Genomic DNA, 56239 nt, shown 5'->3' with positions numbered 1-56239 from the left:
AGGTCTAGGCAGCGCGTTCGAGAAGAGATCTGGGCGGCCGGTCCTGTGGATTGGCCCCTAAGCCTGGCCGATCGTCGTTTTCCAGCGGGAAGGCCGTGATCGGCGCTTCCTTCCAGGATGGCGTTAGTGCGTCCGTCGCCACCCGGTAGAGGGAGGCGCCGTCGGTATGGTGGTGATGAGCGCCGGGCGGGGCAGGAGCCGCGGTTTGGGGCTCACTCGACGCCTGGACCCTGACGGTCGGAACGGGGGTTACCTCGAGGACCAATCCAGGCTGCTCCCGCGCGTCCGCGGCAGGATCCGCCAACTGATGTGTCTCGGCGCTGGCGGTTATGTGGAGCTCGGCTCCATGGCTCAGGATGTCCATCTGGGCCTGCAGCGCCACAAGCATCGTCAGCATGGTGGCAAAGGCCACCATTGCTTGCCGAACTGTTTTAGGGAGGCGGAAGGCCACAGCGACTCCGAAAGGAATCCAACGCCGCCATTGTCGCGATTTCGGCCGCCATCGACAACGCCGCAGACCCATAGTGAGGGGGTATAGTGCGATTGGTGGTTTGGCCTGTTGAGCGGATCACCCGATCGGGAGCTTAGACGGGCGTTTCTATGGCTTTGCGCGCTTCGTTGCGCGCATCCTGGAGGATTTCGATACCGCCCTTGACGGCGACGAGGGCAGTAGCCAGGCCCACAAGAAGATCCGGCCAGTTAACGCCCAACCAAAATACCATCGCGCCGGCGATCAGGATGCCGCCGTTGGAGATGAAGTCGTTGAAGCTGAAGGTCGTCGCGGCGCGAAGGTTGACGTCGGGGGCTTCCAGCCGCTGCAGTCGGCGCAGGCAGTAGAAGTTCACCGCAGCGGCGATCGCCGACATCACCATCATGGTCGGGCCGATCGGTTCGCTACCTTGGAAGAAGCGGCGCGCGACGTCGATGGCGATGCCGACAGCGAACACCAGAAGCATGAGGCCCGAGACCGTCGCGGCCCGGCGCTTCCACAGCTGTCCGCGCGTCAGGGCCAGCAAGCTCAGCGCATAGACTGCCGCATCGGACAAGTTGTCGACGCCATTGGCGATCAGGGCGCTGGAGTCGGCGATCACGCCCGTCATGAAGAAGCCGGCCGCGATGGCCCCATTTAGGAGCAGCACGACCCACAGGGTGCGCCTTTCGGCCTGATCTCTCGGCTTGCCCGACGCGGTCATGCTGGCTCCTTGAACGCCTGGGCGAACCGGAACTAAAGCGAGCGATCGTCACCGAGTGTTCCCGGGCGGATCGCCTCAATCTGCGCGGCCTTCTTAAGGGGCTGGGACCAGCGCAGTGTCAGGAACGTGGTCAGGGCCAGCACCACGGCGATGTCGTAGAGGCCATAGCCTACCGCCGCGCCCAAGGCGCCTGTCGCCCACAGGCTGGCGGCGGTCGCAGTGCCCGATGCTCGACCGCGCTGCTTGAGGATGGCGCCGCCGCCGATGAATCCGACACCCGTGATCAGACCTTCCATGATCCGGGCCTGGCCCATGGATTCTCGGCCCAGAACGGCGATGCCGACCAACACGAAGCCGCAGGCGGCGATCGCCACCAGGGGAAAGGTGCGAAGCCCCGCGCTCCGGTCGCCGCGCTCGCGATCCCAGCCCACCGGCAGGGCCAAGGCAAAGGCCAGGGCCAGATTGAAGATGTGATTGGCCGCTTCCCAAAAGCTGGCTGAATTGAAGGTCATCATGCCTGGGGTCTCCGGCGCGTCCAGCCCCTGTGGCCGAGGCCTTTGGGGGCATGTTGCGCTGATCTTTCGAAGCGACAAGGCCTGGCGCCGCGCATACGATCACCGTGTGTAGCGCGGCGGCCTATTCTTCGGAAAACACCAGGAGCGCCACTATGTCGCCGCCTGTGGGACGTACTGTCAGTCAAGCGCGTCGAGCTTCGAATTTCGCCGGCTTTGCGCCCGCCCGCGTCTGGTCTCCCCAAGGAGAATGCGAATGACCGACTCCACCTTTGCTCCGGCCGCCCACCACGAGGGAGGACTGCCTTGCCCGGTCTGCCGGGTTGATCTGGTGATGACCGATCGCCAGGGTATCGAGATCGACTATTGCCCGAAATGTCGAGGAGTTTGGCTGGATCGCGGTGAACTCGACAAGATTATCGAGCGAAGCCTCGCCTATGAGACCGCGCCTGCGCCGCAGGCCGCGCCGGCGCCGCGCCAGCCCGCGCCGGAGCACGGCGGACCATGGGAGAGCGATCACCAGGGCAGCCATGGCGGCAAGCACGGAGGCAAGCATGGCGGAGGGCATGGCGGGGGACGCCACGGCGGACGCCGGGGCTTTCTCGGGGGACTTTTCGACTAGGGTTGGTGTGGTCCGCGTTCTCTCTCGCTAAGCGCTTAAGAGCAGGGCGCCCCGCGTGCTCGTGGCGGTGATGACAACGGCGTGTCGTCCGTCATTGTGTAAGCGTTCGTCCAACGAGTTAGCCATGTGTGGCAAAGATGCGTGTGCGTCCGGCGCGATCGAGAACCAGCAAGGTGCTAAAGCGCTGGCGGGCGCCGTCTGGTTGTTCCATCCCGGGCGATCCCGCCGGCATGCCCGGTACGGCTAGACCCAACGCCTGCGGCTTATCCTTCAGCAGCCTCAAGATATCTGCGGGAGGAACGTGACCTTCGAGCACATACCTGCCGACAATGGCCGTGTGGCAAGAGGACAGCGTCTCGGGAACGCCGTGCTTGGCGCGGATAGGCGCGAGATCATCTCGCTCTATCACGGTGGGCTGAAAGCCGGCGCGCCGCATGTGGGTGATCCACCCAGAGCAACAACCGCAATAGCGCGTCTTGTAGACTAGCAAATTGCGGGTCTGAGCACCTACCGGTGTTGCAGTCAGAGCCGCGCCTGCACCGAGAACGAAGCGGCGAGTAACCATCGACGTCGTCCCTTGAGCGAATGTCATGGAAGGGTCCCAAGGAGCCGGCAAAGCGGCGCGGTGCAAAGAGCTGCCGGTGGCGATAGTTCAGGCCCTTAGCCTTACCCTAGACATAGATCGACGCGGTAGGTTTTGAGGAAAATCAAAGAGGAAAGGCACTGGGAAGCTGGTTGGGAAGCGCTCCGTCGTCGATGGAGCGGAAAATTCCTGGAAGTGCGCCTCTTGGTGAAATCACACCAAGTTTACCGCCAAAAAAGTCTGTAAAAACAGTCGGTTATTTGGCGGCATTTCTGACGGCGCTTTGGACGGCATCGCGCGAAATGTTCGTGGAAATGTCCTTTTCATTCAACAGCTTGTGCGATTGATTGATGATCGAATGGGAGTGAGTTTCTCACTGCTGAGCGTCGCTTCGCAGTCCCGTCCGTGAGACTGCGAAGCCGCTTCTAGCTAGGCCTTTGCCAGCGCGCTGGCCGTCTTGCCGTCATACTGGCCGCCGAAGCTGGTCTTCAGGTGGGCCATGATCTGCCCGACGTTGGCGCCGGGGTTCTTGGCGCGGAAGTCGTCGATGGCTTCGCGCAGTTCCGATTCCGTCATCTGCTTGGGGCCATACGACGACAGGATCGCCAGTTCGGTTTCGGCCGCCTTGGTGCGCTCGTCCACCTTCGACGCATCGCCGCCGGCTTCGATCAGGCGCGCGCGTTCGGCCGACAGGTTTTCCAGCGTCAGCTTGGTGTTCTTCAGGAACTTCGCGACGGTGGCGACGACCTTTTCGTCGGAGACTTCCGTCACACCGCGCTTGAATTCCTCGGTCGTGATCTGGGTGGCTTCGCCGATCAAGGTGGTGAGCAGGTCAGCCTTCAGACGGTCGCTCATCTTGCGCGCCGCGAGTTGGTCAGCTTTGAGCTCGTCGAGCAAAGCCATGTCGTCGTCCTTCAAGTTCACTATGCGATAGCGCTAGGTGGATGTTGAGCGCAGCGCTTCAAGAGCGCGGGCGACGTGTAAGTCACGCGGGGTTGTCCGAATTAAATCCCGTTCGCGCAACAATCTTACAAGCCTCGGACGAGGCGAAGGTGTTTCGCAAGGTCTGTGAACAAAGCATCCAGGTCGAGGTTGGCGTTCGTCAATCGTCCTGCGGTCCGTATATGATAACATAAAGGGTTGAGGCCGTCCGCCGCGCAGAGATCCGCGCCTGAAGGTCGCGTGACTATGTAACATATTTCCTTGCTGCGGCGCGAAAGCTATACGGCGTGTCGATGTTCAACCTAAGCACATGGCTGAGATCTTTCGCCGGCGCGCTGATCGCGTGCCTGCTGGTGATCGGCCTGGCTGCGCCCTCGGCCCGCGTCGGAGAGTGCATTGGCGACGCCTATGTCGCCACTCAACATCTGGAGGCCGGCGGAGCGTCGGTTAGCGCCAGGGCTGAGACCCACGGCAAGTCGGACGTCGGCGGCGGTGAGATCTGTCACAAGGGCCACTGCCATCACGCCCCGGCGCCGGCCCCGCCCATTGGCGCGGTCATCGCGGACATTCCGCAAGGCAGCGTTCGCCTCATGCCGCCGGCGCTGGCCATCCCGCCGTCGCGCATCCCCGACGGCGCCAAGGAGCCCCCTCGAGCCTGACCCTGGCCGCGCCTGAGCGCGCGTGATCGCCATCGTCAGTTCATAAGCAGGGACTTCCCATGCCTTCCCGATATGCCCGGCCCGCCGCCCTCGTTGGCGCGGTGCTGGCGCTCGCCGGTCTCAGCGCGCCTTTGCGCGCCGCCGCCGAGCCGCTCACCCTGAGCGCCGCCACCGCGCGCGCCCAGTCGCAATCGCCCCTTGTCACCGCCGCGGAGGCCTCGGTGCGGGCCGCCGAAGGCCGCGCCCGTCAGGCCGGCTTGGTCCCGAACCCCGAAGCGGGCCTGCAGACCGAAAACGTCGCCGGCTCGGGCCAGTACAGCGGCTTTGGCGTCGCTGAAACCACGGCCACGATCAGCCAGAGGCTAGAGTTGGGCGGCAAGCGCCGCACGCGCCTGGCTGCGGCCGAGGCCGAGGTCGACGCCGCCCGCATCGGCTTCGCGATCGCCAAGGCGGATCTCAGCCGCGAGGTTTCGGTGCGCTATGCTGAGGCGCTGGCGGCTGAGGATCGTCTGAGCCTGGCCCGCGAGACAGCCGCGCGCGCCGAGGGCCTGTCCAAGGTCTCGGCCACCCTGGTCGAGGCAGGTCGCGAGCCGCCGCTACGGGCGATGCGCGCTGAGGCTGACAGCGGCGAGGCCGCCGCCGCGGTCATCGCCGCCGAAGCGGACGCCGCCGCCGCCCGCCGGGCTCTGGTCACCTTGTGGGGCGACGCCGAGGGGACGGTGGAACTGGTCGCCAAACCGCTGGCGCCGCAATCGACGCCGGCGCTGATCGATCCGGCTCAAAGCCTGGACGTGCGTCTGGCGCGGGCTGAGCGGGAAGCGGCGCACGCCGTCATCGACCGGGAGCGCGCCATCGGCCGCCCGGACGTTACGGTCCAGGCCGGCGTACGCCGGTTCGAGCAGACGGGCGACTCGGCGCTGATCGTCGGCTTCACCGCCCCGATCCCGATCTCCAACCGCAACCAGGGCACGGTCGCGGCGGCGCGCGCCGACGCCACGGCGGCCGAGGCGCGCGAGCGTCTGGCACTGGCCAATTCGGTCCGCGCGGTCCGCGATGGCGAAGCCGCGTTGCGGGCGGCGAACGCCCGGCTCGAAGCGCTGGAATCCAAGATCGTGCCCCAGGCTCAGATGGCCGTGGACCTGGCGCGCGGCGGCTTTGAGGCCGGCAAGTTCTCCTTGCTCGACGTGCTGGACGCCCAAGGCGCGCTGACCACCGCCCGCACTGCTCTCATCACTGCGCGCCTGGGTCGCGCCAAGGCGCTGGCCGCGCTCGAACGCGCCGCCGCCCAGTAGGAAAACCCAGATGATGTCCAACGATAGAAAGACCCTGCTGACGGCCGTGGCGGTCAGCAGCCTGCTGGCCGCGGGTGTCGGCGCCTTCGCTGGTAAGGCCTTGCTGGCCCCCAAGGTCGCTCCGGCCGCTGAAGCGGGTGAGGATCACGCCGGCGAAAAGCCCCACGTCACCATCACGCCCGAACGGATCGCCGCCGACGGCATCACGCTGATGACCCTGTCCGGCGGCGGGCTGGACGCCGCCGTCTCGGCTCAGGCCACTGTGGTGGCCACGCCTCATGGCGCGGCGACCCTGGCCGCCCGCGCCGACGGGGCGATCGTGCGGATCAACAAGCGTCTGGGCGACCCCGTCTCTGCGGGCGAGGTGGTCGCCGTCATCGAGAGCCGCGACGCCGCGGCCATCAGCGCCGAGCGCAGCGCTGCGGCCGCCAAGGTCGTCGCCGCCCGCCAAGCCCTGGCCCGCGAGCGCAAGCTGTTCGACGCCAGGATCACGGCGCGCCAGGACCTTGAAGCGGCTCAGGCCGCGGCCGCCATCGCCGAGGCCGAACTGGGCCGCGCCACCAGCGCCAGCGCCGCCGCCGGCGTCAGCGGCAACGGCCGCACCCTGGCCGTGACCAGCCCGATCTCGGGCCATATCACCGCGTCCACCGCCACGCTTGGGGCCTATGTGACGGCGGGCTCGGAGCTGTTCCGCGTCGCCGATCCCGACAGCATCGAGATCCAGGCGGCCTTGCCGGTCTCCGACGCCCAGCGCGTCAAGCCGGGCAATCCGGCCGTGGTCGAAACGGCCAATGGTTCGGTCCCCGCCATCGTGCGCAGCGTCACGCCGGGGCTGGACGCTGAGAGCCGTTCGGCCACGGCCGTTCTGGCCGTGACGGGGCCCTCCCAGATGCTGACGCCGGGCCAGGCCCTGCGCGCGCGCATCACGCCGCGCAACGCCGCGACGGGCGCCAGCGATCGCTTCGCCGTGCCGGATGAAGCCGTTCAATCGGTCAACGGCGCCGACGTGGTCTTCGTGCGGACCAAGGCCGGCTTCGAGCCGCGTCCCGTGCGGGTGGGCCGTCGGGGCGGCGGCCAGGTCGAGATCATCTCGGGTGTGCGCGCCGGCGACCAGATCGCCAGCAAGGGCGCCTTCCTGCTGAAGGCCGAACTGGGCAAAGGGGAGGCGGGACATTGATCGGACGCGTCCTCGACCTTTCGGTCCGCTTCCGCTGGGCCGTCATCGCTCTGGTCACGCTGGTCGCGGCCCTGGGCGTTTACAACCTCGTGCGCCTGCCGATCGACGCGGTGCCCGACATCACCAACAAGCAGGTGCAGATCAATACCGTGGCCGGGACCCTGGCCCCGGCTGAGGTCGAAAAACTGGTCACCTATTCGGTCGAGACGGCCATGGCCGGCATTCCCGGCCTGGATTCGACCCGCTCAATCTCGCGCAACGGCTTCTCGCAGGTGACGATCGTCTTCCAGGAGAAGACCGACATCTACTTCGCCCGCCAGCAGGTGGCCGAACGCCTGACCCAGGTTCGCCAGAGCCTGCCGGCCGGGGCCGAGCCAGCCATGGGCCCGATCTCGTCGGGCCTGGGCGAGGTCCTGATGTGGACCGTGGCCTTCGAGAACCCGGGCGGGAAGGGCGCCAAGGTCACCGAGGGCGCGCCAGGCTGGCAGGATGATGGTTCGTACCTGACCCAGGCCGGCGAGCGTCTGGCCGACCCCACTGCTCAGGCGGCCTATCTGCGCGAAGTCCAGGACTGGATCGTCCGGCCGCAGATGCGCTCGGTGCTCGGCGTCGCCGGGGTCGACTCGATCGGCGGCTTCGAGAAGCAGTTCGCCGTTCAGCCCGATCCGACCCGCATGGCCGCGCTGGGCGTCTCGTTCAGCGAATTGGCCAAGGCCCTCGAGGCGGCCAACCTCGCGGTCGGCGCCAACTTCATCGAGAGGGGCGGGGAGGCCTTCCTGGTCCGCGCCGACGCCCGCGTACGTACGATTGACGAGATCGCCAACGCTACGGTGGTCGCGCGAGCAGGCGTGTCGGTCTTGGTGCGCGATGTCGCGACCGTCAAGCTGGGCGGCGCCCTGCGCACCGGTGCGGCGTCCGAGAACGGTGAGGAGGTCGTGGTCGGCACGGTCCTGATGCTGACCGGCGAAAACAGCCGCACCGTCGCCGGCGCGTCCGCCCAGAAGCTGGCCGAGGTCGCCAAGAGCCTGCCGCCGGGCGTGAAGATCCAGGTCGTCTACGACCGCTCAAAGCTGGTCGGCGCCACCATCAGGACGGTCGAGAAGAACCTGGCGGAGGGCGCGCTGCTGGTCATCGTGGTGCTGTTCCTGCTGCTAGGCAACTTCCGCGCCGCCCTGATCACCGCCCTGGTTATTCCGCTGTCGATGCTGATGACTGCCATCGGCATGAACAGGTTGGGCGTCTCGGGCAATCTGATGAGCCTGGGCGCCCTGGACTTTGGCCTGATCGTCGACGGCGCGGTGATCATCGTCGAGAACGCCCTGCGGCGTCTGGCCGAGCGCCAGCACCACGAGGGGCGTCTGCTGACCCTGTCCGCGCGCCTGACCGAAACCCGCGAAGCCGCCCGCGAGATGATCGCCCCGACCGTCTACGGTCAGGCCATTATCCTGCTGGTCTATGCGCCGCTGCTGACCTTCACCGGCGTCGAAGGCAAGACCTTCTCGCCGATGGCGATCACGGTGATGCTGGCCCTGGCCGGCGCCTTCGTCCTGTCCCTGACCTTCATCCCGGCCATGATCGCCCTGCTGATCAACGGCAAGGTGGCCGAGAAGGAGGTGGCGTCGGTCCGCTGGACCAAGTCGCGCTATGAGCCGCTGCTGCGCAAGGTGGTGGCCCGTCCCTGGCCCGTGATCGGCGCCGCCGTGGCGATGTTCGTCGTGGCCGCCGTCACCTTTGGCTTCCTAGGCCGCGAGTTCACCCCACAGCTGGACGAGAAGGACATGGCCGTCCAGGCCCTGCGCATCCCGTCGACCTCGCTGGAGCAGTCGCTGCGCATGCAGCGGCGGATCGAGCGGGTGGTGGCCACCTTCCCGGAAGTGTCGTTCGTCTATTCCAAGACCGGTACGGCCGAGGTCGCCAGCGACCCGATGCCGCCCAATGTCTCGGACGCATTCATCATCCTCAAACCGCAGAAGGAATGGCCCAATACGGGTGAGACCAAGGCCGAGCTGATCGGCCGCATCGAAGCCAAGCTGGACGGGCTGACGGGCAACGCCTTCGAGTTCAGCCAGCCGATCCAGATGCGCTTCAACGAGCTGATCGCCGGCGTGCGCGGAGACGTGGCGATCAAGGTCTATGGCGACGATCTGGACGCCATGAGCCGGACCGCCGAGGAGATCGCCACGGTTCTGCGCACCGTGCCGGGCGCCGCGGACGTCAGGGTCGAGCAGACCTCGGGCTTCCCGACCCTGGATGTCCAGCTCAACCGCGACGCCATCGGACGCCTTGGCCTTACCGTCGAGGATGTTGCCGACACCCTGGCCGTGGCCATGGGCGGCCGTGAGGCGGGCTTGGTCTTCCAGGGCGATCGCCGCTTCGACGTGGTGGTGCGTCTGCCGGACGCCAGCCGCAACGACCTGGACGCCGTTGGCGCCCTGCCGGTCATGCTGCCTGCCGAGAGCGGAGCACGCGCTTCGGTTCCGCTGCGAGACCTAGCCCAGTTCAACTTCTCCGAAGGCTTGAACCAGGTCAGCCGCGAGAACGGCAAGCGCCGCGTCGTGGTCCAGGCCAATGTCCGCGGGGCTGATCTGGGCTCGTTCGTGAGCACCGCTCGGGAGAAGATCGACGCGCAGGTCAAGCTGCCGTCGGGCTCCTGGCTGGTCTGGGGCGGTCAGTTCGAGAACCTCAAGGCCGCCCAAGCGCGCCTGGCGCTCGTCGTGCCGCTCTGCTTCCTGCTGATCTTCGGCCTGCTGTTCATGGCCCTGGGCGGGGTCGCGCCGGCCGCGGCGGTATTCTCGGCCATTCCGTTGGCCTTGGCCGGCGGGGTGTTTGGCCTGGCGCTGCGGGGCATTCCCTTCTCGGTCTCGGCCGCCGTCGGCTTCATCGCGCTCTCGGGCGTGGCGGTGCTGAACGGCCTGGTGATGATGACCGCCATTCGCCAGAGGTTGGCCACCGGCCTGCCGCTGGAGACGGCGATCATCGACGGAGCCCTGGAGCGCCTGCGGCCGGTGATGATGACCGGCCTCGTCGCCTCACTGGGCTTCTTACCCATGGCCCTGGCGACCGGCACCGGTGCGGAGGTCCAACGGCCGCTGGCCACTGTCGTCATCGGCGGCCTGATCACCGCCACGGCCCTGACCCTGTTCGTGCTGCCGGCGATCTGCCGGTTCGTACTGAAGGAGGATTCCCGGACCACCTGACCCTAGACCGGTCGGCGACGCCGCCAATCGAACGCGCAGGAGGCGTCGCGCGGCTTCAAGTGCTTGTTCGTGCGGCGCCGAACCTCAGGTGGCGGGCTCGGGGCGTTCCTGCCGTTGCGCGGCGCTGCGTCGGTTCCGACCCTCCAGGCCTTCGAGGTTTGCGCCGTCGAGGGGATGGTGAAACAGAGCCGCGCCGAGATCGTCGCCTTCGTGGGCGGCCAGATCCTTCCGCACGAGGGAGACGTGCGCGCGTGGCTGCGCCGATCCGGCAGCGCCGCCGCCGACATCGACGACGTCATCCAGGAGACCTATTGCCGGCTGGCCGCCCTGGAGAGCATCGCCCACATCTCCAGCGGCCGGGCGTACTTCTTCCGGACCGCCCGCAACATCTCCATCGAGAAGATCCGCCGCGCGCGCATTGTCCGTATCGACTGCATCACGGAAATCGACGCCCTGAACGTCGTAGATGAAGAGCCCTCTCCGGAGCGCGTGGTGGCTGGTCGCCGCGAGCTGGGCAGGGTGCAGCGGTTGATCGAGGGGCTACCCGAGCGGTGTCGGCAGATCTTCACCCTTCGCCGGATCCACGGCCTGTCGCAGCGCGAGATCGCCGCACGGCTGGGTGTGACCGAGAATGTCGTGGAGACTCAGTCGGCGCGGGGCTTGCGTTTAATCCTGCGGGCCTTATCGGAAGCGGCAGCGCAAGACGATCACCCGGCAGTCGGCAAGGCTCATGAGCTCCATCCCGTCCGCAAGCGAGATTGACGACGAGGCGGCCGACTGGGCCGCTCGCGTCGACGCGCGTGGGCTGGATGTCGAGCACGATCCCGAACTTCAGGCCTGGCTCGAGGGCGACCCGCGCCGCGCGGGGGCGCTGCTGCGCGCCCAGGCGGCCATCAGCTTCCTGGACCGGGGCAGGGCGCTGGCCAGCGTGTCGCCGTCCGTCGAGGCCGTCGTCGCCGAGCGTCCCAATCGCCGCACCTTGATCGCCGGCGGGGGCGGCGGTGTCGCCGCGGCTCTCGTGGGCGGGTTGGGGCTCTGGTCGATGCGGCCCCAGCGGCTGGATACGCGCCTGGGCGAGATCCGTCGGGTGCCGCTGGCCGACGGCTCGCTGGTGGCGATCAACACCCGCACCGCTCTTGAAGTGGCTATGAAGCCCAAGTCCCGGCAGGTCGTGCTCAAGGAAGGCGAGGCCTGGTTCCAGGTCGCCAAGGATGCGGAGCGTCCGTTCGTCGTGGCGGCCGGATCGGTCCGGGTGCGCGCGGTCGGCACGGCCTTCTCGGTGCGCCGGGACGAGGCGGTGGGCGCGGGCGTCGACGTGATGGTCACCGAGGGCGTGGTCGAGGCCTGGATCGAGGGCGACGAGGGCTCGCGCCGTCGGGTGTCGGCGGGCAGCCGCATCGTGCTGGCCGGGACGGTCTCGCCGACGGTGGCGGAGTCGCCGTCGCAGATCGAGCGCAGCCTGGCCTGGCGCAATGGCGAGATCGCTCTGGACGGCGAAAGCCTCGAACAGGCCGCTCGGTTGTTCAACCGCTACAACGCCCGCCAGATCGTCATCGAGGATCCTGAACTGGCGCGCGAGCGGTTCGTCGGCCTGTTCCAGACCAACGCGCCTGAGAGCTTCGCCGCGGCGGTCGCCGCGACACTGGGCGCGGTCATCACCGACGATCCGCACGCCATCCGCATCAGCCGCGCCCAGGCGTCCTAGGCCCGCATCCCGCATCAGAAACGGGCGCCACCCTCTCCAGCTGGCGCAAAAGCGGGCGAGTTGGGCCGTGATCGGACCAAACACCGAACCCTCCGCCGGAAAACAGACCCGCACCCTTCGTCCTGTCAGGAGGCCGCGTTTGGCGCGCCTCCGAGCGATGGGGGATTGTCGATGCGTGATTGGACGAAGCGTTCCGCCAGGCGAGGGAAGTTGCTCGCGGCCTCGGCCGTGTGGGCGCTGAGCGCCGGAGCAGCCCTGGCCCAGACGCCTTTCAAGATAGACGCCCAGCCGGCGGCGGCGGGCATCCGCCAGTTCGCGCGTCAGGCCGGGGTGCAGATCCTGGTTCAGTCCAACGCCGCGGAGGGAAAGCGCACTGCGCCGGTCCAGGGCTCCTTGCCGATCGACCGGGCGCTGCAGCAGCTGCTGACTGGCACGGGCCTGACGGTGGTGTCGAACGACGGCAAGACGATCATCCTGGCCCCGCCGCGCGGCGGCCTGATCCGCACCGGCTGGTCCGCCGGCAGCGCCGTGGCCGCGTCGCCGCCCGAGCCGGCGCCGCCCGAGCCCGAGACGCCCAGCGTCATCGAGGAGGTGATCGTCACCGGCACCCGCTCGACCTCGCGCACCGTCACCGAGAGCATGGCGCCGATCGACGTGATCTCGGCGGCCGAGTTGACCAAGAGCGGCAAGCAGTCGACCCGCGACCTGATCTCGACGCTCGTGCCGTCGGCGAACACGTCCAACAGCGGCGCGGGCGCCAGCTTTGCGATCAAGACCGTGTCGCTGCGCGGCCTCTCGGCCGACCAGACCCTGGTGCTGGTCAACGGCAAGCGCCGGCACAACACCGCCATCCTGTTCGTCAACGGCACGACCCAGAACGGCCAGTCGCCGCCGGACCTGGACCTGATCCCGTCGGCCTCGATCGAGCGGATCGAGGTGCTGCGCGACGGCGCCTCGGCCCAGTACGGTTCGGACGCCCTGGCCGGGGTCATCAACGTGATCCTGAAGAAGAGCCCCGAGGGCGGTTCGATGACCGCGCTGTACGGCAAGACCGCCGCCGGGGACGGTGAGACGGGCCAGTTCTCCGGCAATCTGGGCCTGAAGCTGGGCGAGGCCGGGTATCTGAACCTGACCGCCGACGTGCGCCTGACCGACCTGACCGACCGTGGCGACAAGACCCCGAACACGACCCAGATGTATTTCCCGCTGAACGCCGCTGGCCAGCCGGTGCGGGTGGGCACGGTCGGGGCGACGCCGGACCCGCGCGAGGCCACGGCCAACCGCTTCACCAGCCATCCGGGCTCGCCGCAGGTGCAGCTGTTCTCGCTGGGCTACAGCGCCGGCTCGCCGATCACCGATAAGATCGACCTCTACTCGTTCGGCACGGTCTCAAGCCGCAACACCGCCGCCTGGCTGACGTTCCGCAATCCCAACGCCAGCAACAACATCACCGCCGTCTTCCCGGACGGCTACACCCCGCGTCTGTTCCTGAAGGACCGCGACTTCCAGGTCGCCTTCGGGGCCAAGGGTACGGGCGTCATGGGCTTCGACTGGGACCTGTCGACCACCTTCAGCCGCGACGACGTCGACTATTACGAGAACTCGCTGAACGCCTCGTTGGGCCCGGCCAGCCCGACTTACTTCTATCTGGGCACGCTCAAGTTCCAGGAGTGGACCTCTAACCTGGACCTGACGCGCGAGGTGTCGACGGGCCTGTTCGCCGAGCCGCTGTTCGTGGCCCTGGGCGCAGAGTACCGCGACGACAAGTTCGAGATCGTGGCGGGCGAACCGGCCTCCTACATCAACGGCGGCTATGTCGCCCCGGCCGGCAGTCCGCAGGCGGGCGTGGTGTTCGCCGGCGGCTCGCAGGGCGTGACGGGCTTTCCGCCATTCTCGGCCGGGACATTCTCGCGCGACAACATCTCGGCCTATCTGAACGTCGAGCAGAAGGTCACCGACAAGCTGGAGTTCGCCCTGGCCGGTCGGTTCGAGCACTATTCCGACTTCGGCGACGCCAAGACCTTCAAGCTGTCCAGCCGCTACGCCCTCCTGCCGGGCCTGGCGATCCGGGGCACGGCCAGCACGGGCTTCCGCGCGCCGTCGCTGCAGCAGCAGCACTACGCCTCGTCCAGCACCATCGGCGTGATCGTGCCGCCGGCCACCACCACCCAGCTCTATCCGGTGCAGCTGCTGCCGCCGGACAACCCGGCGGCCATCGCCCTGGGCGCCAAGCCGCTACGTCCCGAGAAGTCGGTGAACTATTCGATCGGCCTCGTCGCCAAGCCGCTGCCGGGCCTGAACGTCACGTTGGATATCTACCAGATCAAGATCGACAACCGGATCCTGCAGAGCGGCACGCTGGGCCCCAATGCGGCGGTCAGCACCGCCCTGGCCAGCCAGGGGCTGAACCCGCAGCAGGCGGCCTTCTACTATGGCAACTTCGCCGACACGAAGACGCAGGGCATCGACTTCGTCGCCGACTACCGGACCGATTTCGGCGACTTCGGTTCGGTGCGCTGGACGCTGTCGGCCAACCACACCAAGAACAAGTTCACCCGCGTGGTGCAGCCCCCGGCGGCCCTGGCGGCGGCGGGCATCGTCTATATCGACCGCGTGAAGATCGGCGACCTTACCGTCGGCACGCCCAAGGACAAGTTCATCCTGGGCGCGGACTGGACCCTCGGAAAGTTCAACAGCAACCTGCGCCTGACCCGCTTCGGCGAGGTCATCCAGCGCACCTCGCTGGCGGCCAATGACGAGACCGTCTCGCCCAAGCTGATCGTCGACCTGGATCTCAGCTACGCGGCGACCGACAACATCACGGTCAGCGTCGGGGCCAACAACCTGCTGGACGCCTATCCCGACAGCGTTCGCGCCGCCAATCGCGGCACGCCCGCCTTCGCCTACTACAATCAGTACTCTCCGTACGGGATCAGCGGCGGCTTCTACTACGCGCGTATCGCCGCCCGGTTCTAAGGTTCGCCTGGCCGGTCCGGCAGCCCCCGGATCGGCCCTTTTTCGCGAGTTGACGATGACCAAGACTTCCAAGCGCGGCGTCAGCCGTCGGCGGCTGTTCTCGATCGGCGGCGGAGCCATCGCCGCCTCCGGCGTCGCCGCCCTGACCCCGCCCGGCGCCAAGGCCGACCAGCCCCTGGCCGCCGACACGCGCATGGTGACGGCGACCGAAGGCACCAATATCTGCGCCACCGTCTCGCCCGACGGGAAAACCGTGGCCTTCGACGTCTACGCCATGCTGTGGCTGGTCCCGATCGAGGGCGGGGTCGCCCGGCGGCTGACCGAGGAGATCTACGAGATCGCCCAGCCCGACTGGTCGCCCGACGGTCGGACGATCGCGTTCCAGTCCTATCGCGACGGCAATTTCCACATCTGGACCATCGGCGCTGACGGGCAGGGGCTGAAGCAGCTGACCAAGGGCCCGTTCGATTGCCGCGAGCCGCGCTGGTCGCCCGACGGCAAGACCATCGCCTTCTCGTCCGACCGTGGCGGGCGCTACGGTGTTCACCTGTTGGACGTGGCCGGCGGCGCGATCACCGCCTTCAGCTCGGGCCCCGGCGACGAGTTCGAACCGTCGTGGGCGCCGGACGGCAAAAGCATCGCCTTCACGGTCGACAAAGCCCGCATCGACGTCCAGGGCCTGGACGGGGCGCGGCGGACGCTGGCTCAGGTCAAGGCCTCCGCCGACCGCTTCAGCGCCGCGTCGCTGGCCAGCCCGGCCTTCACGCCTGACGGCCAGGACGTGATCTTCACCGCGATCGAGGGCGGCAAGGCCGAGCTGCGCAACGCCGCCGGCGTCCTGGTTGGCGGCGAGGACGTCTTCCCGTTCCGCATCTCGCCGCTGGCGGGCGGCGGCTTCCTCTATACTGCTGACGGCAAGATCAAGTTGCGCAAGCCGGGCGCCGCGCCGACCGAGGTGGCGTTCACCGCCGCCGTGCCGGTGCTGACCCCGCGCTATACCAAGAAGAGCCGCGACTTCCTCTCGACCAAGACCCGGCCCGTGGTCGGCATCGGCAGTCCGGCCCTGTCGCCCGACGGCCGCCAGGTGGTGTTCCGGGCGTTGAACGACCTCTACCTGCTCGACATCGGCGGCGGTCCGGCCAAGGCGCTGACGAACGACGGCTTCAGCAAGGTCGATCCGGCCTGGTCGCCGGACGGCAAGACCCTGGCCTATTCGACCGACAAGGGCGGCTCGCTAGACATCTGGCTGCGCGACATAGCCTCGGGCCAGAGCCGCCAGCTGACCCGCTTCGACGGCGCGGCGGTGTCCAGCGCCTGGTCGCGCGACGGCAAGAGCCTGGCCTTCCTCAGCCAGAACGGCGGCCTGTTCGTCGCCGACGCCGCGACCGGCGAGACCCGCCGCGTCTATGCCGACCTGTGGGAGCCGGGCAAGCCCAGCTGGGGGCCGGGTGATGCGACCATCGCCTACGCCGCCTTCAAGCCTTACTCGGCCCGCTTCCGCGAAGGGCTCAGCGAGATCCTGACCGTCGACGTGGCCAGCGGGAAGGGGAGCTACGCCCCGATCCTGCCCGACCGCTCGCTGGGCACTCGTGGCGACGATGGCCCGGTCTGGTCGCCGGACGGCAAGAGCCTGGCCTATGTCTTCGCCAGCCGGCTGCACGTCTCGCCGGTGGATGCGACTGGCAAGCTGCTGGGCCCGCCCAAGGCGCTGAACGACGAGGTCACCGACGCGGTCAGCTGGAGCGGCGACGGCCAGAGCCTGATCTATCTCTCGGCGGGCCAGCTGCGGCTGATTTCGGCCGCTGGCGGCGCGCCCAAGACCGTGCCGCATGGTCTGACCTGGGCCAATGTCCGGCCCAAGGGGCGGATGGTGGTCCGCGCCGCCAGTCTTTGGGACGGCAAGTCGCCGGAATTGCGCAGGAACGTCGACGTCCTGATCTCGGACGGCCGCATCGCCGGGGTAGCCCCGCGCGGCGAGGTGACGGCGGATGTGAGGGTGATTGACGCGCCGACCGGGACCGTGATGCCCGGCCTGATCGACATGCACACCCACCGCCAGATGCAGGGCTACGGCTATGGCGACCGGGAAGGGCGCCTTTGGCTGTCGCTGGGGGTGACCACCACCCGCTCGCCCGGCGGCCCAGCCTATCACACGGTCGAGGACCAGGAGGCGATCGAGGCCGGCAAACGGGTCGGCCCGCGCTACTACGCTACCGGTGAGGCCATCGACGGCTCGAGGATCTTCTACAATTTCATGCGGCCGGTCACCGAGCCCGGCCAGATGGCGTTGGAGCTGAAGCGGGTCGAGGCGCTGTCATACGACCTGATCAAAACCTATGTCCGCCTATCGGGCGAGCGCCAGAAGGAGGTCATCGCCTGGGCCCACGCCAAGGGCCTGCCGCTGACCTCGCACTACCACTATCCGGCCCTTGGGTTGGGCATGGACGGCATGGAGCACCTGGGGGCGACCAGCCGCACGGGCTATTCGCGCACGGTCAGCGCCCTGGGTCACACCTACCAGGACGTCAACGCCGCCTTCGTGGCCAGCAGGGCCGCGCGCACGCCGACCCTGTTCACCTCGACGGCCCTGCTGGGCGACGACCGCTCGCTGGTTGATGATCCCCGGGTGAAGGCGCTCTATCCGCCCTGGGAATATGCCCGCCTGCTGGAGCGGGCCAAGCAGATCGCGAGCATGGACCGCACCGCGACCCTGGCCTCGCTGTCGCGCAACGTGGCCGAGGTGGCGCGGACCGTGCGGGCGGGCGGCCGCATCACCACCGGCACAGACTCGCCGATCGACTTCAACGCCGTCAGCCTGCACATGAACCTGAGGGCCATGGTCAAGTTCGGCATGACGCCGTTCGAGGCCCTGGTCACCGCCACTAGCGCTTCGGGCGAGTATCTGGACGAGCCCCTGGGTGCGATCGCGGCAGGCAACTATGCCGACCTTGTCTGGGTCGACGGCGACCCGTTGGCTCGCATCGAGGACGCCGCCAAGGTCACGACCGTGATCAAGCACGGCGAGGTCTATTCGATCGCCGACCTGATCGGTCCGTTCGCCGAGCATGCCCAACACGCGGTGCTGGGCGCGCGGCGGCGGTTCGTCTGCGAGGCCTCGTCGGAATACTGGTGGCACGAGCCGGCGTTCCTGAGCCAGGCCCGGACCACCTGCTGTGACGGGCCTTGCGGCTACACGCCGTCCTTCGGCATGGCCTGACGCGATCCGCCGCGACGCCAGTCACACCTTGCAGGCAAGCGTCACAAGACATTGAGCGGCTTGGCCGAACCGTGCTTTGATACCCGTCCGACAGCGTCGGCCGTGACGGGCGGCGGCGCGATGCTGGCGTAGAGTCGAGATTTGCCGAATGGCGCTTGTGAAGACGACGCGGCTAGTGGGCCGTGCGAAGCATCGTGGGACGACGTCCGTGGACGATGCTGCGCCGGCCTCAGCCCTCGTCCCGGCCCCCGCGCCCAGCCGCAAGGCCAAGCCCCGGCGGGAGACCGCCGAACAGCGCATCGGCTCGGCGGTGCTGGAGCTGCGCACCGGCCTTTCGGAAGCCGCCAGCGCCGTCGAGGAGTTGGGACGGGCCCTGGCCCAGATCTCCAGCGGCGCCGAGGAAGCCGCTGGCGCGGCCCATGAATCCCTGGCCGCGGTCACCTCCATGGCCGAACTGTTCGCCGACGCCCGCGAGCGTGCGGAGACGGCTCGCCAACGCGCCGAGGCGCTGCAGGCGCTGCTGGCCGAGACCGGAGGCGCGGTGGCGGCGTCGGTGAAGGCGGTGCTGCTGAACGCGCGCCGGCAAATGGCCACGGTCGAGACCGTCGGCCTGCTGGACCAGCACGCTTCGCGGATCAACGAAATCACGGTTGGGGTCGCCGACATCGCCGACCAGACCAATCTGCTGGCGCTGAACGCCGCGATCGAGGCCGCGCGGGCCGGCGAAGAGGGACGCGGTTTCGCGATCGTCGCCGACGAGGTGCGGACCCTGGCCGAGACCGCCGAGCAGCGCTCACGGGCGATCCAGGCCTCGGCTGAGCGGATGGCGAACATGGTTCGCGGGGTCGGCGACAGCCTGCGTCAGGCGGCCTCCAGCGCCGAGGTCGAGGCCGAGGCTGCGAGTGCGGTGACCGTCACGCTGGACGCCATTCGCCAAGACATGGCCAAGCTCAGCGAGGACAGCCAGGCCATCCTGATCGCGGCTGTCGAGGCGTCCGGCGCGATCGGCGAGACCCGCCGCGGGGCCGAGAGCATTTCCAGCGCCGCCGAGGAGCAGGCCGCCGCCGCAGCCGAGGCCCAGCGCGCGGTGCGCCAGCAAGGCCAGTCCCTGGACCAGAGCCAGATCGCCACCGAGGCCGTGGCCGAGCAGGTGGAGTCCGGCGTCAACGACGCGGAGGCCAACAGCGAGACCGCCGCGGCCGCCGAGCAGTTGTCGGCGGCGATCCAGCAGATTTCCGGCTCCGCGGGCGAAATCCTGGCGGCTATCGACCAGATCAGCCGTGGGGCCCAGATCCAGGCCGCCGCGACCCAGGAGGCCAGCGCCGCCATGGCCCAGGTCGAAAAGGCTGCGCGCCTTTCCAGCGCCAACGGCGTGGAGAGCGCCAAGCGGATGCGGATCATGCAAGGCCTGCTAGGCGAGAGTCGCGGGGCCGTGTCCTCGCTGATCGCCAATGTCGGCGCCGCGGCCGGCGAGAATCGCACGGTGCTGGACGCGATCGAGGCGCTGGAGCTGGAATGCGCGACCACGGCCAAGCTGGTCGATGGCCTGGCCCTGGTTGCGGTGCAGACGACGATGCTGGCCACCAGCGGCGCGGTCGAGGCCGCGCGCGCCGGCGAGGCTGGCCGAGGTTTCGCCGTGGTGTCGGGCGATATCCGCACTCTGGCCCGCGACGCGGCCGCCAACGCCGAGACCGTCCAGACGCTGGTTGCCGCGATCGGCGTGCAGATCGGCAAGGTGCGGCGCGAGGTGGAGCAGACAGCCGCCGTCGCCGAGATCGAGGTCGACCGCAATCGCGACATCGAAGCGCGTCTGGCCCAGGTGGCCGGCGACGCCCGGGCCTTGGGCGACGGCGCCGACGAGATCGCGCGCGGGGGCGAGGTGATCCTGTCTGCCTCGGTCCAGGTGCTGGCCGGCATGAACCAGATCGCGGCGGCAGCCGAGCAGGCCAGCACGGCGTCGGCCCAGGCGGCGGTCGCGGCGCGGCAGCAGTCGCACGGGGCCGAAGGGCTGGCCGCGACGATCGAGGAAATCGCCCTGCTGGCGGCTGAACTGCAACGCACGTCGGCGGCGTGACCATGGGCGAGGGCGCCCAGCGACGCCTGACGGTCCGGGCCGGCGACGCTCTCGTGAGCCTGCCCGCTCAGGTCGTGGCCGAGGTGATCCGTCGGCCGCGCCTGACCCGCATGCCCTATGCGCCGGACGGACTGCTGGGCGTCACGCACCTGCGCGGTGCGGTGCTGCCGGTTCTGTCGCTGTCACGGCTGATGGGCTTGCCGGCGGGCGAGGCCGAGCGTGTCGTCGTGCTGCGCCGCGAACCGCCGGTGGGCTTGGCGGTCGATGGCGTCGAGGCGCTGTCGGAAGAGGATGCCGGCGACGCCTGGCCGGCGCTGGAAGAGGCGCTGGCCAGCCGCTTCGCGCGGGATGAGGGGCGGCGGTCCCCGACCAAGATCGCCGCGACACCGACGCCGATCACGCGGGACCATGCCAAGCAGCGCGCCTTCTTCCGCGTCGATCTGGCGGGGCAGGGCTACGGCTTCCCGCTGGACGCCGTGGTCGAGGTCACGGCCGTGCCTGAGACGATCGCCGACCTGCCGCGCACCGACGCCGTTCTGCTGGGCGTCTGCGCCTATCGCGGCGACCTGCTGCCGGTGCTGTCGGGCCGCGCCTTGCTGGGGCTGCCCGAACGTCCGGGCGATCGCGCCGAGCGGCTGGTCGTCCTGAATCTGGCCGGCGCGCGGTTGGGCCTGGTGGTCGATCGCCTGGAGGCCATCGTTCGCGCCTCGCCGGACCGACTGTCGCGCGCGCCCAGCCTGTTCAATCGCGGCGGCGGCGAGGCGCGGATCGACACTGTGCTGCGGCTGGCCGACGATCGCGGCGTGCTGGCCATTCTCACGCCCGAACGCCTGCTGGCCGACGAGCGGGTGACCCAATGGCTGGCCCTGGCCGCCGGAGATCAGGAGGCGCGGATGACTCAGGTTGAGACTGACCTGACCCGCGAACGCTTCATCGTTCTGCGCCTGGGCGAGGAGCGCTACGGCCTGCCGATCGCGGCGGTGGATGGGGTGGTGCGGTCGCCCGAACAACTGACGCGCCTGCCCAAGGCTCCGGCCTATGTGCGCGGCGTGATGAGCTTGCGCGGCAAGGCCGTGCCGGTCATCGACCAGCGCCTGCGGCTGGGCGTTTCGGGGCGACCGGCCGAGCGCGAGCGGGTGGTCGTGGTCACGGTCGACGGCCTGCAGGCCGGCTTTGCGGTCGACGCCGCCGGTGAGGTGCTGGAGATCGCTGCCGATGAACTTCTGGCCGCGCCGGAACTGACTGGCCCTGAGGCTCGTTTGTTCGACCGCGCCGTGGAGCGCGGGGGCGAACTTATTCTTCTGATCGATCCAAGGGCGCTGCTGGAACGCGCCGAGGCCGACCTGTTGCGCGACCTGGCCGGGGCGGCCCCGGCGTCGTGACCAAGGTCCTGGTCGTCGACGACTCGGCGCTGATCCGGCGCGTGCTCAGCGAAATCCTGTCCGAGGCGGGTTTCGAGGTGGCGATCGCGCGGGACGGCGTCGAGGCGCTGGCCATGCTGCACGCCTTCGAGCCTGACGTGGTGACCCTGGACGTGCAGATGCCGCGCATGGGCGGGCTGGAGTGCCTGGACCGGATCATGGTCGAGCGTCCGCGCCCGGTGGTCATGGTCTCGTCCCTGACCCGCGAGGGCGCGGAGGAGACCCTGGCGGCTCTGGATCTCGGCGCGGTTGACTTCCTGCCCAAGCCCGACGGCGTGATCTCGCTGGCCATCGATGAACTGGCGCCCGTGCTGATCGAGAAGGTGACGGCCGCGGCCTCGGCGCGGGTGGGCCCCGCGCGCCGCCTGGTCGAGCGCCTGCGCGCACGCCGGACCGAAGAGATTTTGCCGAAGCCGCAGCGGCGCAGCGGCGAGCCCGACGGGCTGGTGCTGGTCGGGTCCTCCACGGGCGGTCCAGGCGCTCTGGAGACGGTGCTCGGCGACATCGGCGGCGACTTTCCCTGGCCGATCCTGGTAGCCCAACACATGCCTGCGGCCTTCACGGCGTCGCTGGCGGCGCGGCTGGACGGCCTGTGCGCGCTGGACGTGCTGGAGGTAGCCGCGCCCACGCGCCTGGAGGCCGGCGGGGTCTATGTGGCGCGGGGCGGGGCGGACATAGTCGTCAGCCGTCGCGCCGGAACCCTGGTGGCGTTGCCCGCGCCGACCGACCCGGCGTTCCGCTGGCATCCCAGTGTCGAGCGCATGGTGCGCAGCGCCATGGGCCACGTCGTCGCCGAGCGTCTGGTCGGGGTCCTGATGACTGGCATGGGCGACGACGGGGCAGGGGCGATGTCGGCCCTGCGCAAGGCCGGCGGTCGCACGATCGCCGAGGCCGAGGCGACGGCCGTCGTCTGGGGCATGCCCGGCGCTCTGGTGCGGGCCGGCGGGGCCGACCTGGTGGAGCCGGTCGGGCGGATCGGCGGGCGGCTGTCGGCGATGGTCGCGCCATGACCTTCACCGACCAGGAGATCGACCGCTTCCGCGAGCACCTCTACCGGCGCACCGGCATGTGGTTCGGCGACGCCAAGCGCTACTACATCGAGCGTCGCGCGGCCGAGCGCCTGGTCGAGACCGGCAGTCACGACGTCGCCGACTATTTCGCCCGGCTGCGCGTCGACGCCGCCGAGCGCCAGGCTCTGGTCAACGCCTTCACCGTCAACGAGACCTATTTCTATCGCGAGGAGCACCAGTTGGCCTGTCTGGGTCGCACGCTCCTGCCCGACATCGTCTCCACCCGCCGTCCGGGCGACAAGGTGCGAATCTGGTCGGCGCCATGCTCGACCGGCGAAGAGCCTTACTCCATCGCCCTGTGGCTGCTGGAAAACTGGCGGATGGTCGACGCCTACAATGTCGAGATCGTGGGGTCGGACATCGACAGCCAGGCGTTGGAGGCCGCGCGGTCCGGGATCTATGCCGAGCGGGCGCTGGCCCGCCTGCCGGCGGCGGTGCGCGGCGCCTATTTCGAGCCGCTCAAGCGCCATCGCTGGAAGATCATCGACGACCTGCGCGAGTCGGTGACCTTCACCCACGCCAACCTGATGGAGAGCGCCGGGCTGGGCGAGCAGGGCCTGTTCGACATCATCTTCTGCCGCAACGTGCTGATCTATTTTGACGACGCCTCGCGCGAGATCGCGGCCGCCAACCTTTATGACCGTCTGGTTCCAGGCGGCTATCTGTGCCTGGGCCATACGGAGTCGATGAGCCGCATCGACGACCGCTTCGTCTCACGGCGATTCGACGACGCGATCGTCTTCCAGCGTCCGGGAGTGCCGTCGTGATGGATGAGCTCCTGGCGCAGTTCCTGGTCGAGGGGCGCGAGCAGACGCTGGAGGCCGGCGTCGAGCTGACCGCGCTGCATCGTGGGGCGAACGACTCGGCGCGCCTGGAGCGCTGTTTCCGCGCCGTCCATACGCTGAAGGGCTCGGCTGACCTGCTGGGCCTCCGGCCGATGGGGCGGATGCTGCATGTGGCCGAAGACCTGCTGGGCGCCCTGCGCCAGGGCGAGGACGGCGCGTCGCGTTATCCGGCTCTGCTGGAGGCCATCGACCAGGTCGATCGCTGGCTGGACGCACTGGAGGTCGGCGGGGCGCTGCCGGACGACGCCGAGGCGGTCGCTGACCGGCTGATCGGGCAGCTGGGCGCCGAGGGCGGCGCACGGACCACGCCGACCGCAGCCAGTGACTGGGACGGCGGGACGGCCTTCGCCGGGCGCACCGGCGTCGCCATTCGCTACACGCCCCACGCTGACAGCTATTTCTCTGGCGACGATCCCTTGGCGCTCATCGCCGCCGTGCCCGGGCTCGCCGACCTGCGCGTGTCCCTGGCCGAGCCGGTCGCCGATCCCGTCCTCTACGACCCATTCCGCTGCAACATGGTGATCGAGGCCCTGTCCACGGCGGCGCTCAGCCAGGTCGAGGCCGCGCTTCGGCTGGTGCGCGACCAGATTGCTCTGGCGACGATCGCGCCTTCGGTCGTCGTCGAGGCCGAGCCTGCGCGCCGGACGGTGCGGGTCGACGCCGAGCGGATTGACCACCTGGCCGAGCTGGCCGACCAGCTGGTGGTGGCCAAGGGGGGGCTGGCCGAGTTGGCCGATCAGATCGAGCGTCTGGCCGGCGGCCAAGCCTTGGGGCTGGCCTTGCGCGCCCGCCGCCTGGAGCTGGACCGGCTGGTGGAGTCGCTGCACGCCACCGTCGGCCAGGCGCGGATGACGCCGCTGGCCCCGCTGTTCGGTCGCTTCCCCCGCCTGGTGCGCGAGACCGCCGCCGCCCTGGGCAAGACCGTGTCCCTGGAGATCACCGGCGGCGAGGTCGAGGTCGACAAGGCCGTGGTCGACGGCCTGTTCGAGCCCTTGCTGCACGTGCTGCGCAACGCTGCGGACCACGGCGTCGAGACCGCAGAGGTCCGGGTGGCGGCCGGCAAGTCCGCCGAAGCCGCCATCCGTCTTTCCGCCAGGACGGAGGGCGACCAGGTCGTGCTGGAGGTCGCCGACGACGGGGCCGGGGTCGATCCCGCCCGCGTCCGTGCGCGCGCCGTGGCGCGAGGCCTGATCGCCGCCGACGCCGAGATGGGCGAGGGGGAGATCATCGACCTGATCTTCCGACCCGGCTTCTCGACCCGCGACACCGTCAGCGCCGTCTCGGGGCGCGGGGTGGGCATGGACGCGGTGCGGGCCGGCGTTACGCGCCTGGGCGGACAGGTCGAGGTCCAGAGCCGCGCCGGCGCCGGGACGACCGTGCGCATGACCCTGCCGATCCGCACCGTTCTGGCCAAGCTGATGGTCGTCGCTTGCGGGACCGAGCGCTTCGGTCTGCCGCTGGAGAGTGTTGTCGAGGTCGCTCGCGTGGAGGCCCGGAACCTGATCCCGATCCGCGCCGGTCAAGCCTTTGTATTGCGCGACCAGGTCGTGCCGCTGGTCGATCTGGCCGAGGCCTTGGGCGGGGCCGTGACGCCGGCGCGGTCTGGTCCGCGTCGCGTCGTGGTGGGCTGGGCGAATGGCGAGCTGGTCGGCTTCGCCGTCGACGCGGTGTTGAGCCGCACGGACGCCGTGGTCCGCCCGATGACCGGCCTGCTGGCCGGCGCCCGGGGCGTGGTCGGCTCGACCCTGGACGCCGACGGCGCGGTGCTGCTGGTGCTGGATCTGGCGGAGCTGCTGACATGAACATCATCCGCGACGGCGATGTCATCGCCCTGCAGGGCCATTGTCGGGTAGAGGACGCCGAGGCCCTGGCGACGCTGCTACACGAGGCGTCGGGCGCGACGATCGATGTCTCGGCCTGCGAGAGCCTGCATTCGGCGGTCGTTCAGGCGATCCTGGCGTTCGGCGGCCCGGTCGTCGGGCGGCCCGTCGACCCATTTCTGGCGTCTCTGTTGATCCCCGCCCTGGCGCGGAGCGCGACAGCGACCCCGGCCGAAGTCTAGAGTGTTTTCGCCGTCGCCTTCGGGCGCGGTCTGTTGGAGAGGCATATATGGTGACGACGGTTCTGATCGTCGATGACAGCAAGCTGGCCCGCATCGTGGTCGGCAAGGCCATCGCGGCCCTGCAGCCCGAATGGCGGCGGCTGGAGGCTAGCGGGGCCGATGAGGCGGTCGCCCTGTTCGACAGCGAGCAGATCGATCTGGTGATCCTGGACTTCAACATGCCCGGCCGTGACGGGCTGGAGCTGGCCGAGGAGTTGCGCGGCCGTTACCCGGACATGCCGATCGCAGTCGCCACGGCCAATGTTCAAGACGAGATCATCGCCCGGGCCCGCGCCGCCAACGCCGCCTTCATCGCCAAGCCGGTGACCGAGGACGGGATGCGCGGCTTCATTTCGGGCGCGGCGCTGCGCCTGCGTTCGGCTGCGCGATGAGCCTGCACGCCGTCTTCCTGGAGGAGCTGGAGCGCGACGCGCTGACCGAGCTGGTCAATATCGGCGTCAGTCGTGCGGCCAGCAGCCTGCGCAAGATGGTCGGCGAGCAGGTGCTGCTGTCGGTGCCGTCGGTCGAGGTCGTCAGCCGGGAAGGCGCTGCGACTCTGATCCGCGAGCGGGAGAACGGCGAGCTGGTCGCTGTCCGTCAGGATTTCGAGGGCGTGTTTTCAGGGCGGGCCCTGCTGATCTTCCCACAGGCCAACAGCATGGCCCTGGTCCATGCGGTCACTGGCGGGGCGCTGTCGCTGGGTGAGGCGGCCGAGATGGAGGACGAGGCTCTGGTCGAGACCGGCAATGTCGTCCTCAACAGCTGTCTGGCCACGATGGCCAACATGCTGAAGAAGCCGCTGCAGATGTCGCTGCCCGAGGTGATGCGCGGCGACGGCGAGGCGCTGTTCAGCCTGTCGGACCAGCATGCCGATGGGGGCGTGGTGCTGTTTCTCTATATCAACTTCGCGATCAACGACCGCGACATCCGCGGCTACATCGCCATGCTGATGGACCTGCCGTCGCTGCAGGCGCTGCGAGCGCTGATCCACGATTTCATTGAGCGCGTGGCAGGCGATATAGGCTGATGATCCGAGGATGAACCTATTGCTCAGCTTGGCGTTCTGACCGCGTCATGACGCAGCTTGTCGACACAGCTTCCAGCGATGACCGCGACGCGGCCGTAGCCCGCGAGCGGCTGCGCATCGCCCAGATGGCTGCCGGCGCTGTCGGGGCCTGGGAGTGGGACATCGCTTCCAGCCGCCTGGTGGCCGACGCTCGCTTCGCCAGCCTGTATGGCTTGGATCCTGCGGCCGCGGCCCAAGGTCTGCCGACCTCGGCCTTCTTCGACACGGTGTTCTCCCCCGACCGCATGCGGCTGAAGATCGCCGTGGCGGGCGCGCTGAACGGCGCCGAGGTGTTCGGGCGCGACTATCGTGTCGTGGTCGACGGCGACGTTCGCTGGGTGTCGGCGCGCGGGCGCACCTATCTGGACGCCGAAGAGCGGCCGACCCGCTTCGCCGGAGTTCTGGCCGACATCACCGACCAGAAGCGCGTCGAGGAACGGCTGCGCATCGCCCAGGCGGCCGGCGGCATCGGCACGTTCCAATATCTGAGCGGTTTCGGCACGGTCGACGTGTCCGACGAGTTCTGCCGTCTGCTTGGCCTGCATCCGGCCCACAGCCTGCCGGTGCGGACCATCAATGCGGTCGTCCGGCTCGGCGACCCGCCGCTGATCAGCGGCCGCGAGGACCAGACGCCGCTGGGCCCGACGGTCCACGAGTTCCGCATCGCCCGCGCCTACACCGGCGAGGAACGCTGGCTGGCCTGCCGTGGCGAGTACCAGGCCGTTCCGACGGGCGGGGTCAGCTTCATCGGCGCCATCTATGACGTCACGGCCACCAAGCAGGCCGAGGCCCGCCTGCGAAGCCTGGCCGCGGCCCTGGAGGCCCGGGTCGAGGTCAGTACGCAGGAACGAGACCGGATCTGGAACCTGTCGCGCGACCTGCTCAGCGTTTCGGGACGCGACGGCGTGTACCGGGCGATCAATCCGGCGTGGAAGGACCTCTTGGGTTATGACGCCGCCGATCTGGTGGGCGTCACCATGGGCGGTCTGGTGCATCCCGACGATTGGGACCCGGCCGTGGAGCAGACAGCGGGGATCCGCGCCGGCGGCTCGGTGGCCGATTTCGACTGCCGGGTGCGCACCAAGGACGGCGACTACCGCTGCATCAACTGGACGGCCGTCGTCGAGGACGACCTGATCTACGCCGTCGGCCGCGACATCACCCAGCGCAAGGCGCTAGAGGACCAGCTGCGCCAGAGCCAGAAGATGGAAGCCGTCGGCCAGCTGACCGGCGGCCTGGCCCACGACTTCAACAACATGCTGACCGGCATCCTGGGCGGCATCGACATGGTCCGCCGCCGCTTGGCCGAGGGCCGGCTGGAGGACGCCGACCGTTTCCTGGAGGCGGCCATGCAGTCGGGCCAGCGGGCCGCGGCCCTGACCCACCGCCTGCTGGCCTTCTCGCGCCGTCAGTCGCTGGACAGCCGACCGCTGGACGTCAAGGCGCTGGTGGGCTCGATGGAGGACCTGCTGGCCCGAACCCTGGGCGAGCAGGTGCGCTTGGCGACCGATGTCGCGGACGAGGTCTGGACCGCGGTGGCCGACGACAACCAGCTGGAAAGCGCCATTCTGAACCTGGCGATCAACGCCCGCGACGCCATGCCCAGGGGCGGCCTGCTGACCATCGCCGCGCGCAATGTGCAGCTGTCGGCGGCTGAGCTGGCCAAGAGCGACCACGCCACACCGGGCGACTATGTCGAGATCCGCGTCACCGACACCGGCCTGGGCATGGCGCCGGACGTGCTGAACAAGGTCTTCGACCCGTTCTTCACCACCAAGCCGCTGGGGCAGGGCACCGGGCTGGGCCTGTCGATGATCTATGGCTTTGTGCAGCAGTCGCGCGGCCATATCGAGATCCAGAGCCGCGAGGGCGCGGGCACCACGATCCGCCTCTTCCTGCCACGCCACCGGGGCGAGCTGGAGCAGCAGCCGGCCGATGGCCAGGGCGCCATCCATGCCGGTTCGGGCGAGACGGTGCTGGTGGTCGAGGACGATCCGGCCGTGCGCCTCTTGGTGGTCCAGGTGCTGGAAGAGCTGGGCTACAACGCCATCGAGACCGAGAGCGGCCGCGACGCCACACCGGTCCTGCAGTCGGGACGCGCCATCGACCTGATGGTCAGCGATGTCGGCCTGCCCGGGCTGAACGGCCGGCAGTTGGCTGAGATCGCCCGTGAAGGCTGCCCGGAGCTGCCGATCCTGTTCATGACCGGCTATGCCGAGCAGGCCGCCGACCAGGCCGCGTTCCTGGACGACGGCATGGAGATCATCACCAAGCCCTTCGCCATCGATCAGCTGGCGCGGCGCATCGGCGAAATCCTGGAGCGCGCGCGAAAGCGCTGAGACTGCGGTTGGCGGGAACGCGGCGGGCGCATCGCACGTTGCCATCCCGCCGCCACAATCGCGGCGCTCGAACGGTGACCCGCGTGCCCTACATCCTGCGTATCGACCCGACCTCCGACGGCTGGCGCGTGAGCGTCGAGGATGGCGAATTGATCGCCGTCGTGCCCGATTTCGAGACGGCCGAGCGCCGGGCGAGGTTCTTCGCGGCCCGGGTCGCGGTGCGCGGCTGCGAGAGCGAGATCAAGGTCCACGACGCCGCCGGCGCCTACTGCGGCTGCTGGCGCGCCGAACGTTTCGAACCCGCTCAGGCTGACGACCGCCTGGCCGCCTAGAGCGTTGGCCACGGCCGCTGGGCGGGCCTCAATTTCTCGTAAAGCGCCGAGAGGCGCAGAACGCCCAGATCGTCGAAGCGGCGGCCGATGATCTGCAGGCCGATCGGCAGACCCTCCGATGTGTAGCCGCAATTGATCGAGGCGGCCGGCTGCTCGGTCATGTTGAACGCCACCGTGAAGCCGATGTGCTCGAAAGGCCGGGACGGGTCATTGGTCGGCGACGGCAGCTCGGCCGGGAAGGCCGGCATTGGCGCGGTCGGTGAAATCACGAAGTCATACGGCTGGAACGCCTTGGCGCCGGCTTCGCGCATCCGCTGGATCTGGTTGAAGCCCTGATAGACCGCGATCCCGTCCGCGTCCCGCGCGGCCTCGGTCCAGTCCCGGATATAGGGCAGGGCGCGCTGAGCCCGCTCCGGCGACAGGGTCGACAGGTCGGACAGCGACCGTGTGCGCCAGAAGAGGTCCAGGCCGTCCAGCATCTCGCGGGTCAGGAACGGCGCGAAGGGCTCGAGGCTGGCGCCGGCGACCTCCAGCGTCTTTGCCGCCGCCGTCACGGCCTGGGCGACCTCAGGCTCGACGGGTTCGCCGACGCCGGCGTCCAGCATCAGACCGATCCGCAGGCCCTTTGGATCGAAGTCCAACTTCTCCCAGGCCAGGTCCGCTGGCGGCAGGCTCATGTGATCGCGCCAGTCAGGCGCTGAGAGCACGCGCATCATCAGCGCGGCGTCAGCCACGGTGCGGGTCATCGGCCCGGCGCAGCGGCCGATATAAGGCGGATCGATCGGCACGCGGCCGTTGCTGGGCTTGAGGCCGTAGATCCCGCACCAGCCAGCCGGCAGGCGGATCGAGCCGCCGATGTCGGTGCCCACATGCAGCGGCCCGTAGCCGCCGGCCGCGGCCGTCCCCGCACCGGAACTGGAGCCGCCGGGGGTCCTGGAGAGGTCCCATGGGTTGCGCGACAGCTTGTGGAAGCTGGACAGCCCTGACGACAGCATCCCGAAGTCCGGCGAGGTGGTCTTGGCCAGGATCACCGCGCCGGCCTCGCGCAGCCGCGCGGCGGGTGGTGCGTCGACGGGTTCGGGGACCAGGTGGGTGGCGGCCGAGCCAAGGGGTTTGGCGACGCCCTTCGTGGCGATCAGCTCCTTGATGGTGGTCGGCGCGCCGTCCAGGGCGCTGAGCGGCTGGCCGGTCCGCCAGCGCGCCTCGGAAGCTCGAGCAGCGGCCAGGGCCTCGTCGGCGTTTAGAGCCCAGAGCGCGTTGAGCCGCGGCTCCCAGGCCGCTACCCGATCCAGCACCGCTCGCGTGACCTCGACCGGCGACACCTCTCCCTTGCGGTAGAGGTCCGAAAGATCGCTGGCGGTCAGGTCGGCGAGGTCGGTCATGCGCGCAGCCTAGGGCGCCCGGACGGCTTTCCGCTAGAGTGCCGGGGTTCGACGAATCCCCCCGTTCTTGAGCCATGAAGGACGCCGCCTTGCTCCGACCCGGTCCGCGTAACCTGATCACCGACGTCCCGGGCCTGCTGATCGGCAACGCCACCGACGAGAACGTGGCCAGCGGCGTGACCGTGGCCCGCTTTCCGGGCGGCTGGAGCGCGGCGGTCGACGTGCGCGGCGGCGGTCCCGGCGTGCGCGAAACCGAGACCCTGTCGCCCGAGAACGGCTATGCCCGCCTGCACGCCCTGACGCTGAGCGGCGGTTCGGTGTTCGGCCTCGGCGCGGCTGACGGCGTCACGTCGGCGCTGTCGGCGGCCGGCGAGGGCTTTCCGGTGCGTCCCGGCGCGCCGACGGCCCCGATCGTGGGCGGTGCGGTGCTCTACGACCTGGCCAATGGCGGCGACAAGGCCTGGGGCGTGGATCCGCCTTACCGCCGGCTGGGCCAGGAGGCTCTGGCCGCCGCCGGCGAGGCGTTCGAGCTGGGCTCGGTCGGGGCTGGGCGCGGCGCCCGCGCCGGCCTCGTGAAGGGCGGTCTGGGCTCGGCCTCGCTGGACCTCGGCGATGGCCTGATCGTCGGGGCTCTAGCGGCGGTCAATCCGGTCGGCTCGGTGTTCATGCCTGATGGCGAAACCTTCTGGGCCTGGCCCTTTGAGATCGACGGCGAGTTCGGCGGCCGCGTCCCAACGTGCCCTCAGAGAGCCATCGAGCCGATGCCTGACGACTCCCGCCTGGCGGGCCAGGGCCGCCTGACCCAGGGCGCGAACACCACCCTGGCCGTGGTGGCGGTGAACGCCGACCTGACCCCCGCCGAGTGCAAGCGCCTGGCGATGATGGCCCAGGACGGTCTCTCACGCGCCGTCCGCCCGGCTCATACGCCGTTCGATGGGGACGTGGTGTTCGCCGTAGCCTCGGGCGCGGTGGATCTGGGTCAGGACGAACGCCTGCGCCGGCTGGCTCGTCTCGGATCTGTGGCGGGCGACTGCCTGGCGCGAGCGATCGCGCGCGGGGTCTATCTGGCGCGCTGAGCCAGAGCTCTTTTCAGATCCGGCGTCGCGGCGATCAGTTGCGCTGTGTACGGATGTTGAGGCGCGGCGAAGACCTCGGCGGTTGGGCCCTGCTCGACGATGATGCCGTCCTTCAGCACCAGCACCCGATCGGTCAGGCCGCGCACCACGCCCATGTCATGGGTCACGAACAGATAGGCCACGCCCAGCTCGTCGGAGAGCCGCGCCAGCAGGTCCAGCACCTCGGCGCGCACCGAGACGTCCAGGGCCGATACCGCCTCGTCCAGGGCGATGATGTCTGGCTGGACGATCAGGGCGCGGGCGATGGCGATGCGCTGGCGCTGGCCGCCGCTGAACTGGTGCGGATAGCGGTCGGCGGCCTCGGGCGGCAGGCCAACCTGGGCCAGCACGGCGTCGACCTTGGCGCGGCGCTCGGCGGGCGGCGTGTCCAGCAGGTGCAGCGGCTCGGCGACCAGGCGCTCGACGGTCCAGCGCGGATCGAGGCTGCCTTGCGGGTCTTGGAAGACGATCTGCAGGTGCTTACGACGTTCTGCCGGCGAGTGCGGCGAGAAGGGCTCGCCGGCAAGCCGCACTTGGCCGGCTTGAACAGGTTCCAGAGCCAGCAGGGCGCGCAGCAGGGTCGACTTGCCGCTGCCGGACTCGCCGACCAGGCCGACGATCTCGCCGGGGCGGATGGCCAGGGAGACGTCGTTCAAAGCGCGATGCGCTGGAGTGCGGCCCAGCAGGCGACGGGCGCCCGGATAATCCCGCGTCAGGCTCTGGGCCTCCAGCACCGGCGCGGCCGCCGGATCGGGCTGGCGCGTGCGGACCGGGGCGCGCTCGGCGTCGGCGGCCAGCTTGCGGGTGTAGGGATGGGCGAGGGCGGCGAACACCGCGGAGGTTTCGCCGCCCTCGACGATTGAACCGTCCTGCATGACCGCCACCTGGTCGGCGACCTGCGCCACCACCGCCAGGTCGTGGCTGACCAGGATCAGGGCGGCGTCGTCCTCGCGGGCCAGGCGCTGCAGCAGGTCCAGGATTTGGGCCTGGGTGGTCACGTCCAGGGCCGTGGTCGGCTCGTCGGCGATCAGCAGGCGGGGCGTCAAGACGATGGCCATGGCGATCGCGACCCGCTGTCGCTGGCCGCCGGACAGCTCGTGCGGATAGCGGGTCAGCGGGATGGCCTGGAGCCCGATGCGGTCCAGGGCCCGACGCGCCGTGGCCAGAGCCTCCTTGCGCGAAGCCTTGCGGTGGATGCGGACCACCTCGGCCACCTGGGCGCCGATGGTCATGACCGGGTTCAGGGCCGTCATCGGCTCCTGGAAAATCATGCCGATGCGGTTGCCGCGCAGCCGGGCCAGGGCGTGGTCGGGCAGGGCCATAAACTCCTCGCCGTCGAAGGTCACGGCGCCGGTGGCTTGAGCGCCCGCCGGCAGTAATCCCAGGATCGAGAGGGCCGTCATCGACTTGCCCGAGCCGGACTCGCCGACGACGCCCAGCACTTGGCCGGCTTCGAGAGAGAGGTTGAGCTCGCGCAGGATCGGGCGTTCGCCGATGGTCACCGAGAGGTCGCGGATCTCCAGCAGGGCCATGTCAGCGGCCCTCCGTCAGGCGCGGGTCGAGGCGGTCGCGCAGGCCGTCGCCCAGGAGGTTCAGGCCCAGTACGGTGATGACGATGGCCAGGCCGGGGAAGATCGCCTGCAGGGGCGCGACGGCGACCAGGGTCTGGGCGTCGGCCAGCATCTTGCCCCAGCTGGCGGCCGGCGGCTGGGCGCCGAGGCCGACATAGGACAGGCCTGCCTCGGCGATCACCCCCAGCGAGAACTGCAGGGTCGCCTGGACGATCAGCACGCTCGCGAGCCCCGGCAGTACGTGCTCCAGCGAGATCCGCGCCGCGCCCTTACCGGCGGCGCGAGCCGCCAGGACGTAGTCGCGGGTCCACAGGGACAGCGCCGAGCCGCGCGTCAGGCGGGCGAAGACCGGGATGTTGAAGACGCCGATGGCGATCACCGCGTTCAGGGCGCCGGGGCCCAGCACGGCCGTCAGCAGTATGGCCAGGATCAAGGCCGGGAAGGCGAAGACGACGTCGGCGCCGCGCATGACCAGCTCGTCGATCCAGCCGCCTCGCGCGGCAGCCAGCAGGCCCAGCGGCACGCCCAGGCCCGCGCCCAGCAGCACCGCCACTAGCGAGACCAGCAGGGCGTTGCGGGCGCCTAAGAGGATCAGCGAGGCGACGTCGCGGCCGAAATGGTCCAGGCCCAGCCAGTGCGTGGCCGATGGTGCTTGCAGGCGATGAGCGATGTCGAAATCGGTGACGGCGTAGGGCGTCCAGATAAACGACAAGAGGGCCAGGGCGACGAACACTGCGCTGATCGCGCCGCCGATAAGAAGGGCAGGGCGGCTCATCGGCTGCGCCCCAGACGCGGATCGACTAGGCGATAGGCGACGTCGACCAGGAAGTTGGTGGCGACCACGGCGAAGACCAGCAGCATGACCACGCCTTGGACGACGATCAGGTCACGCTGGCCGATGGCCTGCAAGACGAGGCGGCCCAGACCTGGGAGGAAGAAGACATTCTCGATGATCACCCCGCCGGCCAGTAGGAACGGGAACTGCAGGCCCAGGATGGTCAGGATGGGAATCAGGGCGTTGGGCAGGCCGTGCCGCCACAGGGCCTGGCTGGCGGTCAGCCCCTTGGCGCGGGCGGTGCGCATATAGTCCTCGGCCAAGGTGTCGATCAGGGCCGAGCGGGTGACACGGGCCAGGATCGCCGCCTGCGGCGCGGCCAGGGCGATTGCGGGCAATGTCAGGGCCTTCAGAGCAGGCCAAAGGCCGGCCTCCCAGCCCGGGAAGCCGCCGGCCGAGAACCAGCCCAGGCCGATCGAAAACACCATGACCAGTAGCACCGCGAACCAGAAGTTTGGGATCGCCACCCCGACCTGGGTCAGGCCCATGACGACGGTGTCGGCGGCCTTGCCGCGCCGCGCGGCAGCCAGAGCCCCGATCGGCGCGCCGATCAGGATCGACAGGATCACGGCCAGCAGGGCCAGCGGCAGGGAGACGCCCGTCCGTTCGGCCACCAGGGCCGCGACCGGGGTCTGGTAGGTGTAGCTGACGCCCAGATCGCCATGGGCCATGCCGACCAGCCAGGCGAGGTAGCGCTGCGCCGCCGGCCCCTCTAGCCCCATCTGCTGACGCAGGTTGGCGGCGGCTTCGGGACTGGCGTTCAGGCCCAGCATGAAGGCGGCCGGATCGCCTGGGACGACCTGGATGATCGTGAAGATCACCGCGCTGGCGGCCAGCAGGGTCACGGCCATGATCGCCGCTCGACCGGCCAGCCAGACCGCACCGAAACGAGCCGCCAGCCAGGCCAGGCCGCCGACAACGGCGATGACCACAACGAGGCCTCGGATCGCACTGCCGCTGCTCCGGCCCGAAGTGACCTCGCCGCCGCCTGCGCCTTCGAGCGAGGCGCTGGCCAAGTCGATGCTGCGGGTCGGCGAATTGACCCAGAAGTCCTTCAGCCGCGCATCGAACACGCCCAGGCGCGGGAATTGGAACAGGAAGCCGTTGACCGCGTCGTCGGCGATACGGCGCTGAATCTGGCCCAGGATCACGGCGCGCTGACCCTCGTCAGTCGCGGCCTTCAGCTGCGTCATCAGGTCGTGAAAAGACGAGCTGCTGTAGCCGAAATAGTAGTCAGGCCGATCGTAAATGTCGTAGTCCATCGGCTCGGCGTGGCTGACGACGGTCGCGTCGAAGGCGTGGCGGCCGAACACCTGGTCCAGCCACTGGGCCCACTCGACGTTCTCGATCTTCACCTTGATGCCGACCTGCGCCAGCTGGGCGGCTATGATCTCGCCGCTGCGACGGGCGTAGTTGGGCGGCGGCAGCTTCAGGGTCAGGGAAAGGCCGTTCGGATACCCGGCCTCCGCCAGCAGCGCCTTGGCCTTGGCGACGTCGTGCGGATAGAGGCCCGTCAGGTCGACATAGGCGGCGTTCTGCGGCGGAAAGTGGCTGCCGATCGGCGTGCCGTAGCCGTACATCGCCCCGTCGATGATCGCCCGGCGGTCCAGGGCGTGCTGGATGGCCCGCCGCACGCGAACGTCGGCCAACGGGCCGGAGCGCTGGTTGATGGCCAGGATGACCTCGCCCTCGCTGGCGGCGGCGATGACCTTCAGCTTGGGATCAGCGCGCAGTTGGGCCAGGTTCTCGGGCGCGGGATAGTCGGGAAAGGCGTCGATCTCGCCGGTCTTGATCGCCGCGAACGCCGCCGCCGGATCGCCGATGAACCGAAAGCGCACCTGGGCCAGCTTTGCGGCCTTGCCCCAATAGCCGTCGTTGAGGTCCAGGGTCACGGAGTCGCCGCGCCGCCACCCGGCGAACTTGAAGGGGCCGGTGCCGATCGGAGCGGTCGCCAGCTGGCCGGCCGACTTCGGCGAGACCATCACCGTGTCGCCCAAGGCCAGGACGTTCAGCAGATTGCTGTCCGGCCGAGCCAGGGTCAGGCGCAGGGTCTGGGGATCGACGGCCTCGATGCGGCTGATGGCGCCCAGGGCGTGTTTCTGGACGTTGGTCGAGGTCGCGGCCAGAGCCCGATCCAGGCTGAACTTGGCGACGCTGGCGTCGAAGGCTGTCCCGTCCTGGAAGCGCACGCCCCGGCGCAGGTGGAAGGTGTAGCTCAGGCCGTCGGGCGAGACTTCCCACCAAGTCGCCAGCAGCGGCTTGACCGCGCCTTGCGGGTCCAGCTGGACCAGGCCTTCGAAGATGTTGCCGTAGACGACGTCGTCGGTCGCCACCGCCGCGCCGGAGGTGGGGTCTAGGTTCGGCGGCTCTAGTTGCAGACCGATAGTCAGGCTGCTTTGGGCCTGGACGGCCAGCGGCGCAACGAGCAACGCGCAGGCCGCAAGCAGGCCGGAAAAGAGCGCGGAAAGCCTCACGCCAGGGCCGCCCGCCGGCGTTCGACACGAGCGCGGGCCTTGGCGGCCTCGGCGGGCAACTCCAGCTGGTCGTAGACCTGCGCCAGGGTGCGGTTCAGCGGCACGCCGTCGGGATCATGGGCGCGGCGCAGCTCCAGGGCCTGCTGGGCTTCGGCCAGGCGGCCCGCGCCGATCAGGGCGTCCAGCACGATCTGCTCGAAGAGGTCGCGCTGAGCGTGGCTGCCGCCGACCTCGATCAGACGGGGCAGGGCGATGCGCAGACCACGCAGGGCGCCGGCATGGTCGCCGCGGGCATGGGCGACCAACCCCTCGGCGGCCGGCAGGGCCACCTCGCGCCAGGTCGGGCGGACGAAGTCGGGGGCTTCCAGCGCCGCGCGACGCACGGCGGCCAGCAGGGCGTCGGCCTCGGGCCGGCCGGCGCGGGCCAGGCCGTACAAATATTGCAGCGTCAGGAACGGCTGGACCACGTCGTCGGCGCGGACGGCCAAGTGATCGGCCAGGTCGCGCCAGCGGTCGCCGATCTGGACCCCGGCCAGCTCCAGCCGCACCAGCAGCGACACGGCGCCGACCTGGTCCTGGGAATAGTCCTTGGCCTGGGCCCAGACGTGGCCGTCATAGGCCGCCAGTGCGTCGGTCTCACGGCCCTGGCTGAGGTGGAACAGCGCCAGATGCCACCACAGATGGGTGTCCATGAACGAGTTCAGACCGGTCCAGGTGTCGCGCACGCCTTCCAGGAAGGCCGCGCCCTCGTCGATACGGCCTTGGGTCAGCATGACGTGGGCGATGGCGTGCTGGGCCCATGGCTCCTTGCGCTTGAGCGTCAGGGCGTGGCGGGCGGCGGCCTCGGCCTCGTCCAGCAGGTGGCACTGCTCGTAGGCGAAGGCCAGCATGCCGTGCAGCTGGGCGACGTCGCCGGCGTGGGGCAGGGCGGCGCTGGCCACGCGCAGCATGGCCGGGAAGTCGCCGCGGTTGAAGTCGTGGTACTGGCGCAGCTTCAGGATCAGCAGGTCGCGCGGCCAGGCGGCCAAGATCGCGTCTGCGATCGTGAGCGCGCCGGGGATGTCGTCGGCAGCCCAGGCGTCGGTAAAGGCGATGATCTTCCGCTCGCGGTCATTGGCCGGCGCAGCCCGCGCCCGGTCGAGATAGGGCGCGGCGCGGTCGGCCGCCTCGGGCGCTTCCAGCAGCAGCCACAGGATCGCGGCATAGACGTTCAGCAGCGCGCTGCCCGGCTCGGCCTCGGCGGCGGCGATGACCTCGGCCGCGCGGGTCTCGTAGCTGAGGAAGCCGTCCAGGAAGCCGTCGACCGCCGCGAGGGCGGCGGTCGAACTGCTGACCGGATTGCCGAGATAGTCGGTACGCATGCGGGATACTCTAGCGGGCGGCGGTCTCGGAGAGGAAGGTGGCGACGTCGTCGGCCGAGCGTTGCGGAATCTCGACCTGCGGCAGGTGGCCGACCTTGGGATAGACGATCAGCTTCGCCCCCGGGATGGCGTCGGCGAACTTGTGAGCGCCGTCGACCTCCAGCAGCGGATCGATCTCGCCCCACAGGATCAGGGTCGGAACCTTGATCTTGGCCAGAACCTCCTTGGTCGCCTGGCTGTGTTTGCCCGGCTGGATCGACATCAGGATGGCGCGGTGGCCCGGCGCGCGCTGGAGTTCCGCCCAGCGGTCGATGAAGGCGTCGGTGATCACGTCCGGATCGCCGACCTGGCCGAGCAGGCCCGAGCGGATAAGCGGCTTGTTGTCGATCGAGCGCAGGAAGGCCCGGCCCCACGGATACTGCAGCAGCTTGAAGGCCAGGGGCGGCTTCTTCAGCGTGCTGGCCGGCCAGCCGGCGGCGTCGACGAGGATCAGTGCCGAAAGCCGCTCGGGATGGCGGGTGGCGACCTGCCAGGACACCCCGCCGCCCATCGAATTGCCGGCGATGGCGAACGGCGGCAGGGCCAGCTTGACGGCCAGGGCGTCGATCAGATCGGCATAGCCGTCGGCCGTGGCCTGATAGCCGTCTGGGGCGCGGGTCAGGCCGTGGCCGGGTAGGTCGACAGTGATGATCCGGTAGCGATCGCTAAGCCGCGCGACCCAGCCCTCCCACGAGAAGTGGCTGTCGCCAAAGCCGTGGACCAGCACCAGCACCGGGCCGTCGGCCTTGCCCTGGTCCTTGTAGTGCAGCCGCACGTCGCCCGGCAGATCGGCATAGTGCGAGGCGCTGTTGGCGTACTGGGCTTCCAGCTTGTCGTAGGGGATATCCGGCCCGCGCAGCGCCAGCCAGCCGACGAAGGCGATCAGCACCACCAGGGCCACGAGGCCGCCCAGGCTCAGCAACAGGATCTTCAGCATGGGCGGTTCTCTCCGAGAGCCTGATTAGAAGGCGTAGCTGGCGCGAACGCCATAGGTCGCTGGACGTCCGGCTGCGCCGATCTTGGCCGAGGCCAGGAAGTAGTTGCGGGTCACGTCGTACTTCTCGTTGAAGATGTTGCGGCCCCACAGGCCCAGGCTCCACGGACCGTCCTTGGGCTGGATCGTCAGATTGGCGTTGGCCAGCCAGAACGAGTCGACCGTGAACTCGGTCCCCAGGAACGAGGTGGCCGTGTCGCGATAGGCGTAGTCGGTGGCCGCCTGGACGTCGAAGTCGCCGACCGCCCAGGTGTAGCTGACCGAGCCGCCATAGCTGAGGCGCGGGAAGTTCAGGCGCTGGCCGGCGCGGTCGATGGTCTGGGCCGACCACAGGCCGGTCGTTGGGTTGCGGACGGCGGTGTTGGCGTCGACGTCGTCGAACTCTTTGTACGTGCCCTTCTTGAAGCCGGCGTTCTGGGTGATCTGCAGGCCCGGGACCGGGCTCCATTGCAGCTCAAGCTCCGCCCCGAAGATCTCGGACTTCGGCGCATTGGTGATGCGGCCGATGGCGCCGTTGGTCGGGTTGATGACCACGGCCAGCACCTGCTGATTGCGGTAGTCGTAGTAGAAGGCCGAGCCGTTCAGGCGCAGGTTCGGGGCCAGGTCGCCCTTGAAGCCGGCCTCATAGGCCCAGACGACCTCGGGCTGGAAGGCGTTGATCTGGTCGGACTGCGGCGAGTTGTACACGGTGAAGCCGCCCGACTTCACGCCGCGGCTGACATTGGCATAGAGCAGCACGTTGTCGTCGGCCTGGAACTCGAAGCCGGCCTTGCCCGACCACTCGTTCAGCGAGGTGTGGCGATCGCCGTTGTTGAACAGCGGCGCGCCGCCGATCTTGGTGGCGAAGTTTTCGAGGTCGCGTTCCTCGTGCTCGTAGCGCGCGCCCAGGATGGCCTTCAGGCGCGGGGTGACGGCGTATTCCAGTTGGCCGAAACCGCTCAGCGACTCGACCGTCTGGCGGTAGCCGGTGTCGGTGATGAAGCCCAGGCTCTGGGTGAAGTCGGTCAGGAAGGTCTCGTCCAGGGTCTGGCGGCTGTAATAGGCGCCGGCTACCCAGCTGAGCGGACCCGGACCCTGCGAAGCCAGGCGCAGTTCCTGCGAATAGATGTCGACGTCGCTGCCCCAGAAGGTGTCGGACTCCGAGGTCGGCTTGGCGTCCCAGTCGTTCAGCTCGCGGCGCTTGAGGGTCTCGTAGCTGCTGATGCTGGTCAGCTTGGCGAAGCCCAGGTCGATATTGGCGGTGATCGCGCCGCCACCCGACTCGTTGTTGCGCGAGGGGGCTTCAGTCGCCGTGACGCCGGCCAGGGCGGCGAAGGCGGCCGAGCGGCCCCAGCCGGTGGCGTTGTAGCGGGTGTCGGCGGTCTGGCCGGGCACGTTCAGCAGATAGAGGCCCTGGCCGTCGGACTTGTCGCGGCCGTAGTGCGCGTTCAGCAGCACATCGACCTTGTCGGAGGGCGTCCATTGCAGCTGGCCGCGCACGGCGGTGCGGTCGGCGTCGCCCAGCTTCTCGCTAGTCGTGCGATTGCGCTGCCAGGCGCCGCCCTGTTCGGTCACGGCCGACAGGCGGCCCTTCAAGGTCGCCGACAGCGGACCGGAGATGAAGCCTTCGACCTTGGCCGAACCGAAGCGGCCATATTCGCCGACGATGCCTGCCGACAGCTGATCGGTCGGGCGGTTGGTGATGAAGTTGATCGCCCCGCCGGTCGTGTTGCGGCCGTAGAGCGTGCCCTGCGGCCCGCGCAGCACCTCGACGCGGGCGATGTCGAACAGCACGCCCTGCGTGGCGGCCGGCACGGGGTAGGCGACCTCGTCGACATAGACACCGACGGTTGGGGTGTTGTTCGTGGCGTAGTCGTCGAAGCCGACGCCGCGCAGGCGGAACTGCGGCTGGCCGCCGCCGAAGGCCGGGATCACTTCCAGGCTAGGGGTCTGGAACTGCAGCTGATTGACGTTGGTGACACCGCGCGCCTCCAGCGTCTCACCCGACAGCACCGATAGGGCCACGCCGACGTCCTGGGCCGACTGCTCACGGCGCTGGGCGGTGACGATGACCTGCTCCAGCTCGGTATTGTTGGTCGCCTGGGCGTAGGCGCCGCTGGCGAACGCGACGCCAAGGGCGCCGACGGCGGTCCCGATGAGAAGACGCTTGATCACTGGACTTATCCCCATTGTCGCCGTGCGGTCTCAGCCGCGTGTTCCAATTCGCGAAGAAACTCCTATCGAATTGGTAGGATTTGAAGCCAAGTTTTCCTTCGTCTCATCCAAGGTTCTCTATCGGCCCTTGGCGCCGTCAACCTTCCCCGTCGGAAACCCAATGCCAGCCAGGGCATTGGTGTCTGCGGCGGAAAGCCCCTCTGGCTTCCGCCCGCCCGAAGCCTTAGGTTCCGCCCGGGCGCTGGCGTAAAGTGAACTAGGGAAGGACGGCTATATGAGCCGATCGATGTTGCTCGGAGCGATCGCAGCTTTGGGCATGACCGCCGGAACCGCCATGGCGCAACCCGCCGGCAATACCGGCGACCTCTACGGCGTCTGGCGCAATCCCAAGGGCAGCGTCCATATCGAGATCAAGGGCTGCGGTCAGGAGACCTGCGGCTTTGTCGTCTGGGCCAACGCAGACGCGCAGGCTGACGTGAAGAAGGGCAGCAACCAGGGCCTGATCGGCATGCAGCTGCTTCGCGACTTCACCGCGACCAAGGACAACAACGAGTGGAAGGGCAAGGTCTTCGTGCCCGACCTGAACATGACCTTCTCGGGTCAGGTGCGCCTGCTGGACCGCGCCTCGCTGCGCGCCAAGGGCTGCCTGCTGCCCAATTTCCTGTGCAAGTCGCAGACCTGGACTCGGGTCGAGGCTTCGGCCGTTCGCCGGGCGTCTTAGTGAGCGCGGCCTGAGCCGCCGGGCGCCTTGCCGCCGCCGTCCTGCTTGTTGACGGTGGCCCAGGCCCGGCGCTCGGCTTCTTTCTCCGAGACGCCACGCTCCTCGTAGCCTTCGGCGATATGCTCGGCCTTGCGCTCCTGCTTGTCAGTGTACTTGCTCTTGTCGCCCTGGGGCATGGCGGATCTCCTCTGCTAGGGGAGGCTAACCGGCCGTCGCCGCGCGGGTTCCTGGGCCTAACCTTCGAGGGACAGCAGGGCGAACAGCGCGCCCTCTGTGTCCGACAGCCGCCAGCCGCGATAGGCGAACACAGCCCCGCGCCGGAAGTCGGCCGCCGCCTGTTCGCGCAAGCGGGGCAGGGCGGCCTTGCCACGTCCGCCGGGGAAGAGGCGGGTCTCCAGTGTCTGACCGGCGACGCCGGGATGGGCGACGCGCCAGGCCTGGCCAATGCGTTGGACGGCGGCGGGATCCAGGCCCGGGAACAGCACCTCCGCGCGGGCCAGGGCAGGCGTGGCGGCCAGCGCCACCAAGGCGGCCAGCAGGTCGCGGCGGCTGGTCATCGGGCGGCTCCCATCTCGGTTTTCAGGTGATCGGCCAGGCGCATGACCAGGGCCAGGATGGTCAGGGTCGGATTGGCTATGCCGGAGGTCGGGAACACCGAGCTGCCGGCGACATAGAGGTTGCCGGCCTCGTGCAGGCGAAGGTCGGCGTCGACAACGCCCTTGGTCGGATCGGCATGCATCCGCGTCGTGCCCATGTGGTGGCGCGAGGCGCTGGAGACGGCCAGCAGCTGTTTGCGCGGGATCGACCAGCACATCCGACCTTCGCCCGAAGCCCCCAGGGCGTCGGCCAGCCCCTCGACCGAGCGCACCAGGTCGTCATGGTCCTTGGCGGCGTAGGCCCAGGTCAGCCGTACGCGGGGCACGCCCAGCGGGTCCTTGTGCTCGGGATCCAGGGTCACGCGGCTGTCAGGATTGGGAAAGTGCTCGGCCATCGCGAAATAGCCCAGCAGCTGACCTTCGCCGTCCCGGGCGGTCGTCTTGCCGATTGTGCGGGTGTCGGCGCCGACCTTGGTCTCTGGTCCTGAGAACGTCGCCTTGAACAGGGTGGCGGTGAAGTTGCCGGTCTTCAGCCGTTGCTGGGCCGCCTGGCCTGCGCCGATCACGCAATGGGCGGCCGCGCGCTTGGGTGGGGCGTAGAGGTCCATCGGCGCGTTGCGGGCGATGGCCACGACCGAGCCCTCCGTTTCGGCGTCACCGTCGTTGGAATAGGTCACGTGGCCCTGGAAGAAGCGGCCGACCAGGTCGTGACGGTTCCCCAGATCGTCGGAGGCCAGCAGCAGCCGGACGTTCTCGATACCGCCGACCGCCAGCACGTAACGCTGAGCGACCGCCGTATGGCGCGGGCCCGACAGGCAGGCGACGTCCAGGCCGGTGATCCTGTCGCCCTCGCGACGGATGCGCGTGACGTTGGCGTTCAGATAGACGGTGATGTTCGGCGCCTGGGCGAAGTCCGTGCGGAAGCGGTCGAAGGCGGCCTTGTCCGCGCCGCCCGAGAACTTCGAGAACTCGCGGGGCGCGGGGAAGAAGCCGTCGGCCGGGTCTAGGTCCAGCGGCTGTCGAGTCGGATCAGTCGGTTTGGCCATCTCCAGCGGGAAGCGCGGGATCTCCAGCAGGTCGCAGGCCCGGTCGTAATAGGGCTGCATCTGCTGGCGGGTGATCGGCCAGCCGCTATGGGCGATCCACGGGCGTTCGGCGAAGTCGGCTGGGTCCAGCGGCGCGCACTTGCCGCCCCAGACCAGGCCCGAGCCGCCCAGGGCTCGCACCCGCGACTGGATCGGATAGTCGTCGAACGGCCGGTCGGGCTGACCTGGAGCCTTCTGGACGGCGGAACCGGCGTAGAGGGCCTGGACCTCCATGTCGATCTCCAGGCCGCCGCTCTCCAGGATGGCGACCTTGAGCGGGCCGCCGGCCAGTTCCTTGGCTAGGGTGATGCCGGCCATGCCGCCGCCGATGATCACCAGATCGGCCTCGATCCGGCTGGCATGGGGCAGAGTCCGGGCGTCGATGATCGCCATCGTTGAAAAACTCGCTGATTTTGCTGGGGAAGTTGGGGCGGGTCCTTAGGACCGCGCGCCCCGAGCCTTCAGATAGTTCACGACGGCGCCGTGGCCGTTCTTCTGCGCCTGGCTGAGCGGCGAGCGCATTTCGCCGGGATTGGCCAGCACCGCGCGGTTCACGTCGGCGCCGTGCTCGACCAGATAGGTGACGATGTCGAGCCGGCCGGCCTGGGCGGCGTTGATCAGCGGGGTCTCGTCGCCGGGGACGAAGATCTCGACATTGGCGCCGCGCGCCACCAGGGCCTGGACGATGTCCAGCTTGCCCGACAGCGAGGCCTGGATCAGCGGGGCGCCGTCGCCGCGCACGGCCAGGTTGGGATCGGCGCCAGCCGCCAGCAGGACCTGGACGATCTGGCTCTCGCCCCGACGGGCGGCCTCGATCAGCGGCGAGCCGTCGCCGGGCAGGACGGCGTTTGCGTTTGCGCCCAGGGCCAGCAGTTCGCGGACAGTGTTCAGGTCGCGGGCCCGCACGGCTTCGAACAGGGGCTGGTTCAGGTGGCGGGCGACGGCGCGGTTGGCCGCCTGCGGCGATTGCTGGACGACCTGGGCCGGTTGAGCGGCCCAGGCGGCGACGCCGGCCGACAGGCCCAGCAGGGCGACGGCGGCCGCGCCGGCCAGGTGACGGCCGCGATGGGCATGGTGGCGGGAGAGCATCGTGAAGCGTTCCTTCAGTTGCTGGTTGGCGGAGGCGGGCCAGTGACAGCCCAGCGGGGGCGCGAACGGCGCCAGCTGGGTCTTCAGCATGGCTTCGCCATAGGCGCGGCGGGTCTTGGGATGGCGGGCCAGAACGGCGGCGTCGCAGGCGATCTCCTGGTCGACGCGCAGGGCGGCCGCGCCCAGGTGGATCATCGGGTTTAACCAGAACAGGCACTGCAGGCCGGTGACCACAGCGTTGATCTGGGCGTCGCCGACGGCCAGGTGGTTGTTCTCATGAGCCAGGATCAGATCCTGCTCCTGCGGCGTGAAGCGCTGGGCGAAGTCCGCCGGCAGCACCACGCGTGGGGCCAGGGCGCCGATCACCGCAGGTCCGACGCCGGGACGCTCGGACCACAGCAGGCCGTCCGCGGGGCTGAGCCAGCCCAGCGAGCGGACGAACCGCCGCTGGCGCTCGGCCTGGACGACCAGCGCCGTGAGGGCGACCAGCGCCCAGAGGCCCAGAGCGATCTCGGTCAAGGGGAGTGACAGGTCAGGCGCAGCGGCTTCGGTCGTCGCTGCGGGCGTGGGCTGAGCCGGAGCGGGGACCGTCGGTAGGGCCGGCGCCGGCTCGAAGGGCACGACGACCGTGCGCGCCGGGATCAGCAGGGCCAGGACCGACAGCGGGACCACCAGCCACAGGGCATAGGCGCTGCGAGCCCCGAACGCCGCGCGGACCGGCAGGCGCAGGGTCAAGACCAGCAGCACCGCCGCGGCCAGCACCAGATTGGTCTTCAGGAGGAAGGGGGCGAGCTCACTGGCCATCGTCGAGCTTCTCCAGCAGGCGGCGCAGCGCGGCGACGTCCTCGGGGTTCAGCTTCTCGCGTTTGGAGAAGTGGCTGACCAACGGCGCCAGGCGGCCGTCGAACAGGCGGTCCAGCAGGCCCTGGCTCTCGGTGTCGACATAGTCGTCGCGGCCGATCAGCGGGCGGTAGAGGAAGCGGCGGCCGTCCTTGTCGGCGGCGATCGCGCCCTTCTTCAGCAGGCGGTTGAGCAGGGTCTTCACCGTGCCCTCGGCCCAGCCCTGGTCCGTGGCCAGGATGGCCAGCACGTCCTCGGCCGGCTTGGGACTGTCGGCCCACAGGACCTTCATGACTTCGCTCTCGGCGGCGCTGATGCGGTGCGTTTCCATGCGTCGACGATTACGCACGTAAACGTTCCCGTCAAGCGATCGATTACGCGCGTAAACGAAATGTAATGCGGCGTTGGTCGGATCTGTTGGATGGGCGCGCGAAGCGGGCTAACCGTGACGCTCGCCAAGGAGAGACGCATGACGCAGCAGATGGGCCTGCCGGGTTTCGACCCGCCGACGCCGACCGACCGGCTGATGTTCCTGCTGTATCCGGATGCGGCGACCGCCGAGCGCATCGCCGCCGAGGCTCGCCGGCTGAAGGACGCGTTGGGCCTGCGCGGTCCGCCGATCCTGACCGACCGCTTCCATATCACCCTGCATCACCTGGGTGACTATGTCGGCCTGCCCAATGACATCGTCACCAAGGGTAAGGAAGCCGGGGAAGCGCTAGCCCACGCGCCGTTCGAGGTGACCCTGGATAGGGCCGTCAGCTTCGCCAACCGTCCGGGCAACAACCCCTTCACCCTGCAGGGCGGGGAGGGCGTCGAGACGCTGCTCGGCTTTCAGAAGGCCTTGGGCCTGACGATGGCCGGCGTCGCGCTCAAGCCCGACAAGTCGTTCGTGCCTCACGTGACGCTGCTGTACGACGGCCAGGTGGTTCCGGCCCAAGCCATCGATCCGATCGGCTGGACGGTCGACCGCTTCGTCCTGGTGCAGAGCAAGTTGGGCCAGACCCGGCATATCGTGCTGGGATCCTGGGACCTGAAGGGCTAAGGAGCGGCCATGACCCTGACGATGTACGGCATCAAGAACTGCGACACGGTCGCCAAGGCCCGCAAGTGGCTGGAGGCCAAGGGCCAGGCCTATGACTTCCACGATTACAAGGCCGTCGGCATCGATCGCGCTCACCTGGAGACCTGGGTGGCCGAGCACGGTTGGGAGGTGATCCTGAACCGCGCCGGCACGACCTTCCGCAAGCTGGATGAGGCCGACCGCCAGAACCTGGACGCCGACAAGGCCATCGGCCTGATGCTGGCCCAGCCGTCGATGATCAAGCGGCCGGTGCTGGACCTGGGCGACCGCCGCCTGGTCGGCTTCAAGCCCGACCTCTATGAGGCCGCCTTCGGCTGAAGGCTTATCCACCCCTTACGTCGCCCGTGGCGCGAAGTTTAAGACGACAACTTCTGGGGGATCAGTCTATCACTGGACGGAACATCTGCATTCGCGGGCAAGGAGGGGGCTGAGCGCGTGGGGGAGGACGTCGTCTCGCGGTACGAACTGGTGATCTTCGACTTCGACGGCACGCTGGCTGACAGCGCCGCCTGGATGATGCGCGCCGTCAATCCGATGGCCCGCCGGTACGGCTTCAAGACCGTCACCGACGACGAGATCGAGATGCTGCGCGGCCGCAGCACGCGCGAGGTCATCCGCTATCTGGGCGTCTCGCCCTGGAAGCTGCCGCTGATCGCGCGGGCCGGCAAGAAGCTGATGGCCGCCGACGCCCACACCATCCCGCTGTTCCCCGAAACCGCCCGCATGCTGCGCACCCTGCACGAAGCCGGGGTCAAGATCGCGGTGGTCAGCTCCAACAGCGAGGCGGTGATCCGCCGGGTGCTGGGTCCGGAGCTGGGCGACCTGATCAGCCTCTATTCGTGCGGCGCGTCGTTGTTCGGTAAGGCCCGCAAGTTCAAGCAGGTGACGGCCAAAGGCGTCAGCCGCGACAAGGTCATCTGCATCGGCGACGAGACCCGCGATATCGAGGCCGCCCGCGCGGTGGGCCTGGACTGCGGCGCGGTCGGCTGGGGCTACGCCAAGCCGGCGATCCTGGCCCAGCACGGCCCGACGGTGTCGTTCAGTTCGATGTCCGAAATTATTTCGTATGTCGGCGCATCCAAGGCGATGGTCGGCGGCGACTAACCTTCGAAAGCGCGAATGATCGCGCCTTGATCGAAGGATCCCCGGCAAATGGCCGACCTCTTCCGCGACTTCTGGTGGCTGCTGTTCCCCATGGGCTTCATGGCCCAGGCCGGCTTTCGCGCCTGGCTGGACTATCGCGCCCGCCAGGAAGTGGTGCGCACCCTGCGCGTACTGGCCGATGCCGGTCGTGAGCCGCCGGCCGCGCTGGTCGCTCAGCTTCAACGCTAGGAACGTCCGATGTTCGAAGACCTTTTTCGCCAGTTCTGGTGGCTGCTCTTTCCGCTGAGCTGGTTCGCCTACGGCGCCTGGCAGAGCTGGCTGTCGTATCGGGCCAACCAGGAGACCCTGGACCTGATCAAGACCTATGCCCAGTCGGGCCGCGAGCCGCCGCCTGAGCTCATGGCCCGGCTGAGCAAGCGCTGGCACGGCGAGGCCGAGGACGAGGACGAGCGCCCCCGCTATCGCCGCCGCCGCGAGCGCACCTGGTATCAGGTGGTGCTGTTCGGGATCCTGGGCGCGGGCTTCGCCTTCGCCGCCGCCACCGACATCTACGGCGCCGGCGAGGCGTTTGTGATCGTCGCTTTCGTGATGCTGGCCCTGTGCGCGGCGACCCTGGTGCAGGTGCTGCTGGACCGGAACGGACCGACGGTCTGATGGAAGCCGCGCTCGTCAGACAGGCGCGCGCGGGTTCCCAGGCGGCTTTCGCCCGATTGGTGGCGATCCACGAGAAGCCCTTGCGGGGTTTCCTCCGCAAGAGCGGCTGGATCGACGCCGACGACATCGCCCAGGAGGCCTTCGTGGCGGCCTGGGCGGGACTTCCGAAGCTGCGCGAGGACGAGGGCTTTCGGGCCTGGCTCTATGGCGTGGCGTGGAAGAAGGCTCTGTCGCAGCGGCGCGGCGCCCAGCGGGCGGCCGCCCGCGACGAGGCCTGGCGGGGCGAGCAGGACCTGGAGGCCGCCGCGGAGGTGGGCCCCGAGGACCGCATGGCCCTTGAGGCCGCCCTGGCGACTCTGCCCGAGGACCAGCGCGCCTGCGTGACGCTGTGCCTGGGCCAGGGCTGGTCGCACGGGGAGGTGGCGCAGGCGCTCGGGCTTCCCCTGGGCAGCGTCAAATCGCATGTTTCCCGCGGCCGGGACCGGTTGCTGGCGGTTATGGGAGGTTCGCGATGAACCTGGATGATCAACTGTCGGCCTTTCTGGGCGAGGAGCCCCAGCAGAGCCGCGCCGACGTCTTCACCGCCGAGGTGATGAAGCGGGCCGAGCGCCAGCTGTTCTTCGAGCGCCTGAGCGCCGCCGCCGCCGGGGCGGTGGTGATCGGCCTGGTGCTGTGGGCCTGCGCGCCGGCGCTGGACCTGGCTGTCTCGACTCTTGCGCCCAGCCTGGCGCCGGTCGCCGCGATCCTGGTTCTGGCCGGGGCGGCGGTGCTGGCTGGCGGGCCTTCGGTTTGGAAAAGACTGGGGCTGTCGATCCGCTGATTCCCGCCTTACGAAAGTTTCATGGCGGCAGGCGCCTCCAAACGGGGCCGTGAACGCCTCTTACCAGTGAAGGCGGCGCAGGGGGCGTCGTCCACAGCATCAAGAGGTCGACATGGAAGACGTCATCGTTCCCATCGCGTTTTTCGCCTGTATCGCCGCCGTGTGCGTCGCGCCCGTTTGGCTCAAGAGCCGTGATCGGCGCGAGATGCAGGCCACCCTTCGGTCTGCCATCGAAAAGGGTCAGCCCGTGCCGCAGGAAGTCATCGACGCCCTGACCCGCGAAGTGAAGCGCCCGCCGACGGCGCTGCGCGACATCCGCGCCGGCGTCATCTGGCTGGCGATCGGCATCGGCCTGGCCGGCCTGGGCGCGATGATCGGCATCCGCGAGGAGGAAGCCCTGCATCCGCTGCTGGGCATCGCCATCATTCCTTCGGTCATCGGCGCGGCCCTGATCGGACTGGGTTTCTTCAATCCGAACAAGGAACCGCGGGTCTAGCCGCGAAAGCCTTGGGAGGGGCTTGAATTCGATGGGCATGGATCGCCCGCCTACCGGCCACGATGTCGAACTCGCCGCCCGCGCGGCGAGCGGGGATCGCCGGGCCTATGGGGAGCTGGTGCGCAGGCACGGCTCGGCCGTCCGCGGGCTGCTGCGCCGCCTGGGCGCCGACTCGGCCACCGCTGACGACCTGGCCCAGGACGCCTTCATGGCCGGCTTCGAACAGGCCGCGGAGTATCGCGGGGAGGGGACGTTCGGGGCATGGATCAAGAAGATCGCCGCGCGGCTGTACCTCAAGAAGGTCAAGCGCGAGGCGCGCCTGATCTTCTCGGACACGGTCGAGCCGACTGAAGAACTGATGGTGCGCGACGCGTCGGGGGACGCGGCCAGCCGCATCGACCTGGACGAAGCGCTGAAGACGCTGTCGCGCGGCGAGCGCCTATGCGTTTCGCTCTGCTACGGCGCCGACTGGTCGCACGCCGAGGCGGCTGAAGCGTTAAATATCCCGATCGGCACGGTGAAATCCCATGTCAGACGTGGTTTGGATAAACTTCGGGCGAAACTGGCCCGACCCGAGGAAGGCGCGAGGAGGGAAGCTCATGGCTGAACCCGATTTCGAAGCCCAGCTGAGCCGGCTGTACGCCGAAGCGCCGTCGTTCCCGGACGCGGCGCTGTTCAACGCCGAGGTGGCTGCAAAGCTCGACCGCGGCTGGGCGATGCGGCGCGTGTTCATTGGTCTGGCCGGCACCGCCGCCGGGCTGTTCGCGGCGTTCCAGATCCTGACGACCCGCTTCTCCAGCGAGGTGGCCGAGCTGTCGCGCAACAGCGGCCGCAATTTTTCGAGCGAGATCGACGCGGGGCTGGGCAAGATCAGCGCCCTGGTCAACGGTGCCCCGGCCAGCGGCGAAGCGATGTGGATGGCGGCCGGCCTGGCGATCATCGCCTTGGCCTTCGCGGTCACGCGGGCGGTCGAAGAGTTGTAAACAGCGTTCAGGTTGCGGCGTGGAACGATCCAGCCCACAACGTCGCCCCTGAAATGCGTCGTTTGGGAGCCTCGTCCTGTCCGCTCACCGTGAAGAGACCGTCCGCCGCCTGGCCGCGCCTGACATCGCCAGCCGCAAGGGCGGCGAGCCCATCGTCTGCCTGACCGCCTACACCGCGCCGGTCGCCGCGGCCCTGGATTCGGCCTGCGACCTGCTGCTGGTGGGAGATTCGGTCGGCATGGTGGTGCACGGCCTGCCCAACACCGTCGGCGTGACCCTGGAGATGATGATCCTGCATGGCCAGGCGGTCATGCGCGGCTCCAAGAAGGCCATGGTCGTCATCGACATGCCGTTCGGCTCTTACGAGGGCTCGCTGGAAGAGGCCTACGCCAACGCCGTGCGGATCATGAAGGAGACCGGCGCCCAGGCGGTAAAGGTCGAGAGCGGTCCGACCGTGCCCGAGACCATCCGCTACCTGACCCAGCGCGGCGTGCCGGTCATGGGCCATGTCGGCCTGCGCCCGCAGGCGGTGCTGGTCGACGGGGGCTTCAAGGCCAAGGGGCGAGACACCGCCGAACGCGAGCGGATCCTGGAGGAAGCCCGCGCGACCGCGCAGGCCGGCGCCTTCGCCGTGGTCGTCGAGGGCGTGGCCGAAAGCCTGGCGCGCGAGATCACCGACGCCATCGACCCGCCGACGATCGGCATCGGCGCCTCGGCCGGCTGTAACGGCCAGATCCTGGTCACCGACGACATGTTGGGCCTGTTCGACTGGACCCCGAAGTTCGTGCGCCGCTATGCCGATCTGAAGGGCGAAATCACCCGCGCGGCCGCCGAGTACGCCCGTGACGTGAAGGACCGGAGCTTCCCCGGCGAAGCCGAGACCTACTACGCCAAGAAGGGCTAAAACGGCTCGTTGCGGCTAGGCGCGGCACGCTATAGGTTCGCCGCCTCGACGGGCGGCCCTCCGCTCGCCACAATCAATGTTAAACCAGCGATGTCGGCCGGGTTTCGGCTACGACGTCCAAGGCGTCAGCGCCTGTTTCGGAGCCTCGTTTCGTGGTCGATGTTTTTGACGAAGTCGAAGAGCAGCTTCGCGGGGAGCGCTATCGCAGCCTGGCGAGCAAGTCGCTGCCCTGGGTGGCGGCGGCTGTCGCGGCGGCGGTGATCGGCGTCGGCGGCTACTGGGGCTGGGATTCGTACCAGACGTCGCAGGCCAACAAGGCCTCGGAAGGCTACCAGGCCGCGCTGGAAGCGGCGCAGAAGAACGGTCCGAGCAAGGCGTTCGACCAGTTCAAGGTCGTCGCCGACGGCGGCGCGCGCGGCTACAAGGCCCTGGCCCTGATGCAGATGGGCGACATCCGCATCGAGGAAAACAAGACCAAGGAAGCCATCGGCTACTTCGACGAGGCCGCCAAGGCCGCGCCGGACGCGCTGATGGGCGACCTGGCCCGCCTCAAATCCGCCTTCGCCCTGATGGACACGGCGTCCTACAAGGACATCGAAGCGAGGTTGACGCCTTTGGCGGGGGAAAAGAGCCCGTACCGCGTGTACGCCAAGGAAGCCCTGGCGTTCGCGAAGCTGCAGGCGGGCGATCAAGCCGGCGCGCGCGGCGATTTCGTGGTCCTGGCCAACTCGCTGGACAACACCTCCGAGGAAGTCCGCCAGCGCGCCCAGGCCGCCATGCAGATGATCGATTCCGGCTCGGCCAAGGAACTGGCGGCCGCCGTGAAGGCCGCCGCGGCCCTGCCGCCGACGCCGCCGATCGGCCTGGCGCCGCCGGCTGCCGCTCTTAACGCCGCTCCCAACGCCCAATGAGCCGCCTGATGATTTCCAAGCGTTCCGTCGCCCTGGTGGCGCTGATGTCGGCCTCGATGGCCGTCACCGGCTGCTCGACGGTTTCCAAGCTCAATCCCTTCGGCGGCAAGGACAAGAACAAGTCCACGGCCAGCCAGGGGCAGCGCATCTCGATCATCGCCTTCGACCAGAAGGTCGAGGCCAACGAGGGCCTGAAGGGCGCCGACTTCTATCTGCCCGAACCGGCCGTCCAGGCCGAATGGCGCCTGCCGGGCGGCAATGGCGAGCAGTCGGTCGAGCACGTCGACGCCGGCAAGGACTTCCAGATCGCCTGGAAGCGCGGCTTCGGCAAGAAGAGCGGCCGCAAGTTCCACGTCACCGCTCCGCCGGTGGCCTCGGGCGAGCGCATCTACGTCATGGACGGCATCGCCGAGGTCTCGGCCATCGACGCCAAGACCGGCTCGGTCCTGTGGAGCAAGGACCTGCGTCCGGCCGCCGGCCCGACCCGCAAGGGCGGTTTCCTGGGCCTGATCCCGCAGAAGAACGACCGCTCCGGCTTCGGCGGCGGCGTCGCCCTGGGTCCGGACAACAAGCTCTATGTCGCCTCGGGCTTCCGCTTCGTGGCCCAGATCGATGCGACCAACGGTAATCTGAACTGGACGCAGCCGGCCTCGACCCCGATCCACGGCGCCCCGACGGTCGTCGATGGCCGGGTGTTCGTCGTCTCGACCGACAACGAGCTGCTGACCTTCAACGCCGAGACTGGCGCGCCGGGCTGGACCTACCAGGCCCTGAGCGAACCGGCCCGCATCCTGGGCGCCTCGACCCCCGCCGTCAGCGGCGACACCGTCGTGGCCGGCTTCGCCTCGGGCGAACTGGTGGCCCTGCGCGCCGCCAACGGCAACGACCTTTGGAACGAGGCCCTGTCGCGCGCCAGCCGCACCAATGCGCTGTCGGAAATCCGCGACATTCCGGGCCGTCCGGTGATCTACAAGGGCGACGTCTTCGCCGTCAGCCACTCGGGCGTCTTCGCCGCCACCGACCTGCGTACGGGCCAGGCGCGCTGGACCCTGCCGGTCACCGCCATCACCACGCCGTGGGCCGCCGGTGACGTCGTCTACGTGGTCGACAAGGCTGGCCAGGTGATCTGCGTCTCGCGCGAGAACGGCTCGATCTACTGGATCCAGGACCTCAACAACACTGAGGCCCTGTCCAAGAAGCAGAAGAAGAAGCGCGCGAAGCATCCGATCCTGTGGTCGACGCCGATCCTGGCCAATGGCCGCCTAATCACGGTGTCCAGCGCCGGCGAGGCTGTGGCCCTGAACGCCAAGACCGGCGCCAAGGAAAAGACGCTGAAGATCGGCTCGTCGGTTCTGCTGAACCCGATCGCGGTCGGCAACATGATCTACCTGGTCACGGACGACGCCGAACTGGTCGCCATCCGCTGATCCTTCGGCGGGGCGACCCGCCGGATACTCTGAAATGCTTGCAGCCCGGGTCCGCGAAAGCTGGCCCGGGCGTTCGCTTTTCCGGCTTCTTTTGCGGGAAACGCGAAAATCGACTACTGGACGCCTATGCCTTTGAAACTCGCCATCGTCGGCCGCCCAAATGTGGGCAAGTCCACGCTGTTCAATCGTCTGGCCGGCAAGAAGCTGGCGATCGTCGACGACCAGCCGGGCGTTACGCGCGACCGCCGCTACGCCTCGGGCAACCTGGGCGATCTGGAACTGGAACTGATCGACACCGCCGGCTTCGAGGACGTCGCCGACGAGAGCCTGGAAGCGCGGATGCGCGCCCAGACCGAGCTGGCGATCGAGGAAGCCGATCTCTCGCTGTTCATCTATGACGCCCGCGAGGGCGTGACGCCGCTGGACGAGGTCTTCGCGGCCCTGCTGCGCCGTCGCGGCAAGCCGGTGATCATCGCCGCCAACAAGGCCGAGGGCAAAGCCGGCCAGTCGGGCATCGGCGAAGCCTACAAGCTGGGCCTGGGCGAGCCGATCCCGATCTCGGGCGAGCACGGCGAGGGCATGGCCGAGCTGTACGCCGCCATGCTGGCCGCCGTGCCCGAGGAGCTCTACACGGGCGACGAGGACGACGAGGACAAGCCGATCCGCCTGGCGATCGTCGGCCGTCCCAACGCGGGCAAGTCGACCCTGATCAACCGCCTGATCGGCGAGCAGCGCCTGCTGACCGGTCCGGAGGCTGGCATCACCCGCGACTCGATCTCGGTCGACTGGGTCTGGGGCGACAAGAAGGTCCGGCTGGTCGACACGGCCGGCCTGCGCAAGAAGGCCAAGGTTCAGGAGAAGCTGGAAAAGCTCTCCACCCAGGACACCATCCGCGCCATCACCTTCGCCGAGGTCGTGGTGCTGGTCATGGACGCCACCCACCCGTTCGAGATCCAGGATCTGCAGATCGCCGACCTGACCGAGCGGGAAGGGCGAGCCCTGGTGTTCGTGCTGGCCAAGTGGGACCTGATCGAGGACCAGGCCGCGACCCTGGCCGCGTTCCGCGAGCACGCCGAGCGCATGCTGCCCCAGGTGCGCGGCGCGCCGGTCGTGGCGCTGTCGGGCGAGACCGGCAGTGGCGTCAACAAGCTGATGCCGGCCGTGCTGAAGATCCACAAGGACTGGTCGACCAAGGTCAAGACCCGCGACCTGAACGACTGGCTGCAGATGGCCATGCAGCGCCACCCGCCGCCGGCCGTCAGCGGTCGCCGCGTGAAGCCCAAGTACATGGCCCAGACCAAGGCCCGTCCGCCGACGTTCGTGCTGTTCTCCAGCCGCGCCGACCAGATGCCCGACCACTACCGGCGCTATCTGATCAACAGCCTGCGCGAGAGCTTCGACCTGCCGGGGGTGCCGCTGCGCATCACCATCAAGTCGGGCGCCAACCCCTATGCCGACGGCGAGGCCAAGGGCCACTCGGGTCGCGGCAAGCGTGAGTTTGAACGCCGCGAGCGTGAGGAGGAACGCATCCGCGCCTCGCGCAACACGGTCAAGAAGTCCAAGCGCCTGGCCGAGGAAGCCGCCGCCAAGGCCGCCATCGAGGCGGGCCTGCCCGATCCGCGCGAGGCCAAGCCGGTCAAGAAGAAGGCCACGCCCAAGGCGGCTCCGGCGACCGCGCCCGTCGAGGGCGCCGCCGCGGCCGAGCCCGGCAAGGCCGCCGTCAAGTCGGTCAAGAAGCTGGGCCCCAAGGTCCAGAAGAAGGTCTCGACCACGCCCAGCTACAAGGTCGGCGCCAAGTCGGCCGGCGGCAAGGCCGCCGCGCCGCGCCGTCCGACCGCCGGGTCGCGCACCGTGCGCGGCAACACTGGCCCCGCCAAGAAGCGCTGAGCCTAAACTTCGCCATAAGCGTTCAGCCTCTTGAGGGCTGAACGCGGAGGTGGGTGATGCGAGGACTAGGGCTGGCGCTGATCGTGGCGGCGCTGCCGGCCGTGGCCGGGGCGCAGGACTACAAGCCGGTCGTCTGCAAGAGCGCGGTGACCTATGCCGGTCCGCCTCTGCACGCGCCGGTGACGCCGCCGCTGCTGGCGGAGGTCCCCAAGGCTGAGCTCGGACCGGTTCTGGAAGCCCGCTTTGATGAGGCCTTTGTCCAGGCCAAGACCGCGCTGAAGGCGCCGGCCATGACCGCCGCCGTGCTGATCCCGGGCAAGGGCGCCTGGGAGCGCACCGACAGCGGCGACCAGCCGCCGCTGCTGTTCTGGGCCAGCGCCGGCAAGAGCC

At 69.0% G+C, this 56239-nt stretch carries 52 protein-coding genes (1 of these 52 cut by a window edge); 36 read left to right on the top strand and 16 right to left on the bottom strand.

The features are described from left to right. Positions 1 to 584 precede the first annotated feature (584 nt). Positions 585 to 1193: a cation transporter gene (locus ABDW31_RS16675; RefSeq protein ID WP_172274586.1), complete on the bottom strand. Its 609-nt coding sequence runs from the start codon at positions 1191 to 1193 to the stop codon at positions 585 to 587. 32 nt (positions 1194 to 1225) lie between these two features. Next, on the bottom strand, positions 1226 to 1705 hold the full coding sequence (locus ABDW31_RS16670) for an MgtC/SapB family protein (protein ID WP_206679135.1): 480 nt from the start codon (positions 1703 to 1705) through the stop codon (positions 1226 to 1228). A 256-nt stretch (positions 1706 to 1961) separates the two neighbouring features. Here ABDW31_RS16670 and ABDW31_RS16665 point away from each other — a divergent pair, with 256 nt between their 5' ends. After that, positions 1962 to 2327, top strand: a complete 366-nt coding sequence (locus tag ABDW31_RS16665; RefSeq protein ID WP_343699108.1) for a zf-TFIIB domain-containing protein — start codon at positions 1962 to 1964, stop codon at positions 2325 to 2327. A 118-nt stretch (positions 2328 to 2445) separates the two neighbouring features. Here the strand turns inward: ABDW31_RS16665 and ABDW31_RS16660 are convergent, their stop codons facing one another. Both ABDW31_RS16660 and ABDW31_RS16655 read right to left on the bottom strand, forming a co-directional pair. Continuing rightward, a complete protein-coding gene (locus tag ABDW31_RS16660) occupies positions 2446 to 2919 on the bottom strand; it encodes a DUF411 domain-containing protein (protein WP_241736199.1) in 474 nt (157 codons plus the stop codon). 420 nt (positions 2920 to 3339) lie between these two features. Beyond that, positions 3340 to 3813 carry a GatB/YqeY domain-containing protein gene (locus tag ABDW31_RS16655; RefSeq protein ID WP_184719125.1) on the bottom strand — a complete coding sequence of 158 codons (474 nt, stop codon included), beginning with the start codon at positions 3811 to 3813 and terminating at the stop codon, positions 3340 to 3342. Between the two features lie 326 nt (positions 3814 to 4139). Here ABDW31_RS16655 and ABDW31_RS16650 point away from each other — a divergent pair, with 326 nt between their 5' ends. The 18 genes from ABDW31_RS16650 (at position 4140) to ABDW31_RS16565 (ending at position 29323) form a co-directional block, all read left to right on the top strand. Beyond that, positions 4140 to 4511 carry a hypothetical protein gene (locus tag ABDW31_RS16650; protein WP_184719126.1) on the top strand — a complete coding sequence of 124 codons (372 nt, stop codon included), beginning with the start codon at positions 4140 to 4142 and terminating at the stop codon, positions 4509 to 4511. Between the two features lie 59 nt (positions 4512 to 4570). After that, a complete protein-coding gene (locus ABDW31_RS16645; RefSeq protein ID WP_184719127.1) occupies positions 4571 to 5803 on the top strand; it encodes a TolC family protein in 1233 nt (410 codons plus the stop codon). Positions 5804 to 5813: 10 nt separating this feature from the next. Next, positions 5814 to 6980, top strand: coding sequence for an efflux RND transporter periplasmic adaptor subunit (locus ABDW31_RS16640; protein ID WP_184719128.1), 1167 nt, complete (start codon positions 5814 to 5816; stop codon positions 6978 to 6980). Further along, positions 6977 to 10177 (top strand): CusA/CzcA family heavy metal efflux RND transporter, encoded by a 3201-nt coding sequence (locus ABDW31_RS16635; protein ID WP_184719129.1) that lies wholly within the window; start codon positions 6977 to 6979, stop codon positions 10175 to 10177. The genes ABDW31_RS16640 and ABDW31_RS16635 overlap by 4 nt, the downstream gene beginning before the upstream one ends. Before the next feature lie 177 nt (positions 10178 to 10354). Beyond that, entirely contained in the window at positions 10355 to 10939 is a 585-nt protein-coding gene (locus ABDW31_RS16630) for an RNA polymerase sigma factor (protein WP_184723859.1), read from the top strand. Next, positions 10908 to 11882 (top strand): FecR domain-containing protein, encoded by a 975-nt coding sequence (locus ABDW31_RS16625; RefSeq protein WP_184719130.1) that lies wholly within the window; start codon positions 10908 to 10910, stop codon positions 11880 to 11882. The genes ABDW31_RS16630 and ABDW31_RS16625 overlap by 32 nt, the downstream gene beginning before the upstream one ends. Before the next feature lie 210 nt (positions 11883 to 12092). Continuing rightward, the gene (locus tag ABDW31_RS16620; protein WP_343699107.1) at positions 12093 to 14858 is read left to right on the top strand and encodes a TonB-dependent receptor; all 2766 of its coding nucleotides are present in this window, start codon (positions 12093 to 12095) and stop codon (positions 14856 to 14858) included. 55 nt (positions 14859 to 14913) lie between these two features. Then, positions 14914 to 18075 carry an amidohydrolase family protein gene (locus ABDW31_RS16615; RefSeq protein ID WP_184719133.1) on the top strand — a complete coding sequence of 1054 codons (3162 nt, stop codon included), beginning with the start codon at positions 14914 to 14916 and terminating at the stop codon, positions 18073 to 18075. Positions 18076 to 18283: 208 nt separating this feature from the next. Further along, positions 18284 to 20149: a methyl-accepting chemotaxis protein gene (locus ABDW31_RS16610; protein ID WP_343699106.1), complete on the top strand. Its 1866-nt coding sequence runs from the start codon at positions 18284 to 18286 to the stop codon at positions 20147 to 20149. A gap of 2 nt (positions 20150 to 20151) precedes the next feature. Continuing rightward, complete coding sequence (locus ABDW31_RS16605) at positions 20152 to 21531, top strand: chemotaxis protein CheW (RefSeq protein ID WP_343699105.1); 1380 nt, start codon at positions 20152 to 20154, stop codon at positions 21529 to 21531. Further along, positions 21528 to 22580, top strand: a complete 1053-nt coding sequence (cheB, locus tag ABDW31_RS16600; RefSeq protein WP_184719139.1) for a chemotaxis-specific protein-glutamate methyltransferase CheB — start codon at positions 21528 to 21530, stop codon at positions 22578 to 22580. Before ABDW31_RS16605 ends, cheB begins: the two co-directional genes overlap by 4 nt. Then, on the top strand, positions 22577 to 23407 hold the full coding sequence (locus tag ABDW31_RS16595; protein ID WP_184719141.1) for a protein-glutamate O-methyltransferase CheR: 831 nt from the start codon (positions 22577 to 22579) through the stop codon (positions 23405 to 23407). The genes cheB and ABDW31_RS16595 overlap by 4 nt, the downstream gene beginning before the upstream one ends. Beyond that, on the top strand, positions 23407 to 25287 hold the full coding sequence (locus ABDW31_RS16590) for a chemotaxis protein CheA (RefSeq protein WP_343699230.1): 1881 nt from the start codon (positions 23407 to 23409) through the stop codon (positions 25285 to 25287). Before ABDW31_RS16595 ends, ABDW31_RS16590 begins: the two co-directional genes overlap by 1 nt. Further along, on the top strand, positions 25284 to 25547 hold the full coding sequence (locus tag ABDW31_RS16585; protein WP_184719144.1) for a hypothetical protein: 264 nt from the start codon (positions 25284 to 25286) through the stop codon (positions 25545 to 25547). Before ABDW31_RS16590 ends, ABDW31_RS16585 begins: the two co-directional genes overlap by 4 nt. 47 nt (positions 25548 to 25594) lie before the next feature. Then, a complete protein-coding gene (locus tag ABDW31_RS16580; protein WP_184719146.1) occupies positions 25595 to 25978 on the top strand; it encodes a response regulator in 384 nt (127 codons plus the stop codon). After that, a complete protein-coding gene (locus ABDW31_RS16575; RefSeq protein WP_184719147.1) occupies positions 25975 to 26613 on the top strand; it encodes a chemotaxis protein CheC in 639 nt (212 codons plus the stop codon). Before ABDW31_RS16580 ends, ABDW31_RS16575 begins: the two co-directional genes overlap by 4 nt. A gap of 47 nt (positions 26614 to 26660) precedes the next feature. After that, positions 26661 to 28991, top strand: a complete 2331-nt coding sequence (locus ABDW31_RS16570; protein WP_184719149.1) for a PAS domain-containing protein — start codon at positions 26661 to 26663, stop codon at positions 28989 to 28991. A gap of 74 nt (positions 28992 to 29065) precedes the next feature. Next, entirely contained in the window at positions 29066 to 29323 is a 258-nt protein-coding gene (locus ABDW31_RS16565) for a hypothetical protein (protein ID WP_184719151.1), read from the top strand. Here the strand turns inward: ABDW31_RS16565 and ABDW31_RS16560 are convergent. Beyond that, positions 29320 to 30705, bottom strand: a complete 1386-nt coding sequence (locus tag ABDW31_RS16560; RefSeq protein WP_184719153.1) for an amidase — start codon at positions 30703 to 30705, stop codon at positions 29320 to 29322. The genes ABDW31_RS16565 and ABDW31_RS16560 overlap by 4 nt on opposite strands. An 89-nt stretch (positions 30706 to 30794) precedes the next feature. On the opposite strand from ABDW31_RS16560, the gene ABDW31_RS16555 reads away from it, so the two are divergent. Further along, positions 30795 to 31781 (top strand): P1 family peptidase, encoded by a 987-nt coding sequence (locus ABDW31_RS16555; RefSeq protein ID WP_184719154.1) that lies wholly within the window; start codon positions 30795 to 30797, stop codon positions 31779 to 31781. Here ABDW31_RS16555 and ABDW31_RS16550 read toward each other — a convergent pair. Genes ABDW31_RS16550 through ABDW31_RS16525 form a run of 6 tightly spaced genes read right to left on the bottom strand, consistent with a single transcriptional unit; the run spans position 31766 to position 41248 of the window. Further along, the gene (locus tag ABDW31_RS16550) at positions 31766 to 33352 is read right to left on the bottom strand and encodes a dipeptide ABC transporter ATP-binding protein (protein ID WP_184719156.1); all 1587 of its coding nucleotides are present in this window, start codon (positions 33350 to 33352) and stop codon (positions 31766 to 31768) included. The genes ABDW31_RS16555 and ABDW31_RS16550 overlap by 16 nt on opposite strands. Before the next feature lies 1 nt (position 33353). Then, entirely contained in the window at positions 33354 to 34166 is an 813-nt protein-coding gene (locus ABDW31_RS16545; protein WP_184719158.1) for an ABC transporter permease, read from the bottom strand. Continuing rightward, complete coding sequence (locus ABDW31_RS16540; protein ID WP_184719160.1) at positions 34163 to 36700, bottom strand: ABC transporter substrate-binding protein; 2538 nt, start codon at positions 36698 to 36700, stop codon at positions 34163 to 34165. The genes ABDW31_RS16545 and ABDW31_RS16540 overlap by 4 nt, the downstream gene beginning before the upstream one ends. Continuing rightward, entirely contained in the window at positions 36697 to 38061 is a 1365-nt protein-coding gene (locus ABDW31_RS16535) for a tetratricopeptide repeat protein (protein WP_184719162.1), read from the bottom strand. Before ABDW31_RS16535 ends, ABDW31_RS16540 begins: the two co-directional genes overlap by 4 nt. Positions 38062 to 38071: 10 nt before the next feature. After that, positions 38072 to 39037 carry an alpha/beta hydrolase gene (locus ABDW31_RS16530; protein WP_184719164.1) on the bottom strand — a complete coding sequence of 322 codons (966 nt, stop codon included), beginning with the start codon at positions 39035 to 39037 and terminating at the stop codon, positions 38072 to 38074. Between the two features lie 24 nt (positions 39038 to 39061). Continuing rightward, positions 39062 to 41248 (bottom strand): TonB-dependent receptor, encoded by a 2187-nt coding sequence (locus tag ABDW31_RS16525; RefSeq protein WP_184719166.1) that lies wholly within the window; start codon positions 41246 to 41248, stop codon positions 39062 to 39064. 274 nt (positions 41249 to 41522) lie between these two features. Here ABDW31_RS16525 and ABDW31_RS16520 point away from each other — a divergent pair, with 274 nt between their 5' ends. Further along, the gene (locus ABDW31_RS16520; RefSeq protein WP_184719168.1) at positions 41523 to 41969 is read left to right on the top strand and encodes a DUF2147 domain-containing protein; all 447 of its coding nucleotides are present in this window, start codon (positions 41523 to 41525) and stop codon (positions 41967 to 41969) included. Here ABDW31_RS16520 and ABDW31_RS16515 read toward each other — a convergent pair. From ABDW31_RS16515 to ABDW31_RS16495, 5 genes are read right to left on the bottom strand one after another with little or no spacing between them, the layout of a single operon-like run. Next, positions 41966 to 42145 carry a hypothetical protein gene (locus ABDW31_RS16515; RefSeq protein ID WP_184719170.1) on the bottom strand — a complete coding sequence of 60 codons (180 nt, stop codon included), beginning with the start codon at positions 42143 to 42145 and terminating at the stop codon, positions 41966 to 41968. The genes ABDW31_RS16520 and ABDW31_RS16515 overlap by 4 nt on opposite strands. A gap of 57 nt (positions 42146 to 42202) precedes the next feature. Next, a complete protein-coding gene (locus tag ABDW31_RS16510; RefSeq protein ID WP_184719172.1) occupies positions 42203 to 42526 on the bottom strand; it encodes a hypothetical protein in 324 nt (107 codons plus the stop codon). Then, a complete protein-coding gene (locus ABDW31_RS16505) occupies positions 42523 to 44043 on the bottom strand; it encodes a GMC family oxidoreductase (RefSeq protein ID WP_184719174.1) in 1521 nt (506 codons plus the stop codon). Before ABDW31_RS16505 ends, ABDW31_RS16510 begins: the two co-directional genes overlap by 4 nt. A gap of 45 nt (positions 44044 to 44088) precedes the next feature. Continuing rightward, entirely contained in the window at positions 44089 to 45543 is a 1455-nt protein-coding gene (locus ABDW31_RS16500; RefSeq protein WP_184719176.1) for a M56 family metallopeptidase, read from the bottom strand. Next, positions 45533 to 45910, bottom strand: a complete 378-nt coding sequence (locus tag ABDW31_RS16495; protein ID WP_184723863.1) for a BlaI/MecI/CopY family transcriptional regulator — start codon at positions 45908 to 45910, stop codon at positions 45533 to 45535. The genes ABDW31_RS16500 and ABDW31_RS16495 overlap by 11 nt, the downstream gene beginning before the upstream one ends. Before the next feature lie 138 nt (positions 45911 to 46048). Here ABDW31_RS16495 and ABDW31_RS16490 point away from each other — a divergent pair, with 138 nt between their 5' ends. From ABDW31_RS16490 to ABDW31_RS16420, 15 genes are all read left to right on the top strand, one after another. Then, entirely contained in the window at positions 46049 to 46624 is a 576-nt protein-coding gene (locus tag ABDW31_RS16490; RefSeq protein ID WP_184719177.1) for a 2'-5' RNA ligase family protein, read from the top strand. Between the two features lie 9 nt (positions 46625 to 46633). Next, positions 46634 to 46981, top strand: coding sequence for an ArsC family reductase (locus ABDW31_RS16485; RefSeq protein WP_184719178.1), 348 nt, complete (start codon positions 46634 to 46636; stop codon positions 46979 to 46981). Between the two features lie 72 nt (positions 46982 to 47053). Then, on the top strand, positions 47054 to 47767 hold the full coding sequence (locus ABDW31_RS16480; RefSeq protein WP_184723867.1) for an HAD family hydrolase: 714 nt from the start codon (positions 47054 to 47056) through the stop codon (positions 47765 to 47767). A 48-nt stretch (positions 47768 to 47815) separates the two neighbouring features. Further along, positions 47816 to 47995, top strand: a complete 180-nt coding sequence (locus ABDW31_RS16475) for a hypothetical protein (RefSeq protein WP_184719179.1) — start codon at positions 47816 to 47818, stop codon at positions 47993 to 47995. Positions 47996 to 48004: 9 nt separating this feature from the next. Beyond that, positions 48005 to 48421, top strand: coding sequence for a hypothetical protein (locus tag ABDW31_RS16470; protein ID WP_184719180.1), 417 nt, complete (start codon positions 48005 to 48007; stop codon positions 48419 to 48421). After that, positions 48421 to 48936, top strand: coding sequence for an RNA polymerase sigma factor (locus ABDW31_RS16465; protein ID WP_184719181.1), 516 nt, complete (start codon positions 48421 to 48423; stop codon positions 48934 to 48936). The genes ABDW31_RS16470 and ABDW31_RS16465 overlap by 1 nt, the downstream gene beginning before the upstream one ends. Beyond that, on the top strand, positions 48933 to 49241 hold the full coding sequence (locus ABDW31_RS16460) for a hypothetical protein (protein WP_184719182.1): 309 nt from the start codon (positions 48933 to 48935) through the stop codon (positions 49239 to 49241). The genes ABDW31_RS16465 and ABDW31_RS16460 overlap by 4 nt, the downstream gene beginning before the upstream one ends. Before the next feature lie 112 nt (positions 49242 to 49353). Continuing rightward, complete coding sequence (locus ABDW31_RS16455) at positions 49354 to 49737, top strand: DUF6249 domain-containing protein (protein WP_184719183.1); 384 nt, start codon at positions 49354 to 49356, stop codon at positions 49735 to 49737. 22 nt (positions 49738 to 49759) lie between these two features. Continuing rightward, complete coding sequence (locus tag ABDW31_RS16450) at positions 49760 to 50344, top strand: RNA polymerase sigma factor (protein ID WP_184719185.1); 585 nt, start codon at positions 49760 to 49762, stop codon at positions 50342 to 50344. Then, positions 50337 to 50720, top strand: a complete 384-nt coding sequence (locus ABDW31_RS16445) for a hypothetical protein (RefSeq protein WP_184719187.1) — start codon at positions 50337 to 50339, stop codon at positions 50718 to 50720. Before ABDW31_RS16450 ends, ABDW31_RS16445 begins: the two co-directional genes overlap by 8 nt. A 76-nt stretch (positions 50721 to 50796) precedes the next feature. After that, positions 50797 to 51624 (top strand): 3-methyl-2-oxobutanoate hydroxymethyltransferase, encoded by an 828-nt coding sequence (gene panB / locus ABDW31_RS16440; RefSeq protein ID WP_184723870.1) that lies wholly within the window; start codon positions 50797 to 50799, stop codon positions 51622 to 51624. Between the two features lie 152 nt (positions 51625 to 51776). Continuing rightward, a complete protein-coding gene (locus tag ABDW31_RS16435) occupies positions 51777 to 52535 on the top strand; it encodes a tetratricopeptide repeat protein (protein WP_184719190.1) in 759 nt (252 codons plus the stop codon). Next, a complete protein-coding gene (locus ABDW31_RS16430) occupies positions 52532 to 53962 on the top strand; it encodes a PQQ-like beta-propeller repeat protein (protein ID WP_184719191.1) in 1431 nt (476 codons plus the stop codon). Before ABDW31_RS16435 ends, ABDW31_RS16430 begins: the two co-directional genes overlap by 4 nt. 126 nt (positions 53963 to 54088) lie before the next feature. Next, positions 54089 to 55849 carry a ribosome biogenesis GTPase Der gene (gene der / locus ABDW31_RS16425; protein ID WP_184719193.1) on the top strand — a complete coding sequence of 587 codons (1761 nt, stop codon included), beginning with the start codon at positions 54089 to 54091 and terminating at the stop codon, positions 55847 to 55849. Positions 55850 to 55905: 56 nt separating this feature from the next. Continuing rightward, positions 55906 to 56239: the start of a serine hydrolase domain-containing protein gene (locus ABDW31_RS16420; RefSeq protein WP_184719195.1), read on the top strand. It continues 803 nt past the right edge of the window; 334 of the gene's 1137 nt are visible here — the first part of the coding sequence; the start codon lies at positions 55906 to 55908; its stop codon lies off the right edge, out of view.

The organism is Caulobacter sp., from assembly GCF_039596335.1.
Classification (GTDB): Bacteria; Pseudomonadota; Alphaproteobacteria; order Caulobacterales; family Caulobacteraceae; genus Caulobacter.
The sequence above is the reverse complement of the archived record's forward strand: the minus strand, read 5'-3'. Positions and strand labels throughout refer to the sequence as shown.

What these genes read in the sequence shown, in the direction of transcription:
- ABDW31_RS16675 (WP_172274586.1), bottom strand. Translation starts at nt 1,193, where the DNA reads ATGACCGCGTCGGGCAAGCCGAGAGATCAGGCCGAAAGGCGCACCCTG.
- ABDW31_RS16670 (WP_206679135.1), bottom strand. Translation starts at nt 1,705, where the DNA reads ATGACCTTCAATTCAGCCAGCTTTTGGGAAGCGGCCAATCACATCTTC.
- ABDW31_RS16665 (WP_343699108.1), top strand. Translation starts at nt 1,962, where the DNA reads ATGACCGACTCCACCTTTGCTCCGGCCGCCCACCACGAGGGAGGACTG.
- ABDW31_RS16660 (WP_241736199.1), bottom strand. Translation starts at nt 2,919, where the DNA reads ATGACATTCGCTCAAGGGACGACGTCGATGGTTACTCGCCGCTTCGTT.
- ABDW31_RS16655 (WP_184719125.1), bottom strand. Translation starts at nt 3,813, where the DNA reads ATGGCTTTGCTCGACGAGCTCAAAGCTGACCAACTCGCGGCGCGCAAG.
- ABDW31_RS16645 (WP_184719127.1), top strand. Translation starts at nt 4,571, where the DNA reads ATGCCTTCCCGATATGCCCGGCCCGCCGCCCTCGTTGGCGCGGTGCTG.
- ABDW31_RS16640 (WP_184719128.1), top strand. Translation starts at nt 5,814, where the DNA reads ATGATGTCCAACGATAGAAAGACCCTGCTGACGGCCGTGGCGGTCAGC.
- ABDW31_RS16625 (WP_184719130.1), top strand. Translation starts at nt 10,908, where the DNA reads ATGAGCTCCATCCCGTCCGCAAGCGAGATTGACGACGAGGCGGCCGAC.
- ABDW31_RS16615 (WP_184719133.1), top strand. Translation starts at nt 14,914, where the DNA reads ATGACCAAGACTTCCAAGCGCGGCGTCAGCCGTCGGCGGCTGTTCTCG.
- ABDW31_RS16605 (WP_343699105.1), top strand. Translation starts at nt 20,152, where the DNA reads ATGGGCGAGGGCGCCCAGCGACGCCTGACGGTCCGGGCCGGCGACGCT.
- ABDW31_RS16595 (WP_184719141.1), top strand. Translation starts at nt 22,577, where the DNA reads ATGACCTTCACCGACCAGGAGATCGACCGCTTCCGCGAGCACCTCTAC.
- ABDW31_RS16590 (WP_343699230.1), top strand. Translation starts at nt 23,407, where the DNA reads ATGGATGAGCTCCTGGCGCAGTTCCTGGTCGAGGGGCGCGAGCAGACG.
- ABDW31_RS16585 (WP_184719144.1), top strand. Translation starts at nt 25,284, where the DNA reads ATGAACATCATCCGCGACGGCGATGTCATCGCCCTGCAGGGCCATTGT.
- ABDW31_RS16580 (WP_184719146.1), top strand. Translation starts at nt 25,595, where the DNA reads ATGGTGACGACGGTTCTGATCGTCGATGACAGCAAGCTGGCCCGCATC.
- ABDW31_RS16575 (WP_184719147.1), top strand. Translation starts at nt 25,975, where the DNA reads ATGAGCCTGCACGCCGTCTTCCTGGAGGAGCTGGAGCGCGACGCGCTG.
- ABDW31_RS16570 (WP_184719149.1), top strand. Translation starts at nt 26,661, where the DNA reads ATGACGCAGCTTGTCGACACAGCTTCCAGCGATGACCGCGACGCGGCC.
- ABDW31_RS16560 (WP_184719153.1), bottom strand. Translation starts at nt 30,705, where the DNA reads ATGACCGACCTCGCCGACCTGACCGCCAGCGATCTTTCGGACCTCTAC.
- ABDW31_RS16550 (WP_184719156.1), bottom strand. Translation starts at nt 33,352, where the DNA reads ATGGCCCTGCTGGAGATCCGCGACCTCTCGGTGACCATCGGCGAACGC.
- ABDW31_RS16545 (WP_184719158.1), bottom strand. Translation starts at nt 34,166, where the DNA reads ATGAGCCGCCCTGCCCTTCTTATCGGCGGCGCGATCAGCGCAGTGTTC.
- ABDW31_RS16535 (WP_184719162.1), bottom strand. Translation starts at nt 38,061, where the DNA reads ATGCGTACCGACTATCTCGGCAATCCGGTCAGCAGTTCGACCGCCGCC.
- ABDW31_RS16530 (WP_184719164.1), bottom strand. Translation starts at nt 39,037, where the DNA reads ATGCTGAAGATCCTGTTGCTGAGCCTGGGCGGCCTCGTGGCCCTGGTG.
- ABDW31_RS16520 (WP_184719168.1), top strand. Translation starts at nt 41,523, where the DNA reads ATGAGCCGATCGATGTTGCTCGGAGCGATCGCAGCTTTGGGCATGACC.
- ABDW31_RS16515 (WP_184719170.1), bottom strand. Translation starts at nt 42,145, where the DNA reads ATGCCCCAGGGCGACAAGAGCAAGTACACTGACAAGCAGGAGCGCAAG.
- ABDW31_RS16510 (WP_184719172.1), bottom strand. Translation starts at nt 42,526, where the DNA reads ATGACCAGCCGCCGCGACCTGCTGGCCGCCTTGGTGGCGCTGGCCGCC.
- ABDW31_RS16505 (WP_184719174.1), bottom strand. Translation starts at nt 44,043, where the DNA reads ATGGCGATCATCGACGCCCGGACTCTGCCCCATGCCAGCCGGATCGAG.
- ABDW31_RS16500 (WP_184719176.1), bottom strand. Translation starts at nt 45,543, where the DNA reads ATGGCCAGTGAGCTCGCCCCCTTCCTCCTGAAGACCAATCTGGTGCTG.
- ABDW31_RS16495 (WP_184723863.1), bottom strand. Translation starts at nt 45,910, where the DNA reads ATGGAAACGCACCGCATCAGCGCCGCCGAGAGCGAAGTCATGAAGGTC.
- ABDW31_RS16490 (WP_184719177.1), top strand. Translation starts at nt 46,049, where the DNA reads ATGACGCAGCAGATGGGCCTGCCGGGTTTCGACCCGCCGACGCCGACC.
- ABDW31_RS16485 (WP_184719178.1), top strand. Translation starts at nt 46,634, where the DNA reads ATGACCCTGACGATGTACGGCATCAAGAACTGCGACACGGTCGCCAAG.
- ABDW31_RS16475 (WP_184719179.1), top strand. Translation starts at nt 47,816, where the DNA reads ATGGCCGACCTCTTCCGCGACTTCTGGTGGCTGCTGTTCCCCATGGGC.
- ABDW31_RS16470 (WP_184719180.1), top strand. Translation starts at nt 48,005, where the DNA reads ATGTTCGAAGACCTTTTTCGCCAGTTCTGGTGGCTGCTCTTTCCGCTG.
- ABDW31_RS16465 (WP_184719181.1), top strand. Translation starts at nt 48,421, where the DNA reads ATGGAAGCCGCGCTCGTCAGACAGGCGCGCGCGGGTTCCCAGGCGGCT.
- ABDW31_RS16460 (WP_184719182.1), top strand. Translation starts at nt 48,933, where the DNA reads ATGAACCTGGATGATCAACTGTCGGCCTTTCTGGGCGAGGAGCCCCAG.
- ABDW31_RS16455 (WP_184719183.1), top strand. Translation starts at nt 49,354, where the DNA reads ATGGAAGACGTCATCGTTCCCATCGCGTTTTTCGCCTGTATCGCCGCC.
- ABDW31_RS16445 (WP_184719187.1), top strand. Translation starts at nt 50,337, where the DNA reads ATGGCTGAACCCGATTTCGAAGCCCAGCTGAGCCGGCTGTACGCCGAA.
- ABDW31_RS16430 (WP_184719191.1), top strand. Translation starts at nt 52,532, where the DNA reads ATGAGCCGCCTGATGATTTCCAAGCGTTCCGTCGCCCTGGTGGCGCTG.
- der (WP_184719193.1), top strand. Translation starts at nt 54,089, where the DNA reads ATGCCTTTGAAACTCGCCATCGTCGGCCGCCCAAATGTGGGCAAGTCC.